The following is a 57,671-nucleotide window of genomic DNA, read 5'->3' as shown; positions in this document are numbered from 1 at the left end:
TCAACAAATACTGGAATGTCCATATATGACTCTATTGCTTCTTTAAGGTTAAGACCAGTCCATCCATTGATATTTCCAGCAAATGTGACAATACCTCTTTCTGAATCTATGAAGCCAGGTGTGCCTATTCCAATAGCACTAGCTTTTTCATATGAAAGACTATGGATAGCCTTCTTAATATTTTCAAGAACTATATCCCTACCCTTGTTAGCTTCTGTATCCATCATGTGCCTTTCAATAATATTGCCTTCTTCATCTACTAAGCATGCATTTATTTTTGTTCCACCTATATCAATTCCAATTACTTTTGCCATTTTTTCCTCATTTACTCATTATTTTTTCTTTAAATTCTATCATATCATCATACTTATCTGATAGAAATTCTTTATCCTTTAGATACTCTAGGCCCTCAATCTCTGGGAAAATTAGTTTATAAGCTAGAAGTATATGGTTATTAATTCCAAATATATCCTTAACTTCTTTATTAACTGTCCTATCGCCATACTTCCTATCGCCAAGTATAGGAGTGCCGTTTTCCTTTAGTGAGTATCTTATCTGATGGGTCCTACCGGTAATTAACTTACATTCTAAGAAAGAATACCTGTCATTTGTCTCTAAAGCCTTAAAATATGTAAGTATTTCCTTACCATCTTTACTTTTTTTAACCTTGTTCTTATTTTCATTTTTAGAAATGACACTATCAATTTTAAAATCTTGATCTACCCTTCCAGATACTATGGTCAAATAGTATTTATCCATTCTATTTTCTCTTATTGCCTTATTTAAGCTTCTTAGTGTCTTACTATTTTTTGCACCAATTACCAGCCCAGCCGTATTCCTATCGAGCCTATTTACAACAGCAGGCTTAAAGGTCTTATCAGACATATCAAAAGATCTAGTCTTATAAAGGTAAGATAGCATCTTATCAACAAGGTTATTTCCATAGTCAGCCTTACTTGCTGCGTGTGTTAATTCGCCATAGTCTTTATCCATGATGATAATATTATCATCTTCATAGACTATATCCAAATAGAAATCTCCAGGTACAAAATCAATTTTTGTTAGCCATTTGTTGTAATCTTCGTCTGAGATATACATCTTAACTACATCTCCTTCATAAACGAAATCATTATTCTTAGCTCTTTTGTCATTAATTTTAAAATTCTTTTTTCTGATATTTTTTGAAATTACAGAAAGTGGTGCATTCTCAAAGTATTTTCTTAAAAACCTATCGAACCTTTGGTCACTTTGATTTTTGCTTACAATTATTTCTATCATTTTAAAAACTTCTATTTACATAAGAATCTATTAAAGATTCTCTGATTTCTTCGCAAAAAACTTTTTTTTGCCTTAATTTATTTAGTATTTTTTTATTCTTAGAATGAAGTATTAGTTTGTTGCAAGATTTTACCTGTATTTCGAATATCTCGCCGGTAAGTCTTTTTGATTTTAAGCTTATAAAATAAGATTCAATATCTTCAGGTCCAACCATATCAATTAAAGATTCAGTTGCCAAATCTTTCAGATAATAAAAATTTTCCCTATCATTAATGAGTCTTGTATGAATTTTTTTCTTCTTCGGTGAATTTTGGCACAAGAAAGCCTTCGCATTAGCAAACTTAGCCATTATATTATAATACTGATAATTATATATAGCTTCATCGAGGTCTCTAATATTAGAAAAAGGCTTTAAGCCCAAATTAATAATAAAGTTATAATTCCTTTTTAAAAACTCATCCTTGTCTATCTTTTTATCAGATAATAAATCAATAGATTCAATTCTCCATTCTTCAAATAAATTTAATTTTTGCTTTTCTACTATCATAATAAAAAACCGTCTCAAAGAGACGGTTTAAATTAATCCTCTAATTTAAGTTCAATAATTTCTGCTTGACCTGTTTGAGGAACGTCTTCTTTTTTCCAATCTAATCCTAGGTAAATATCTGATTTAGAATATTCTGATAGGGCATTCAATCTTTCAATTAGATCTTTAATATCTTCCTCATTTATATCAACAATATCATATATTCCATCAATATAAATTTTTCCTATATCATAGTCGCGAGCAAGAATTCCAGAAATGAATCCTATTAAAGCTTCAACAGTTCTAATCTTATAGCTTTTTGCATTGATTAACCTAATCTTGTGATCAAGAATTCTTACTTGGCTATCATCAGTATCTACAAATACAATATTTGAATTACCAATTTCTTTTTCGTGGTTTGCTTCTTCTACAAGATATTTTGTTTTTCCAGTTCCTTGTTCTCCTACTACTAAATAAATCATAATTTATCCCCCTTTATTTTTTCATAAATTATTTTCTTACTTTTGTCGCCTTGTATTATAGAATTTTCCTCCATGAAAGATACTATTTCATCCCTGATAAGCCACCATGACCTATCCCAGTTACAGAAAATTGTTTCTTCTTCTGGAGCTCTTCCTACAAGTCTTGCTATAGCGCAATCAGAATTTATATGCCTCAAAAATTCAATGACATTTTTTTGATATTCTTCTTTGCTTTTTAATTGTATCTGACCATCAACATACATTTGGCCTAGTTTACTATTCTTAGCTATAAACAAAGAATGAATTTTTACTTCTTTTACATTTAAGGCATTTAATATCCTTGCCGTCTCTATTGTATCACTAATATCATCCCAAGGTAAAGCTAAAATTACATGGGTCGATATCCTAAACCCGTATTTATTTATAAGATTACAGGCTAGAATGAAATCTGAAAGGCTCTCACCTCTATTAAGGATTTTTAAAGTCTTGTAATTTGCTGTCTGAAGCCCAAGCTCTATTGTTATATCAATGCCTGTTTCTTCATGCCATTTATATAAAAATATCAGCTTATCTTCGGTAATACAGTCACTTCTCGTTGCAATAGATATTCCAACTATATAGTCCTTCTCACATTCTCTAATTATTTTTTTGAAATCTTCTAAATTCATATAGGTATTAGAGAAATTTTGAAAATATGCTATAAATTTATTTGCCTTATATTTTTTTGCTATATATTCTTTATTTTTTGATAACTGATTGGTTACTGTCAAACTTGAATCTAAATTTTCAAATGAACCACCAGTTTCTGAACAATATATACAGCCTCCATAACCACATGCCCCATCTCTATTAGGACATGTAAGCGGGAGCTTTATTGGCAATTTATAGACTTTTTCCTTGTAGGTTTCCTTATAATAATCACTGACCTTATAATATACTTGGGTCATTATTATTCTTCTGAATTTGCCTCTGCGTCGTATTCATCGATTAGATCATCAATCTTTTCATCTGTCCAGTAATGACTAAAGATATGGAAGACGTCATCAATTTCATCTTCATCATCAATCATAGTTAATTCTATGTTTTCTTCACCATATATGTCTGTGTACCTAAATAGGTAAATTTCTGAAGATTCTCCAGAAAGTAGAGCGATGTATTCCTTATCATCTACACTGAAGATGTCTATTAAAAGACATTCTTCTTCTGTCTCACCTAGTTGAATAGCTATTACAGCCTTGCCTTCGTTTTTATTAAAAACTACATCATGACCGTGAATATCAAATCTTTCTGTCATAGTTGCTCCTTAATTTCTTTTAGTTTGTCGAATACATTTTCAATTAAAATTATTACCGTTAAGATATCATCTAATTGAGTATAGAAATATTCTTCGTCTTGCTTATATTTTACCCCTAATGAAACCATCTTCACATTTTGATTTTTGAAAACTATTCTAGAATCTAGTGAATATTGGGTCTTAATAACTTCTATTGGCCTATTAAAAAGATTATTATAAGATTCTTCAAAAATTTTTGTAAAGCTTTTATCAGAATTCTTAAAACTTGGAATATATATCTTTTCATCAAGTTCTGACTTTGCTATGCTAGCTGCAAGATTACTTTTCTCAAGCATCTGCCTGATACCCTCTTCAGTTAGAGATCTTAAGACCAAAATCATGTTGATTGAATTTTTCATAGTCCTAGTTGTGGCAAGATTAGAAGATGATATAATCTGATTGTCTAAACTATTAACCGCGAAGCTACCTGATGGACATAATTCAACGAAAGAAGCCAGGTGGTTAAATGATTCAGAAGTTATTGGATTAATATCTTTATTTTCAATCTCTTGGCAAGTGAATTTCATATCAGGTTCATAGCGTAGATTTTTCTCAATTTCTTCGTTTTTATAGATTTCAAAAGCATTTGATAAATCATTTTCATATTCAGAACTAATCACAAAATCTAAATTTGCTGAAGATGGTATATTATCATACCTATCTCCTCCTGTTAAGGAGACCATTTCTAGATCCACTTTTGACTTTAGTCTCCTAAAAAACCCTATAATCATCTTTATAGAATTTTTTCTAACTTTATTTATATTATCACCAGCATGACCACCCATGAGATCACTTAAAGCTAGTCTATAGGTTTTATAAGAAAATTCTGGTTTAAACCTATCAACTGGAACTGTAATTAAAGATAAAAGTAGACTTGAAAATTCATCAGCTACTGCATTAGCCTGTCTTAAATTTAAATTTATTATATTCTTAGTTCTTAATACATCGACTATTTCCCTATAATCTTCAATTTTTGTTTGAATATTACTATAGGATAATAGCACATCAAAAGAGAGCGCGGAATTAGTTAATAGATAATTTATAACTATGGCAGATGAAATTAAGTTAATATTAGCTTTGCTAAAAATGGATTTTCCGTCGTTTGATGTTGAAAAATCGAAAGGTATATCCGACGGACTATCAATGTTTAAATGTAGTAAAGCTAATGGATTCTCTCCTTTTTGTATATAAAAGGATTCTTCTAAATCTATTATCTTGTATCCATTTTCACTGGCTGTTTTTAGAATTGTCCCTACTATTGTCGGAAAAGAATCCTCTTCTATTACCTTCGTATTAAAACATTCTATAAATTTTTTGAAATTTGATTTTGTGCTTTCACTTGCCATAAGGCCTGCCTAATAATATTTTTTAACTTCTGCATCCTTTGAGATTTCGTTTAGTTTCTCTAAGTATTTTTCTTGTCTCTTTACCATAAGATATGTTTGATAAACCTGATCTTTTACTTCATCAAAAGCTTTTGCTTCTTCATTTTTTACATCTTCAAGATAAATTAAATGGTATCCAAATTGTGATTTAACAGGTTTTGATATTTCTCCAATCTTTAAGCTATCAAGACCATCTTGAAATTCTTTTACCATAACTCCTTTTGGGAAGGTTCCTAGAGAGCCACCGCTAGCTGCAGATGGATCTTTTGAATATTTCTTTGCCGCTTCCTTAAAGTCCAGCCCATTTTCAATTTCTTTATATACTTCATTTGCCTTATCTAAATCATCTACTAAGATATGACTAGCTGTATAAGTCTTATTTGGGCTTATCACTTCCTTATTTTCATCATAATAAGTTCTAAGGTCATCTTCTGTTGGATTAACACTTTCAAAAATCTTATGCATTGCATAATTTTTAAGCATATTATCCTTGACAAGTTTTAGTTCGTTTTGAAACTCATCATCTGTATCTAGTTTGTTTTTGTAGGCATCGGTAAGAATTATTTCTTGATTTACCATCTCATCAGTTAGGACCTTGATACCTTCTTCATTTTGAAACCTTGCACCGCCTTCAATATTTTGCATAAAAGCGATAACATCATTTCTATATATTTTCTTGCCATTAACTTCTGCTAAAAGTTTATTATTATTCTCCATACTTACCTTTCGTTTAGTTCAATTCTATTATTAAATATTTTTATATCTTTATTTTTATACAAGCGACCAATAGCTCTTTTAAATGAAGATTTGCTCATAGAAAAATATGAATAAATTTTTTCTGGTGATGAATTATCAGAAACATCGCAAACTCCTCCATTTTGATAGAGGTAGTCTAAAATTTTATCGCTATCGTTATTTATTTCTAAATAAGCTCTTTGTCTAAGAGAAAGTTCAATCTTACCGTCACTTTTTACTTCTTTGACCCTAGCTGTAATTTCTTCACCTTCGATATATACACCTTTTAGTTCCTTAATTCTAATTAATGAATCGTATTTATTGTCAATAACTACGAAGGCTCCAATTGATTTATTTATTGAATAAATCCTGCCTTTAACAATGTCATTTTCCTTAAAATTATGATCATTGGTTAAAAGTTCTCTTATCTTGCTAGTTAGGTATAAATATCCGTCTTCTTCCTTAAAGGAAAGAGGATAAACCATATCTTTTAAGATTTTGTAAGTTCTTTCTTCAAATGGTAGGAATGCGTGTCCCCCTTTTATTTCAAAGTAAACACCTTTTTTAGTAACCTCAACGGCCTTTAAATCATAAATCTTACCGGGTTTATAAGGAAGAACTCGACTCGCCCTTAAAACTTCATTTAAATCCTTATATAGATAAGCTTCTACTTTATCATTTTGCCTGTAATCCTTAACCTGGTCCTTATCCATCACAGCATCACCAAGTTTTGTTTTTAAATATGCTTTGTTTTTTGTAAATCTTTTTATAATAAATTCTTTTATAATAATTCTCCTAATCCAATTGGTTGTAGGTAAAGCCCTCACCCAATACTTCTGAGATTGTATATGTAAATACAAAGGCTCTATCATCTATTTGTAAAATATCATCTTTGATTGCAGGAAATGTCCTAACACTTGTTATAGTCATTACAACTTTTTTCTCATTATGAGAATATCCACCCTCAGCTTCAATAAGGGTAACGCCTTTTTCATGCTTATTAACTAGCATCTCATTAATTTCCCTGTACTTATCAGAAATAACCATGATAGATATTTTTCTACCAAATCCTTGCATGAAATAATCAAAGCCTATAGATTGAATCATAATCGCAAGGGTGGCATACATGGCAAGGTCAATACCTATTATGAAAGCTGATGAAACCACAACCACGAAGTCTGCAAAAAACAAACAGACGTGAAGGGGTACATTAAAGTACTTATTAAATATTGCTGCGATTAGGTCTGTCCCACCTGAAGAAGCTTCATGGTTAAATACTATTGCAAGACCCAAAGAAACTATAATCGATCCAAATATTATATTTATTATCTTGTCATTGCCTAGACTAACATTTGGAACAATTTTTTCAAACACAAGTATATATGCTGACACTGCTAGGGATGATATGAGAGATTTTTTTGCAAAATCAAAACCTATAAAAACCATACCAGCGATTAAGACTATCACGTTTAATAAGAGGTTGACCATACCCAAATTTATAAATGGTAATCCCTTAGATACTACGAGCGCAAAACCTGATATTCCTCCAGCTGCTATATCTTGGCTAAGTAGAAAAAAATACAATCCTCCTGCTATAAGAAAGGATCCAAACAAAATCCAAAGGTATTTTTTCATACAACCTCCTTATATTATAATAAAATGTTATCATAAAATGGAGATTTATTCAATAAATAGAGCCTTAAAAAGCGGCTAATATAATTACAAATCCCCAAAATCTAACTAAAAATATTATTTATCTTTGTCATCTATTTTAAGGGGAATTGCCATTATAACGCCACCTTTTTTATTCTGCCCATTTTGGTATTAATTCATTGAAATTATCATACATATCAAGTAATGATTCTAACTCATCTTTACTCAAGTATGATGGTGATTTATTTCTTTGATCTATTATGCTATCAAGGATAGTTGTTGCTTGATATAAACTTAAGAGTCGATAAAACTTTCGTGCTGGTTTATTTCCTTCATGATAAGAATATAAAGCAGCTTTTGCAAAATTTGGGTGGGTTATTGCAATTCTATTTATTTCAACAAAATCAACTATTCCATCACCATATTCAAGTTTTTTTATACCTCTTAAATCTAAATATTTTTCCTTAAATATCCTAATGTTTTTATCACTAATATCTTTATATAAAAGGTTTATTGCAGTATTTTCGGTCAAATGCCTATTAGAATTAATAAAATCTACCAACATATAATCATCATCACCTATCTCACTTAAACCATGTCTATAAAATATTTGATTTGACTTTAGAAGAAAGGCTTTGTGCCAATCTATCTTATCGGTAGGCTTTATTCCATGAAGCTTTCTAAGTGCAATGCCAAATTCTTTTCCAATTTTTTCTTCCTCATCTAAACTTGCTTTGTCTAGAAAATCTTTTAATGATATCTCGTTTCTGTATTCATAAACTTTAAAAGATTTTTCTATATCAGGCATCAAACCTTTTTCATAGATCTTAAGAGGATCTAGGCCTGCGTGCTCCAAAACCTCGTTGACGAAAGATTCATTTTCTATATTGTCAAATTGGTCAAGGTCATAAAGGGCAAAGACATAAGATATTCCATCTTTGTCTACCCTATATTTGCTTGATCCAATTTTCTCAATTCTATCAAAATCACCAAGATTATTAAAAATATTAGTATGTCCTAGGATATTTCTAATATCACTAGTCATTTTTATCCCTTATTTATTATGTTCTTTAACTAATTCTTCTACTTCGGAAGCAAGTTCTAAATCTATGGCTTTATCTGCAAAGATTTTTTCTTCTGCTTGGCTTGATTTTAAAATTGTGTCTTTAATTTCTGCTATTTTTGCAGATGAGCCTGAAAATTCATCCAATCCTAAACCAAGTAAAAGTTTTGTTGCTTCTGTATCAGCTGCAAAGGCTCCACACATACCTGTCCATTTACCAGCCTGGTGAGATACATCAATTACATGTTTAATAGCTCTAAGAACCGCTGGGTTATAGTTTGAGTACATATGAGCTATATTCTCATTTCCTCTATCTACCGCAAGGGTATATTGGGTTAAGTCATTAGTTCCTATTGAGAAAAAGTCAGCGTATTTAATAAATTTATCTGCCATTATTATTGAAGCAGAGGTTTCAACCATTATTCCTACATCAAGGTCTTTGTTATAGTCTATTCCTTCCTTATCAAGATCTTTTTTGATGTCTTCAATTAATTCGATTGATTTCTTTAACTCATCAATATTTACTACGAAAGGAATCATTATCTTTAGATTACCAAAAGCTGATGCTCTTACTAAGGCTCTTAATTGGGTTCTAAATATATCTTCCTTATCTAAGCATAAACGAATCGCTCTGTAACCTAGGAATGGATTTTCTTCTACAGGGAATTTGAAATAATCAAGTCCCTTATCCCCTCCAATATCAAGAGTTCTTATGATAAGAGGTTTTTCTCCAAGCATCTCAGTTGCCTCTTTGTAGACTTCAAACTGAACTTCTTCGCTTGGGAATTCTGAACTTTCCATGTATAAAAATTCAGTTCTAAATAGGCCTACACCATCACATCCGTTTTCTATAGCTAATTTAAGATCTTCAATATTTCCGATATTTGCTGAAACTTCGATTTTTTTTCCATCAGTAGTTATAGCTTCCATATCCTTGACATTTTTAAGTCTTTCTTTTTTCTCTTTTTGTTCAAGAATCAATTTTTCGTATTTTTCAATTTCTTCTTGGCTAGGATTAATGATTAGAACTCCTTCGTACCCATCAATAATTGCTTTTTCTCCGCCTTTTAGCTTAGTAGAAACATTTGCCATACCAACTAGGGCAGGCATATCTAAAGTTTGGGCAATTATAGAAGTATGACTTGTCTTACCACCTAAATCTGTTGCAAAGCCAACAACTGCTTCTTTATCCATATTTGCTGTATCAGATGGTGTTAGTTCTTTAGAAATGATTATGCTTCCATTATCAAGATTAGATAAATCTTTTGGTTTAATTCCCTTTAATTTATACATAACTTGGAAGCCAATATCTTGATAGTCACTTGCACGTTCTTTTAGATATTCATCATCAAGGGCACTCATGATTTCAACCATTTCTCTAACGGTCTCATCTAATGCAAGTTCACTATTTTTATTTTCGTTTTTTATCTTCCCTTCAATTGTGTCAGAAAAATATGGGTCTTGGAGTAATTCTTTATGGGCATTTGCTATATTTTGTTGGGCTTCTGTTGGGTTATCGAGATTGCTTAAATCTTCAAAATAAGCGTTGATAGCTTCTTTTACTTTCTGATATTCTCCATCAGCTTGTTCTTGCGAGATTTTTGCTTGGTTCACATCAATTTTTTCTCTTGTAAATAAATAAATGTTACCAATAGCATAACCAGTACTAGCTTTAATTCCTTCGTATCTTTCAGTCATATAACCTATTCTCCTTATATTTATATTTTAAAAAAAGGATACTTTAAAAGTATCCTTTATAGACTTGATTTTATTCAGCTAAATTCTCAACAAATTCTACTAATTCGTCAGCAAATTTTTCTTCATCATCGCCTTCTACGATTAGTTTAATTTCAGTTCCTTTAGCTATTCCAAGGCTCATAACATTGAAGATGCTCTTTGCATTAGCTTCTTTTTCATCTTTTATAATTGTAACTTCACCTGGATAGTTTTTTACGAATTGTACTAATGATGCTGCTGGTCTAGCGTGTAAACCTGTCTCATTTGTAACAACTACTGTTCTTTCTGCCATAAAATCCTCCTAAATTGATTTTTATTTATAGTTATATTTTACTATTTTTAAAAAAATTAACAATACTTTAACTAATAACTTTGGTTGATTCCCTTTTGTTTATTTGAGCATCAATGATCCAATCATCTTCTAAAATATCTGATTCCTTCTTGATTCTTTTAATTAAAGCTCTTATAGAAATTGCACCTATATCATAATATGGAATAGAAACTGTGGTTAATTTTGGTCTGTATATGCTGGCAACTTTGTTATCACCAAATCCTACAACAGATAGGTCATCAGGGACTTTAATTCCGTGGTCAACACAATAGTTCATAAAACCAATTGCCATCTCATCATTCACACAGGCAACTGCGCTAATATTTTTTTCCTTAATAATTTTTACAGCTTCACCTGCATTTGAATATCCATCGTCGCTTGACATTCCATCTATTCTTAAGATATAAGAATTATCCTTACCTACAGCCTTTTCATAACCATTTATCATAGACTCATTGATTACGTTTTGATCTTTACCTGCAAGCAATAATATGTTTTTATGACCTGCTTCTGTTAGACTAGATATAAGTTTATATTCCTCAGTCTCATAATCAACTTTAACAGTTTTTATGTTTTTATAGTTATGATACTTATCTAAGATTACAAAAGGTATTCTTGTTTCTCTTAGTTTTACAAGTATTTCTGTAGATATATCTTCAGTAATAATTACTAAGCCCTCAACTTGTTTGGTTGCTAAAAAGTCTATAGAGTTTTCGACTTGTTTATCTTCGCCATAAGAGCTTGTAAGCAAGATATCATATTTGTATACCCTACCTATTTCTTCTATGCCCCTTATTAGTTGAGCCATGTATTCAATTCCAATATCCTTAACAATTACACCTACAAGGTTTGATTTTCTCATTACTAAGGATCTAGCTAATTCATTTGGTTTAAAGTCAAGCTTATTAATTGCATCTACTACTTTTCTTCTTGCTTCTGGACTAACAGGTTTTGAATTGTTCATAACCCTAGAAACCGTAGATATAGATACGCCTGCAAGCTTAGCTACGTCTTTGATTGTTGGCTGTCCCATATTTCCTCCATTATAGAAAAGACCATCATTTAGATGGTCTTAGTTTAACCTGCAATTACGTTTTTTACGATATCTATTACATCTATAATTAAAGATGAATAGTCAGTAATTGATGCAACTCCAGCTCCAAAAGTATCTACACTATCAACAGCTGTTATTCCAACATAATTAACTGTATCTTTAACATCATCAGCTATAGAATTAACACTTGTCATAGTATCATTTACTTTTGCTATTGCCATCTTTAAGTTAGGATCTGTGACTACACTATTAACATTTTCAACAAGGTTTGTCGCCTCATTTGTTAGATGTGGTAATTTAGTAATCACGTTATCAATATTACTTGAATTCTTATTAAGAACCTCTTGAACGCTTCCCAACAATTTATTCACCTTAACTAAAACTAGTACTAAAAATATTAGAGCTAGTATAGCTAAGACGCTCATAATTATATTGCCTAGAAGATTAAAATCTATAGTTATACTCATTTATATCTCCTTGACTAATTATTTTTATGTTTTACTTTTAAATCGTTCTCTTTTACCTTTTCTTTTGTTTCTTTAGCTTCATCTTTTATTTCTTTTGCGCCTTCTTCTACATCTTCTTTGGTATCTTTTACTTCTTTTGAGATTTCTTCTTTCTTCTCATCAGCAACCTTAGAAATTTCTCCAGCGCTTTCTTTAACTATTTCTTTTACGTCTTTTGCTCCATCAGCAAGAGAATCTTTTACCTCTTTAGAGGCTTCTTTTATTTGTCTACCTGTATCTTTTGCAACTTCTGCGCCATATTCAATACCATCTTTAATTGGTTGAAGATCTGTATAAGCTCTATATTTTAAATCTTCATAACCATCTTTTGCTTGATCGATTACGTCGTAAGTTGTATCTCTAACAGTATCTACTGTATCATTAAAAGCTTCTTTTAAATCTTCTCTAGTTTGTTTGCCAGATTTTGGGGCAAATAAAATGCCCGCAGCTGCACCTACAAGTGCACCTACTAAAAGACCTTGGCCTCTCATTCTTGAGTCATGATTTTTAGCTTTCCATATTTCGTATTTAATTTCTCTTTGTTTAGCTTTTGCTTTGCTTTCAATATAATCTTGTAATGACATAAATTATTCTCCTTTATTTTAGTCTTACTAATTATTACCCAAAAATAATATTTTAAAACTTAATATTATCCTAAGGGGTCCTTAACTTAAGACCTTCCCGTATGTGAAGGTGGGCAAGCTGTCTAAAATCTCTGACTTCCACTCTAAGGAGGCTTGTCATCAAAGTTAGAACTCCGCAATCCCTTATAAAGTTTGTAGGTTTAAATTGGACCTTACCTTAGGATAATTTAATTATAATATATTTCTATAAATTTTGCAAGATAAATCTTTTCACAATTTAATTAAAAAGGGCTTAAAATCATGGAAATCCTCAAGGATAATACTTTCCTGACTTAAAAATTCTATAAATTGCAAATAATATGAATGTAGGAGAAATCTTTCAAATTGATATTCTGAACCATATAGAAGGTCACCTATTATTGGATATTTCAAATTTGAAAGACTAGCTCTGATTTGGTGGGTTTTTCCTGTCTTTATATCACATTCAATTATAGAATATTTTCCCCCTACTTCTATGGACTTAAAATATGTAATGGCTTCCTTACCATCATTATTTTCTCTATAGGACTTGCTTGACTCATCATAGGCAAGCCTAATTTTATAGAGCTTATCTATATTTAATTCACCTTTAATATATGCAAGATATTTTTTTGTTATCTTATTTTCTTCTAGTTGTTTTTGATAATAAGCCTGAGCGTACTTATTCTTTGCAACCATCATAAGACCCGAAGTATTCATATCAAGTCTTGAAATCAACCTAATTTTTGCTTTTATATTATTTTCATTGAAATAATACGCCAAATAATTTGCTAGACTTACTTGATTATTAGAGTTTACAGTAAGTCCACTAGGCTTATTAACTACAAGCAGATTATCGTCCTCATAAACAATCTTTAAATCACCTTCAATAGGTTTGTAGTCTAAGTTTTCATCTTCTATAAATATTTTTATAGTATCTCCTTCTTTAAGAGAAATATTTTTGAATGTTGGTTCGTCATTGACAAATATTCCTCCCTTAATGAGTTCTTGATAAGCTCTCATAGATATTGATTTTTCTTTTAGGAACTTTTTTAAAGATATTTTCTTAGAATTTTTAAATTTTATATATTTCATACTTACTCCTATGATATAATATAAGCGAGAGGATATGATATGACAAATATAATTAATATTTTTAAAAACAAATCTAGGTATACAAACACAATCTTTCAGAGAACAAAAAAAATATTAGAGTCCAACGGTTATCAAATTAGCGCAGATTTTAACCCCAACGCTTTTTTAAATCTTGTAATAGGAGGTGACGGTACCTTCTTAAATGCAGTTCATCTTTCAAATTTTTCTTCTATCCCCTTCATAGGAATAAACACTGGTCACCTCGGATTCTACCAAGAAATTGAGGTAGACATGCTAGAAGAATTTGTAGATGCTCTAAAAAAACATCAATACAAAGTTGAAGAACTAACAGTTCTTCAATCAAAAATTAACAACAAGAGTATAAATGCAATCAATGAAGTAGTTGTTAAATCTAAGAAAAACCAAATTATTAGACTAAAAGTTTTTATAGACGGCAATTTTATTGAGGCTTATTCTGGAGACGGTCTGATAATTTCTACTCCACACGGATCTACTGCTTACAATTTATCAGCAAATGGAGCTATTTTGCACCAATCACTCAATGGTTTTCAGCTAACTCCAATTGCTCCTGTATATTCAAATTTAAACAAGTCACTAAAGTGTCCTGTTGTACTTCCAAATGATGCGACAGTTGAAATATCTGTTTCAAAGAGAGATAACTACCATACAATATTTATTTTTGATGGCAGAGAATTCTATACTAAAGATTTCAAAATTAGCATAGGTGTTTCCCCAAATAAAATAAATAAGCTTATTCTTAATAAAAACCATTACTGGACTAATATCAAAAATAAGCTTATGTGATTAGTTAAATGATGTTGTATTAAAAATATCCCTAACTATATTTCTTGCTAAAGGCGCAGCCACTTCACCACCTGTGCCTTGGCTATCTTCTATTACCATAGCAAAGGCTATCTTTGGCTCATAAGCTGGAGCAAATCCAACAAACCAAGCATCAACATTTCCATCAGCCTTATCGGCTGTTCCTGTTTTTCCGGCTAGTTGTACCCAATTTAGATAAGCATTAGTTCCGGTTCCTGAATTAACTACTTCAACCATCATATCTCTAATTGTATTTGCAGTATCTTCACTTGTTGCCTTTGATAAAATTTCGTTTTCTGCCTCATAAACAACATCTTTTTCTTTGTTTGTAATCTTATCTACAAGTCTAGGCTTCATCATAACACCATTATTGGCAATGGCGGATGTAATCATCGCCATATGAAGTGGTGTCATCTGTGTCTTACCATAACCAAATCCCGTCATCGCTAGATCCGCTTCATTTAAGTCCTTGAAAGGAATAACTGAGCTATTTTTATCTAAGTCAAATTTATAGTCTTTATTGAAAACAAATTTTTCACTTGTCCTAGCAAGCTTATCTTTGCCTAAATTAACAGCTTTGTTTGCAAAATAAGTATTTGCAGAGTTTACAAATGCCGATCTTAGGTCAAGATTACCAAAAATTTGATCATCATAGTTTTTTATTTCATAACCTTGAATAACTTCACTTCCTTTATCATTATAAAATGTATCTATCTTATTATCTAAAATTGATGCAGAAGTTATTATTTTAAAGGTTGAACCCGGTCTATACATACCAAGTGTCGCCCTATTGACTAGCCTACCATCTGTTGTTTGGATTAGATTATTCCAATCATTGTCTAAAGTATTCGGGTTAAAACTTGGTGTTGAAACCATTGCTAGAATTTGACCAGTACTTGGATTCATAATAACACAAGAACCCTTGTAGGCACTTAAGTAATTATAGACTATATTTTGAATATTTTGATCCAAACTTAAATGGAGATCATTTCCTGTATCGTTTTTGACAACCATTTTTCTAAAATTACTAAAATTTTCTCCACTTATTGCAAGGAGTTCTTTATTATAAGATTTTTCAATTCCTGTTTTCCCGTAAGTATTGGAAGAATATCCTGTAACTGGAGCTGAGGCTTCAGGATAATTATAAATCCTTACTTGTTTTCCTGACTCATCTTTCTCGCTATAGGCTAGAACATTTTCGTTTCTATCGTATATACTTCCCCTTTTAACTAAATCCTCATTTAACCAGAGTCTCCTATTATGAGAATTATCTGCCAAAGATTTTGCCTTAAATAATTGGAAATAAACTAAGTATAAAGCTACAAACATAAACAAAAACACAAAAAATACCATTACAAAAACAAGTCTTTTATTTAATGTTGATTTTGTCAGAACCTTAAGTTGGCTATTTTCCCTATATCTCTGTTTTTCTTCAAGCTCCTTGATTTTATCTAAAAGAGTTTTATTATCAGTTCTTTTTTTGTTTGTTTTATTATCTGTCATTTTCGCCTCCTTCCTTTATTTCTTCTCCACAATATTGGAGACAGCCGAGAAGGATAAAACCTGCAAGCATGGATGATCCACCCTGGCTAATAAATGGTAGGGTTACACCTGTTAGTGGGATTAATTTTAATACCCCTCCTAAAATTATAAAAGTTTGAAGCGCAAATAAAACCCCTATACAAAAAGCTAAGACAGAATAGAATTTATTTTGTTGAATAAGAGATATTTTTATCGCCCTATAAACGAGAATCATAAATAATAGGACTACTCCTATGCCCATGAAAACACCCATTTCTTCGCAAATAGCAGAGAAAATGAAATCTGATTCCGCCACTGGTATATAATCTGGTCTTCCAAGGCCAATTCCTGTTCCAAAAAGTCCCCCACTTGCTGTTGCAAATAGTGCTTGAGTTATTTGGTATCCAGTAACGTCAATGTCTGACCATGGATCTAGCCAAGTTGCAACCCTTATTCTAACGTGACCAAACAAGAAATATGCAGCTATAGAACCCATTATCATAAAAAACATATTTACAAATATAAGTTTTCTGTCCTTTTCATAAACAAATTGGCTTAAAATTAAAACACCAAAAAATATCAAAGCAGTTCCCAAGTCTTTTTGAAGAAACAAGAATCCTATGAATACATAAATCATAAAGTTCATAAAATACCTGCCAAAGGGCTTAAGACTTATTTGGTTGAAGTTAGTATAAAAACTTGCTATAAAAAATGCTAGGGGCACTTTTATAAACTCTGAAGGTTGGATACTAAATTTATTACCAATTATAATCCAGTTCTTAGCACCCCATAGATAAGTACCAAATACAAGTGTTATAATAAATAAAGCTATTGATATCCCGGCGTAGAATAATATTAATTTATCCCATTTATTACCAATTTTTAATATAAAATAGGTAATAAAAAATAAAATTACTCCAACTAAGTAAAATTGCAGTTGTCTCCTACCTAACTTTGGATCCAGTCTATATATAATGGCAACACCAATTGAAAATAACATATTTACTATTAGTAGCAAAATATTATCAGACTTTGTAAACCTATCTACCAAAAATGAAGTAAGAAGAGTTACTGCCAAAATTGCTAGATAGGTATAAAAATCCATATTTGTTAGATTTTCTATATTGAAAATCATCGCCAAAGACAAAGACAAAAACTCAAAGAAAAATAAAAGCATATTTGCCTTGGCCCTAGTTTTTCTCATTGACTTTTCTAATATATCTATCGATTTATTCATCTCGATCACCTTGGACAAATAAAAACTTAAGAGATCCTATTCTAATAATATCTCCAGATTTTAGTTCTATAGCATCAATGATTTTTTCATCGTTTAAATAAGTACCATTTGCTGATTTTAGGTCTTCGAGAAAATACATACTTTCGTCTTGAAGAATTCTAGCATGGAATTTTGATAAATACTTATCATTAATACTTATAGTATTTCTTGCATCTCTACCAATAGTGTTATCTTCTCCCAAAAAGTAATATTCTTGAACCATAAAGGAAAAACCATCGTTCAAATTTATTAATTTTAAATAAGTATCAGAATCTTGTTCTTTTTTAAGTGTAGTTCTAACATCGTAATATATTATTCTAATAATAGAGTAAATAAAATAAAAAACTACAAAAACAAATATATACTTTAATATTGTTGATAATAATTGATATAAAGTTAAACTTCCAAAAACATTTATTGAAAATACTTTATCAATAAGATTAAAAAACTTTTCCATATATTTAATACTCCTTGGCTATATATTATGATATTTTAAGCCTAAATTCAAGTTTTTAAGAAAAAAACCTCAGAGTTTCCCCTGAGGCCTAGAATTATTTTATTTTATAGAGTCAATTACAGCTTCCATGTGCTTAACTATTGAATCTTTCTTATCTTTTGCTTTATCCATAGAATCACCAATGGCATTTACATAAATCTTAATCTTTGGCTCTGTACCTGAAGGTCTTAATGTTACCCAAGAATCTTCTCCAAAGTAATATTTCAATACATTTGATTTTGGAAGTCCAGTATCATCATTTTGATAGTCAATAACTTTAACTACCTTATCGCCATTAAATTCTTTGATAGGATTTGTTCTTACTTCAGTCATAATCCTTCCAATTCTTTCTTGGCCATCTACACCTTCGAGAACTATTGATATAACTTCGTTAGAATAATATCCATGCTCATCATAGATTTCTCCTATTACATCTATTAAGCTCTTGCCCTTAGCTTTGTAATATGCAGCCATTTCTGTAATCATCATAGCAGCATTTACAGAATCTTTATCTCTTACAAAATCTTTGTAATTATATCCAATTGATTCTTCAAAACCAAATACAAACTTGCCTGAATTTTCTCTTTCAAGCTCATTTGCCTTATCATAGATATTCTTAAATCCTGTTAGAACATCGAATTTTTGAACACCATACTTAGCAGCAATTGGAGCGATTAAATCTGTAGTTACAATTGACTTAACAACTGCAGCCTTAGCTGGTAGTTCTCCCTTATCTTTTAGTCCTGATAAGATATATTGAGTTAATAAGGTACCTATTAAGTTACCTGTTAAGAATTGGTAGTCCCCATTTTTATCCTTAACTTCTACAGCACATCTATCAGCATCAGGGTCAGTTGCTAGAAGAAGGTCTGCTCCAACTTTCTTTCCTAATTCTTCAGAATATTTGAAAGCTTTTGGATCTTCAGGATTTGGATATCCAACAGTTGTGAAATCTGGATCTGGATTTTCTTGTTCTTTAACAACATGAATATTTGTAAATCCTCTTTCATCCAGAATTCTTCTAACTAGTTTATTTCCTGTACCATTGAGTGGTGAGTAAACCACACAAATGTCTTTGTCAATTCCCTCATCATTAATTGTACAATCAAGGATTAGAGAAATATATTTATCGATGACTTCATCTGGAACATATTCAATGATTCCATCTTTTAAACCCTCTTCAAAGTCCATTCTTGGGATTTCAAAGAAATCTGGGTGGTCACCAATATAGGATAAAATCTTATTAGCAGTTTCATCCATAATTTGGCTACCTTCTTCATTGTATGCCTTATAACCATTATATTCTCTTGGGTTGTGAGATGCTGTTACCATTACACCTGCAACACAACCTAATTCACGGATTGTAAATGAGCATACTGGAGTTGGTTCAATGTTCTTATGGATATAAACCTTAATGCCATTTGCAGCAAAAACTTCAGCAGCTATCTTAGAAAATTCTAGAGATTTATGTCTTACATCATAAGCAATGGCAACGCCATGTTTCTTAGCTTCTTCTCCGCCTTCTGCTATTGTATCTGCAAAACCCTGAGTAGCTTGAGCTACCATGTACTTATTCATCCTATTAGTACCAGCACCAAGTTTGCCCCTTAGACCTGCTGTACCGAATTTTAATGATTGGTAGAACCTATCCTTGATTTCTTCATCGTTGTCCTTAATAGACTCTAACTCTTTCCTGGTTTCTTCATCAAACCTGTCATCTTCGTACCAAGTATCAAAAATTTTCTTATAGTCCATAAGCCTCTCCTATCTTATATACATTTACTGACAAAGATTCTAAGTTAATACCATGACTTATATCCATGCTCATATTATTCATACCCTCTTTGTCAAAAATCTTTTCAATTTTATTATACTCTTCAGAACCAAGATAATTTACTAATATATCACGGTCAATGAAGATTTCATGACAATTTACATTTATTAAAACTAAATATTCCTTATCGAGTGTGTATCCTATCACGCTATTATCAAGACCTTCAATAAAATCAAGTCTTTTTTCTATTTCATCATGTGATGTATATTTAAAAGCTTCTATAGATTTCCTAAGGGCTATTAAGTCTTTAGCATAGGTGAAAATTTCTTTATTATTTTCCTTATCTTCCCAATTTATAGCATTTATATAAAGTGGTGACCTATATGAATTTGCATCATTTTTTTTACTGTGATTAAACTCATTTCCTTCGTAAATAAATGGCTTACCGAAAGATAACATAATGATCCCTAAGGCCAGTTTAACATATGAATTGATATCACTGGTGTCATCAAGTGAAATAGCAAGCTTATCATATAGAATCAAGTTATCGTGGCAATTAAAATAATTTATTGTCTCACTAGCATCGTCTGCAAAACCATCGCCATTACCGATATCTATCGAACCCCTTATTCCAGTTTCAATAGCATGTTTGTTGTTGAATATGCCTTGAATATAACCCTTTCCATATGAATTTACATCGCCTTTGATAGCATCCCTGAAATCATCATTAAAAACACCAAATCCATTTGATCTCTGTCTACCCTTCCATATTTGCTGGTCGTAAGCTAGAGGTGAAGATAAGGCCATCCATGGCTCACCATATATAATTATATTTGGGTTGATTTTCTTTAGCTCTTTTATTGCAATCTTTATAGTTTCAAGGTCAATAAGAGCCATTAAGTCAAACCTGAAACCATCAATTTTATATTCCTTTGCCCAATAAACTAAAGAATCTATAATAAGTTTTCTAACAAATGGTTTCTCGCTTGCAAGCTCATTCCCACAGCCTGAACCATTTGAAAAACTCTCATCAGGATTTGTCCTGTGATAATATTTAGGAGCCAGGGTATTTAGGTTTGAATCTATAGTTTTAAAAGTGTGGTTGAAAACTACATCCATAATCACACCTATTCCCCTATCGTGAAAGGCGTTCACCATCTCCTTAGCTTCCCTAACCCTAGATTTTGGATCTAAAGGATTAGTTGAGTAGGAGCCTTCTGGGGCAAAATATAATTCAGGATCATAACCCCAATTATAATTATCATCATGGAAAAATCTCGAATGATCTTCATCTACAGAAATAAAGTCATAAATAGGTAAAACTTGTACATGGGTCACACCAAGCTCTTTTATATTATCAAGTCCTGTCTTTACATCCTTGTATCTGGTACCAGCTTCTGCAAGCCCTAAAAACTTACCCCTATTATAAACCCCACTTGACTGGTCAGCAGTATAATTTTTTACACTTAACTCATAAATGATAGCTTCATTTTCCTTAATGTCAGGATGTTTGCTTTCCTTAAATCCTTCTGGATTTGTATCCCCCAAATCAATAACAGCCGAATACATAGAGTTTATCGATGCTGAAACTGCATAAGGATCTGTTACTTCATACTTATCTTCAACAATATAATTATAAAAATATTCGTCGTAGTTTCCCTTTAAACTAACAGTAAATATCCCCATCTCATCCTTTACCATTGGATAGATATCTCTTCTAACTTTTTTATAATCATCCGTTATTACTAGGTCAATCTTATCTCGATTTGGAGCAAATACCTTAAATGTAGTTTCATTTTTAGAATAAGTTGCTCCTAATTTAATTTTTTTTATTTCTTTATAGCTAATATTGTTAACTAAGTTCATTCTCTTTACTAATTACTTCATCCAATCTAAAATTATTTGCCCACAATATATTTTCAATTTGTCTATTAGTCCATTTATAAACATCCAAAAAGTCTTTCTTGATAATTTTACGTGTATCAATTAAATCTTCTAAATCATAAAAACACTTAAAGGAGTCGTTATACATCAACAACTGATCGTAAATAGTCTTGAAATTATAAGGAAAATCTTCATAGGATTCATTTAATAAATTGTCTATAGTGAATTTAACAACCTGCTTATCATAATAAAACTCATTGGCATTATATGTATTATCCTCATATAATTTTTGTACTTGTTTAAAGTCGGCACCAAAAGTATAGAATGAATTTTCCCTAGTAAGATTATCTACAATTCCACCCTTTGAGGATAGAATATTGGACATGTTAAAAATAGCATTTAAAATATTGAAATTCTGATTATCAAGGGTTGGCAGGGTTAGATTTGAATAAACATCAACTGATGGTAATATCCCTTTCATTTTCTCAACATTTAAATCCTCTATAAAAACAATTTTAATTTTTTCCCTAATAAATTTATCCTTATCAATCATTTTCTTAAGAGCTATGATAAATTTAATGGTCTCTTTTGCCATGAAATATCCTTCATTGGCTTTACCTGAAAATATATAGGTGGTTGGCGTTAGCATAAGGTTACTATTATATTTTAGCATGTAATACTCATAAGCAATAGCAAGACAATTAAGAATTTGTCTTTTACTTTCATGCATTATAGTTAATTGTATATCAAAAATAGAGTTAGGATTTATGATGTCACCTGTCCTATTTTTGACAATATTTGCGAACGCACTTTTATTATTGTACTTTACTTTGTCTAAATCAAGAATAAAATTTTTATTATTTTTTAGCTTTTTGATTTTTCCAATTTTTTCATTATGATAAGAACTTATGCCGTAGTCTTTAAAAAGATTTGTAAGTCCTATATTTGCAGCCTCAGCATAAAGAATCCTGTCAGTACCATAATTATAATATGAATGGTTAATATCATTTTCTCGAGAATCTGAAATGATTTTTGATAAGTAGTGATATTCTCCTGACAGATATTTATTTATATTCCTAAAAGACACCTTGCCATTCTTTACAAGGCTAATATCTTTAGTGCTTATTTGAAGATTTTTTTGAATCTCAATGATTGCATCCATTATCCCAGGATTTATCCTTCTTATCATGTCTATATCGTAAACTTCGACACTATCATCTGTTATTGAAAAAGCAACATGTTCAAAAACATTTCTTGCCATTTCAACAGCTTTAGTCATATCATAGTCATATTCTTGAGTTAAAATCCTTATGAATTCGATTATTGAAAGGCTTGGATGAATATCATGAGTGTATATTTTTATATTGTTTTCAATTCCTTCAATCTTACCATGTCTTTTATTATGCCTTCTAAATATATCCCTAACTGCAGATACCGAATAAAAATATTCTTGTTTTAACCTAAAAATCTTACCTTCATAGGTAGAATCATCTATATACAAGAACTTATTAATAGAACTGACATTTATATAGTCATCGTAAGCTTTTAAAAAATCTCCTCTAGAAAAATCATCAATATTTATTGCATTAAGTGGTTCAGATTTAAAAAGTCTTAAGGTATTTACAAAACCAGCATCATCACTTAATATAGGCATATCATAGGCAATTGATTTATTTTTTCTACCATCAATTTCAAGTAGGTAGGAAAAGGCCTTTTTATGTTCCCAGTTTGATCCTTGTTCCAGCCAAAAATCCGAATATTCGACCTGTCTACCATCAATAATTTTTTGCTTTAGGTTGCCATTTTCATACCTTAAGGCATATGCAACTGCACGCTTATTTTCATTAGCAAGAGCATTTATTAAGGCTGATGATCCAACTCCAATATCTCCAACGCCTAAGTCAGCTTCCTTTTCACAGGCTAAAATATCAGCGATGTCAAAGCCCATTTCATCAAGAGCTCCTATTATTTCATCCTTTATCTTGAGTCTATGAATATTTCTTTCAATGAACTTTCCAGGTAGGTATTCGAAGGATAAAATATAATAGTCTTTGTCACCACCAAGGGACTTAGATTTCACCCAAGTTTTACCAATAATTTCCATCATATACCTACACAGGCAGTCGTAAACTTCATTTATTCTTGCGTTTTCTATATTTTTAGCATAAAAAGAATACAAAAAACTTTGTATTCTTTTTACGATAAAATCTTTATCATTTTTCATATTTTCTAAGCTTTAATTCTTTCGTACAATTCTAAATATTTTTCAGATGACATTTCCCAGTCATTCTTTTGCTTCATAGCATTTTCTATCAAATGTCTATGGACGTCTTTTTTATTCTTATATACTTCAACGGCATTTTTAGCTGCAAATAAAAGTTCGTGTGCATTTATATTTGCAAATGAATAGCCCGTACCCTCTCCGGTATATTCATTATAAGGAATTACAGTATCTTTTAGACCTCCAGCTTCCCTTACAATTGGCAGAGATCCATAGCGCATGGCTATAAGTTGGCTTATACCGCATGGTTCTGAAATAGAAGGCATGAGATAAAAATCAGATCCTGCATAGATGTCATGTGATTCTTTATCATTATAATATATCCTTGCAGCTACCTTTTCTGGATACTTCCATTCAAAGTATTTAAACATTTCTTCATAGGTATAGTCGCCTGTGCCTAGAACAACTAATTGAATATCCTCTTGTAAAAGTTCTTCTAGGATATATCTAACAAGATCCATACCCTTCATTTCATTAAGCCTTGAAACTATACCAAATACAGGAACATCATCTCTTTCTGGAAGGTTATAAAGTTTTTGTAATTCTTTTTTATTTACATACTTATCATCAATGGAGTCTAAGTCGTAATTTTTAGCTAAATTTTTATCAGTTTTTGGATTCCAAACATCATAGTCAATTCCATTTACAATTCCATCTAGCTTGAAATTATATTCTCGAATTACTCCGTCAAGACCCTCGCCATAGAATGGATATTGAATTTCTCTGGCATAATTTTCTGATACTGTATTTACATGAGTTGCGTGAATAATTCCACCCTTCATAAAGTTTATAGCATCAAAATACTTTAAGTCGTTTTCATTGAAATATCTTCCATCAAGTCCGGCTAGAGCCATATAATCAGAGTTGAAAACTCCCTGGTATTTTAAGTTGTGAATAGTAAATAGGGTTCTTATGTCTTCATAAAAACTATCACCCTGACTAAAATCATTTACAAAAACATTGACCATAGCTGTATGCCAGTCATTTGAATGGATTATATCCGGTTTAAAATTAATTTCTTTTGGTAGAAGAGTGCATGCCTTAGAATAATAGATATATCTTTCTGCATCATCATCGTAACCATAGAGACCATCTCTGTCAAAATATTCAAGGTTATCTATAAAATAATAAGTTACTCCATCCCATTCTAACTGATAAACTCCAGCGTATTGGTGTTTCCAATCAAGATCTACGTAAAATTCTGTGACCTTTTCCATTTTTTCACGGAAAGAGCCATCTATTCCCTTATGTAGGGGTAATACAACCCTAATATCAACACCTTTTTTCTTAAGTTCCTTTGGAAGAGCTCCAGCAACATCTGCAAGCCCCCCAGTTTTTATGAATGGTACTGATTCACTTGTTAGAAAAAGTATATTCATTAATAGCTCCTTTGATCTAACGATTCATTCTTTCCTGTAACGAATGGATTTGCCCTATTACCAAATAATCTTACATCGTGGCCTATTTCTGTACCCTTATCAGTGATAACAAAGTTAAGAATAGCGCCGTCACCTATCACAGAATCTTGGAAAATGATAGAGTTTCTTATTATAGCTCCCTTTCCAATTTTTGCGCCCCTAAATATAATAGAATTTTCAACTTCTCCTTCAATAATTCCACCGTTAGCTATGAGCGAATTTTTAACATTGGCATTTTTGGTATAAGAAGTTGATGGTTCATCTTTTGATTTTGTATATACTAAACCATCTTTATAGAATAGGTCATCAAAAATATCCTCGTCAAGAAGTCTCATATTAACTTCATAGAATGAATTTACGTTTTTGATTATTTCAAATTCCTTTTCTTGCCTATAGAAATCTATATTCAATTTACCTGGGTAAGCAAAAAGTGCTGATAGCATAGTATTAGATACATTAGCCTGCATAGCATGTCTTAAAACCTTTAGGAAAGCTTCTTTTTTCATTAGTAAGGAGCCTAGGAATAAGTCAACTGTATCTGTAATTCCAAGGTTAATGCCAACACCTGTTGGTTTTCCTGAATCATCAGAATTAATAATGGATTGGTTTAAATATTCTCCATCCTTATCTACAGTCTTATTTGATAAGATTAAACAATCAATGTCTTCTTCTTTCATTTTTTCCATAGCGTCACCAATATCTTCTTTTATGATATACATTGGGTTTTTGATATAAACATATTCAAAATCATGCTCTTGGAAATATACTATTGTATCATAGTAAGTCTCAACTTCACTTCTTGGTCCTTTGCTAGCTAGACCAACTGGGTTTATCATGAGACCACCATTTCTCCTATTTAATTCCCAGCTTTTACCATTTCCAACGTGATCAAGAGTAGAACGCAATTTGCTACCCGCATACAAGATAACCCTATTTATATCATAATTCGCAAGATTTGACAAGGCGAAATCTATAATTCTATATCTGCCACCAAATGGCAACATATAATCTGGTCTAAATTTACATAAAGGACCATAATTTGATTCATTAAAGTCAGGACTATATACTAAAGCAACAATTCTTTCCATCCTATTCCTCCTCTATCCCTTCATTGCTGACAAGATAAACTTTTTCGTCATTTTCTTTGCCTATATCTTCGGTTAATTCCATATTTTCTGCAACTACGGCATTATAAATCTTAACTCCAGATTTTACTTTTACTCCATTTAATAAGACTGAATTATAAACTTCAGCTCCTTCTTCTATTTCGACTTCTGAAAAAAGAACAGAATGATTAACCTTACCATTTATAACACAAGCCTCATTTACAAGAGTATCAGTAAGCTCAGCTTTCTTGCCTAGTCTATGTGGAGGTAGATTAAGAGATTTAGTATATATTCTCCAGTTATCATCATAAATTCGAAGTTCATTATCAGGATCGATAAGATCAAGGTTTGCCTGCCAGAAACTTCTAACTGTTCCTACATCCTTCCAATAACCATCAAATTTATAAACATAAAGTGGTGAGCCTTGGTTTAGCATTTTTGGTATAATATCATGACCAAAGTCATTTGTAGATTCTTTATTTTCATAATCTTCAATTAATTCTTTTCTTAAAACTTTCCAATTGAAAATATAAATACCCATTGAAGCTAGGTTTGATTTTGGATTTTCAGGCTTTTCTTCGAATTCAACAATTTTTCCATCTTCATCAGTATTCATGATACCAAAACGGCTAGCCTCTTCCCAATCTACTTCCATAACAGCGATTGTACAGTCAGCTCCTTTTTGCTTATGTACATCTAAAAGTTCTCTGTAATCCATCTTATAAATATGATCGCCTGATAAAATTAAAACGTACTCTGGATTAACCTCGTCTAAATAATTGATATTTTCATATATAGCAGAAGCAGTACCTTCAAACCACCTACCACCTTCTTCAGTATAGTATGGTGTAAGAATTCTTAAGCCACCAAAATTCCTATCATAATCCCAGGCAGTGCCTATACCAAGGTGTTCATTTAATAGTTGTGGTTTATATTGAGTCAAGACACCTATATCTTTAATTTCACTATTTGTAGAGTTACTAAGGGCGAAATCTATAATACGATATTTCCCCCCAAAAGGAACTACCGGTTTTGCCATTTCTCTTGTCAATGCTTTAAGTCTTGAACCTTGTCCACCTGCTAAAAGCATTGCTGCAGTATTGTTTGCGTTTCTCATAAGCCCTCCTGTTTTATGAATTATATTTGTCTTCATATATATACCCAAATATGGAAATTATATTCTAGAAAACCTTTTCTTTTTTATATTTTATCATATATTTAACTCTTTTGACAAGCCTTATTATATAAGTATAATTACCCTATATGGGGATGCCATGGTTTCGACGTGATTGAAGAGGCTTTGGCTGCAGGCCGTATATCAAAACGTAAATTGATAATTAAATATAAACGCAAACGAAAATAGCGAAGCAAACTTCGCACTAGCTGCCTAGTAATAGGTCCAGCAATGAATATTAAGCCCGTCGCAGACTTAATATTTGTTTTATAATTACGCGACAACCGATATATCAAAGCTTTGAGCTATATCGAGTATTATGAAGCTAGCATAAAAACTTTTTGTAAGTTTTTTATTTTCTATGCGAAACTTTAAAACTTAATAAGCTTGTAGATGCCTTTGGTGACGCTTTCACGGACAAGGGTTCGACTCCCTTCATCTCCACCAAACACCTTGTAAACGTTGATTATTCAGCGTTTATTTTTTTAAGTACATATCTACTACCATTAATATATATTTGCCAATAATTTTCATTTAAAAATCGTATAAATTTCCACATAAAAAACTCCCAAAAGGGAGTTTTTAGTTCTTATAATATAGATCATCCGTTGGTCTTTTTCCGCCGAATATATTTTTATCTAAATTTTCTAATTTGTCCATATAAATTTCAAATACCCCTGCCATAGTATCTGAATCTATGAAGGTATTTTCCATTGATTTATAAATTTTTATAGCCTCTTCATTTGTTATATCGTAATTATTTATAATACCTTGTGACAAAACAGTTTCTTCATTAATTTCTTGTTGGGCTTTTTTAAATTCCACTAAGAACTTATCAAAACTCTCCTTATTATCTTTTAGATAATTCTTATTAACAATTATTACTTCAGACAAAAAGTCACTATCAGAATCGGCTTTTGAGTTTGGTAGCATCGCTATTGCTTTGTTTATGTCAAAAGTGTAATAAGACCTCTTTGCTATTGCTTTGGAATAGTAAGGTTCTGAAAGTATTGCAAGGACATTTTCTGAATTGTCAAGATTTTTAACTAAATCTTTTTGATTGTAATAAAATTCTATGTTTATCCTCATAAGAGTCTTTATAAAACCAAGTCTAGATTCAATTAATTTGTTCATTGACTCATTTAATTCAGGTACCATAATAGTTTTTCTTGCCATATCTTTTGGATTAGTAATTTGTTTATCGCTTATTATATTAATGTTATTAACTAAAGTTATTGCTGCGACTTTAATATTTCCATCAGTTTTATTATATAGATCAACCACCTGGTAAGCAGGAACTATTGCTATATCAAAGTTTAATGACTCAATCTGAGAAAGGTTATTAACCTTCATGTAGTCATAATTTTCATTGCTAGCGCATAGCTTATCCATAATAATATCTGAGGCAAAGGTTGAGGTTTTAACATTAACTTTATTCGTTGTCGGTTTTTCACTCACTTCAATCACGTCTTTTTCGATTTTTCCAACTTTCTTAGACTTATTTTTTTGAATCAAAATGCAACCTGTTAGCAATAAAACAGGAATAATTATTACCAACAATTTTTTTAGCTTATTCACTTACGTCTCTCCTATCTTCCAGAGCTCTTTCTAGGGTGAGTTGGTCAAAATACTCTAGGTGAGAACCTACTGGGATGCCTTGGGCAATTTTTGAAATTTTAATATTTCTTCCCTTTAGAAGATTAGTTATAAATAGAATTGTTGTCTCCCCTTCTATTGTCGAAGCAATGGCGAGGATTATTTCCTTGATATTCTCTTTATCTAATCGGTCTAAAAGCTTATCAATATTTAATTTATCTGGGCTTATATCATCTGATGGCGAAATAAGCCCACCCAAAACATGGTATTTACCCCTATAGGCACCAGATTTTTCGATAGCAATGAGATTTCTTACATCTTCAACAATACAAAGATATTCTTCATCTCTTGTAAAATCTCTACAAATCTTGCAAGTTTCTTCTTCTGTGAGATTGCCACAAATATTGCAGTGGTGAATTCTTTTTTTAACTTCCATTAAAGCTTTTGAAAAATCTTCAACACTCTTTGTATCTTCGTCTACTATGCTCATTGCAAGTCTTTCTGCACTTTTTCTGCCTATAGTAGGTAATTTTTGAAATTGTTCTATTAAATTATTTAATGATTCAGGTAAAATCGCCATTACATTAAACCAGGAATATTAATTCCACCAGTTAGTTTGCCCATATTTTCTTCATTAAACTTATCAGCTTGGCTTGCTGCGTCATTTATTGCAACCATAATTAGATCTTGAAGCATATCAACATCATCAGGATCAACTACATCTGGGTTAATTTTAATAGATGTTACTACTTTTTTACCAGTAACAGTTGCTTCAACAACTCCGCCACCAGCAGAAGATGTAAATTCTTTTTCTTCAAGTTCTTGTTGAGCCTTTTCCATTTCCTCTTGCATCTTCTTTACTTGTTTCATCATATTGTTCATATTTGGCATTCCGCCTCTAAAATTTCTAGCCATATCTTCCTCCTATTTAATAATTAATTCATCATTAAAAATATTTTTTAGCTTATTTATCGTTCCATTTGTTTCGTCATTAGTGTCTGATTTTTCAACTTTTTTATTCTCACCAGTCACTAATGAAAAATTTATATCTTTTTTTAGGATACTTGAAAGTTTTTCGCTTATTTCATCTACTTTTGTTTCAATAAATATCCTATAAAATTCATCTTTAATTATAAGTGTAAAATCATCTTCAGTTAACTTATAGTTAAATCCTTCATCCTTAAAAAGTGTATTTAACATGGTTCCAGAAGTTGAAACCACCATATCCCTTATAGAGTGAACTGTTTTTGGATCAAGTATAGTAGGCTCAGGAATATTATCCTTATTATCTATAATTTCATCTACAATAGGTTGATCCAACTCTTCATTTGGAATAAATTCTTCAGAATTATCTTCGATAGAATTTTCAATTTCTATTTCTTTTTTTATAGGTAATTGTTTTTGAGAATTCAAAATTGGTGTAAAATTATCCAATCTATTATCAATTATCCTATTAATAGTATCAACTATATCAGACTGACCTAATCTTTCAAGTTTTTCAACCCTAGATATTAGGCTATTCATATCTACAGTATCAATTAGCCTTAGGACCAAGACTTCGCTTAAAATATCAGTATTAGATGAGGAATTTATTTTTATAAAGTAATCATTTAATACATCAAGACTTGTAATAATTCTTTCAAGACTAATATCTTCAATTTTTTCTTTAAGCAAATCAAGTCTTTCCTTATTTTCAAAACTTGTATCATCCCCACTTACCTTTAAAACCATTAGGTCCCTATAAAAATTGATAAGTGAATCGACGATATCTAAGTTTGACTTACCATCATCTCTTATTGCTACTAGGTCTTTTAAACTTTCTCTTTGATCTTTTGCAATTATGCTGGTTACAAGTTTGTTGATTTTCTCAAAATCGACTGAACCTAGGATAAACTCAACATCCTTTAGGAAATATTCTTCCTTATCAAAGGATAAGACTTGATCTAAGATGCTTAAAGCATCTCTCATAGCCCCCTTAGCCTTTCTTATAATAAGGTCAATTGCCTCGTTTTCCATTTTTACATTTTGGTCATTAAGGATTATATTTATCTGTTCTCTGATTTTAGATGAGTCAATTTTGTTAAATTCAAATTTTTGAACCCTTGATAGAATTGTTTTAGGAATTTTGTCAATTTCTGTAGTAGCAAGTATAAATACCAAATGTTTTGGTGGCTCTTCCATGATTTTTAATAGAGCATTAAAGGCTTCCCTGGTAATCATATGTGCCTCGTCTATTATGTAGACCTTGTATTTTAGGTTTGCTGGAGGATATATCACATTATCCCTAAGATTTCTAATATCGTCTATACGTCTATTACTAGCCGCATCCATTTCCACTACATCAAGACTAGTTTCTTCTTCTATTGCCCTACAATTTTCGCATTCTAGACAGGGTGAACCATCTTGTGGATTAAGACAGTTAATTGCCTTGGCGAAAATCTTAGCTGCTGAAGTTTTACCACAACCTCTCTCTCCAGCAAATAGATAAGCGTGAGAAAAATTCTTATTTTTTATTTGATTTTTTAATACATTAACGACCTTATCTTGACCAAGAACTTGATCAAAAACCTTTGGTCGGTATTGTCTATATAAAGCTTTTGCCATAGCCTTCCTTTCTACCTACTAATTATACCACATTTTAAGATATATTTTGATTTTTTTATTTTGCAATGATATCAAATAAAGGTATAGTAAGTTATTGTAGCATGGAGAGCTGTCCGAGCGGTTGAAGGAGCACGATTGGAAATCGTGTATACAGTTTTCATGTATCATGGGTTCAAATCCCATGCTCTCCGCCACGCACTAGACAGGGAACTAGCGGTGCCTTGTAACCTGCAATCCGCTATAGCAGGGTTTAAGTCCCAATGGAGGGCTCTTAGCGAAATAAAAGACTAAAATAACTAGTGTTGATTGATAGATCTTACGCAACATAAGACTGTGAACCATGTCAGGAGGGGAACCTAGCAGCATTAAGCAGACACTTATGTGTGCCGTAAGGCAACCTACCATGAGCTAGGGATTCTAGCCCCTATATTATGCTAATTGTTCGATATTGGGTGTGCTTACATATGACTCCAAGTTAATCTTGGAGTTTTTTTATGCTCAAAATTAGTTTTATGTTATAATATAATTAGATAAAATTATAGGAGCTAAAATTGATTGGAGAAAAATTTACCAAACTTTTTAATAAACCAACTGCTAACCTAATGGTACCATCTAGCCAGGTTGCCGTAGTTAATGAGAATGACTCTTTACTTCACGCAAGCTTGGTCTTATCTAGTTCTGGATATCAAATTATACCTGTAGTTGATGATAATAATTGCATTAGAGGTCTTATTTCTATTCCTTTGATTGTAAGAAGTTTTGATGACCTGTCTCTTTTTAATGAAGACAAGCTTGCGGCTCATAAGGTAAAAGAAGCTATGAACCAAGTAGTACCTATTCTTTTTGATAATTACGAGCTTGAAGATGTAATCTCTTTATTAATTGACAATAACTTTGTTTGTGTGGCTTTAAAAAACGGATATTTTTTAGGAATCATACCTAGGAAAGTTGTCTTAGAAAGATTCACACAAGTGGCCCACAATATTGAAAAAGAATATGATTTAATAGAAAAATAACAAGGACTTATATCCTTGTTATTTTTACGTTTATTTTTCAATTTTAAAGATTGCTGACCCAAAGGCTTCGATTCTTATTTCTTCACCCTTATTTAGCTTTCCATTAATATTACCGCTTCCTCCAAATTTTAAATCGTTAGAATTTATTATTTCATTAAGCTTATAAGAGCTTATAATTTCGTACCCAATATCTGTGAAGTTTACAATTATTAGATAACTTTCATTTTTAAAAGATCTTTCATAGGCATAAATGCTATATCCATCGACATCAAAAATCTTAATTTCAGAATCATCTTCATTTAAAGGCTTTGTAGACAAGAAAATCCTTGCTAAGTCTTTATAATATTCATTGAAGTTTTTATTTACTATTTCTCCCGCATTAAATTCATCATAAATAGAAAATGTTCTCATATCTGCAAGCTCATCTCCCATGAAGATTAACTTTGAAGATTTTAATGTCATTAAAAATGTGAATAGGGTCTTGAGTTGGTCAATTTTCTTATCTTCTGAGTACATTTTCATAGCAAGATTCGCTTCATTTAAGAAACTGTCCACATATGAAAAACCAAATGCCTTATTAGAAGATCCATTTTGTATTAAATTTCTAATATATGACTGATATCCAGCTCTTTCCATTGGAATTTTTTGGAAAACTTCAACTATTTTTCTAAACTCACTATCAAAGATTAAATCAAAACCTAAGTTAAATTCTTCGTAAACTCCATTATAGCCAGCTATTGAATATCCCTTGTTAGTCTTAATCAAAGCATTGATTTCCCTAATTAGTTCAAGCCAAAATTCGTTGACTCCCCTATTCCTATCTCCCTGCCAATAAACCATATTTTCGGCAGCTGGGAAATATAAGCCATCAATCCTTAATTCTTTTTGATAATAATTAACTAGCGATAATAAGTAAGACTTAACTAAGTTTTTATCAGGGTCAAAATTCATAGACCCATAATAGTTATATTTAATATTATCATAGTCATAATTATATAGGTTAGTTCCGTCAAACCTATCTAAGTATAGAAAATCTGGGTCAAATTCAGCAATATCTAACTCTACTATAACTCCTATTTTTTCTTTGTGAAGTAAATCTACAAAATATTTAAAATCATCAAGATTTCCATATCTTTCAGAAAAGGCAAATAGACCAATCGAAGAAAATCCCATTTGTTTATAGTTTTTATATTCACTTATTGGCATAATTTGAACATGGGAAAAATTATTATTTTTTATATGACCTACTAAGTCTTCATATACTTTTTTCTTATCATCTTTTCCTCTAAAAATCGAGCCTAGATGAACTTGGTATATATTTTTTGGCTTAGTAGGAACTTTTTTATACTTATATTTATAAGAAAAATTTTCAATTACCGATACTTCTTCATTTAAACAAATTTTTTTAGAATATGGATCTAATTTTTTATAAACATTACCATTCTCATCTTCAATAAAATATTGGTAGCGGTCTTTCTCACTACATTCATCTATAGTTACTGAAAATACTCCAGTAGGATATTTTCTTAGGGTTATTTTCTCCCAATTGTTAAAATCACCTGCTAGGTAAACATTTTTAGCATTTGGTGCGAGAAGTCTAAAAATATAATCTTTTCCTTTTCTATTATGAGCACCGAAAAATTCGTATCCTTCGGCAGATTTCCCATTTATATAATCTCTAGTGTTCATTTATAAACCTTTCCTTATCTTTGTTCGTAATCCTCATATCCCCTAATCATAGCCCTGGTAACTTCAATCATCATCCAGTCTACCTTCTTCGACCAATCAGGATCAGTTGCATACAGTTTACCAATTCCATTTGTAGACACACCATTATAAAACTTACCTTCTTCATTAAGGTATTCATTATTTAAATGTTTAGCGACCGTAAAAATAGATGCTCTTTCATCTTTAAAGTCTGTAGCTAAATTATATGGGTCATGGTCAACTGCGTTAAAGCCAAATAAATTTTTCTTTTTTAAGAAAAGTTCGCTGGTACCATTACCTGTCTCATGCTTAGCCATAGCCATAAGTAGGATTGGATTGACACCTTCTTCTTCGCTGGCATCTTTAAAGTCTTTTTCAAGCCCTAAAAGGTTTGTGCCAGAAAGACCCCATCCTAATTCCTCTCTAGAAAACTGAGTAGGATTTAGAGGGTAAAAATCACTTTTATTTGATATTTTTGTTGAACCTTTTTCTATAAAATCATCTAGGTCTTTTTTTAATTTTTCAAACCTTATATCTCTCATATCTTTTAAATTCATTGCTTCTTCAGATATTTGTTTAAGGCCTAGGATTAGGGCTTCTTTTCTATTAATCTTAGGCTCATTTGCAAAAGCTTTATCTGCAAATCCAAAAAAAGGCAAAATTAAAAGCATTAAGAATATAAAATTACTAATAAAACTTTTTTTATACACATAAGTCTCCTTATATATAAAATATATATTAATAAAATTATATGCTTAATGCTCTATTTATCAAGCTTTCATTTTTCTTGAACCAGGCTTAACGGCTGGTATATCTTTTAAATGATCTGGTAGATCATCAGGATCCCAAGCATTTACCTCAATTTTTGTTGCTGAGATAAGTGGTAGGCCATTTATTTCGTCCTTGTGCGACCTATTTACAATTGAAGTTAGGGCAAGGACTTCGCCACCGTGGTCTCTTATAACGTCAACTGTCTCAAAAGAAGACTTACCAGTTGTAACAACATCTTCTACGATTATTACTTTTTGACCTTCCTTAATTTCAAAACCACGTCTTAGAGTCATTTCGTTGTTTTCTCTTTCTGTAAAGATTGCATCTACACCAAGAGCTCTAGCAACTTCGTAGGCTATTATAATGCCGCCCATGGCAGGGCCAACACATAAGTCTACCTTAATACCCGCTTCCTTTATTTTTGCCGCAATTATTTTTGCAACTTCTTCGCAGTATCTAGGATTTTGAATTAATTTTGCACATTGTACATACTTATCAGAGTGTTTACCACTTGAAAGAATAAAGTGACCTTCAAGTAGGGCGTGAGATTCTTTTAATAATTCTATTGTTTTTTCCATTTTTTCTCCTATAAAATTCCAACTATATCATTAATGTCACTGATATTATTATCAGCACAATATTTTTCTAGATTATCAATTATTTCAATCATTGTATCGAGTTTTGAAAAGTTTGCTGTACCAACTTGGATTGCCGAAGCTCCCACCATCATAAATTCAAGACAGTCTTCAACATCCATAATACCACCCATCGCGATAATTGGTATATCAACAGCTTGGGCAACTTCATATGTCATCCTAAGAGCTATTGGCTTAATTGCAGGTCCTGAAAGACCAGCAGTTTTATTGTTAAAAACAAATTTTTTTCTTTTTATATCTACTGCCATGGCATTAAAGGTATTAACAAGAGATATTGCATCAGCCCCACAATCTTGAGCAATTTTTGCAAATTCACCGATATGGGTCACATTGGGTGAAAGTTTTACAATTAGAGGATGCTTAGTTTCCTTTCTAACAAGACTAATGACTTCTCTAGCTTTTTGAGGATCTGTGCCAAAAGCCATGCCGCCTTCTTTAAGGTTTGGACATGAAATATTTAACTCAATCATATCAATGTCAGCCTTATCAAGCTTAGCAGCACCAATCCTATAATCGTCATAAGAATGGCCACCAAGGTTTGCTATAACAACTGTGTCATACTTTCTCATGAAAACTAGTTCATTATCTATAAAGTGGTCAACACCTGGATTCTGAAGGCCAATTGAATTCATTATTCCTGCTGGAGTTTCATAAATTCTAATTCCAGGATTTCCTGGATTTTTCCTTAAAGTTAGACCCTTGGAAGAAATCCCACCAAGTTTATTAAGGTCTATGTAGTTTTTGTATTCTTCTCCAAAACCAAAGGTTCCACTTGCTGCAATTACTGGATTTTTAAATTCAACGCCCGCTATATTCACTTTTAAGCTCATTAAAATATCCTTTCTGCATCAAAAACTGGACCATCATTACAAACTCTAATAAAGTCACCATTTTTATCTTCAACTGTGCATCCTAGACAAGCACCTATCCCACAACCCATATGGGCTTCCATTGATACTTGGATTTTGGCCATAGTATTTTTCTCACAGAGAGCTTTTAACATAGGATTTGGACCGCAAGCGTAGATGAGGTCATAATCATCTGGGTTTAATTTATCAAGAATAAATAACCCTTCATCTCTTTCAGAACTTGTTACAACCTTATTTACATAAGGTTTAAATTCATCTACAAAATAAGGATCAGCCGCAAATCCACCATAGAAATCAGCCTTTGTTTCTAAGTTTTTAACGAGTTCTAATAATGGTGCTATGCCAATTCCTCCGGCAACTATGGCAATCTTTTTATCATCAGTTTTTACAAAGCCATTGCCAAGGGGACCTAAGACTGACACTCCGTCACCTTCTTTAAGTTCTGCTAATAGCTTTGTGCCCTTTCCTACAACTTGAACTAAGAATATCAGCCTATCTTCTCTTTGGTCACATACTCCAAAAGGTCTGGCTAGGATTGGGTCTTGCCTAAATGAATCCGCCCTTAGCATAAAAAACTGTCCAGGTTTAGCCTTTAAGTTTATATCTATAGAAATTTTTAAAATACCTGGTGCAATTTCAATCTTTTCTAAAACTTTACATGGTCTATAGGCTTGCATTTTTAGCTATTTCCTTGTAAGTTTCAATAGTTTTTTCTCTTGCATATTTACCAACATTTGATGCCCCATCTTCAAAATTCATCCAATTTTTAAGGATGGCTCTAGATGAGTTTACAACGCCTGCATTTAGATTATTCATTAAATTATAAACATTTGAACTATCAGCTGCTTGGGCACCAAAACCAGGAATTAAGAAAAACATCTTTTCATATCTTTTTCTAATTTTTTCGACTTCTTCGCTGTGAGTTGCACCTACAACAAGTCCAACAGGACCGAATCCAGATTCACCAATGTAATTATCATTTAACTCTTTTAGCTTATCACCAATTGTGTAGAAAAGTTCTTCGCCATTTGTTTCTAAAACTTCAAAGTCATTAGCTCCTGGGTTTGAGGTTCTTAGAAGAACAAATACACCTTTCTGGCCAGACTCTAAATATGGTAGGTATGGAGAAATTGAATCCATTCCCATATATGGGTTTAGGGTAATAAAGTCAACTTCAAAGTCTCCTTCAAAGTGGGCTTTTGCATACATTGTTGCGGAAGCTGCTATGTCAGACCTCTTAACATCCCCTATAGTAAGTAAATCTTGGCTTCTAAGATAGTCTAAAGTATTTTTATAAGCAAGCATTCCTTCAAGTCCATAAGATTCATAGTAGGCAATTTGGAGCTTGTAAATAGCGCAAACATCTTTAGTTGCATCAATAATTTCCTTGTTGTAGTCAAAAAGTGCTTGGTGGATATCCTTGCCTTCCTTCATAGATTCAGGAATATAATCCATAGATGTATCAAGACCTACACAAACAAAGCCTAATTTTTCGACCCTTTCATATAATTTATCTATTATTTTCATATTTCAATACTCCTTTTCTATAAACTCTTTCAATCGAACCACTAAGTGTCTTTCCTATCATTAGGGAATTTTTTGACTTAGAAAGAATATCTTCTTCTCTGTAAACAAAAGACTTATCAAGATCAACTAAAGTAAAATCAGCAAGATAACCTGGTTCTAATTTACCCTTTTTAATTTTTAATATTTCTGAAGGCCTGGTAGACATTATCCTAACTAAGTCATTTAAAGATATAAGTCCTGACTTAACCAATACTTCATAGCAAGTAGAAAAAGCTGTCTCAATGCCTATGAAGCCTGGGGCATTTTGTTTTTTCTCTTGAGCTGAGTGAGGAGCGTGGTCTGTTGAAATGGCATCAACATAACCTTCTTTAATCATTTTAAGTAAAAACTGCCTATCTTCTTCCCTTCTAATAGGAGGGTTAACTCTCATTTCATCCCTAGTTTTATCAGAAAAATATAAGTGGTGAGGAGTAACTTCACAAGTTATCTTTGCTCCAAGATCTTTAAAGTATTTAATAGCAGTCATGGCCCCTTTGGTAGAAACGTGAGAAAAATGAACTGGCATATCTAGCTTATAGGCATAATAGCAATCCCTTAAAGTCATAGCGTCTTCTGCGACTTCATAATCTATTGCAGAAACTTTTGCAACTTCCTCGTGAAGAGTCATATTTATTCCTAGCTCTTTAGCCTTTCTCATAGCCATATACATTACAGCTCCATCATCAACTCCATGACCGTCATCTGAAATAAATTTTACAGACTCTGGTAAGCTATCAAGGTGATCTAAGCTTTTGCCATCAAAGTTTTTTGTAATTGTATAAACTTGATCAATACAAATTAAATCAAGGTCTTTTCCCCTTTTCATAATATCTTCATAAACTTCAGGGCTTGATACGGTTGGCTTGGTATTCCCCATCAAAAGAACGTTTGTAAAACCTCCTTTAAGGGCAGCGTGAGAACCAGTTTCCAAGTCTTCCTTATATGTGAAACCTGGATCCCTAAAGTGGACATGAAGATCTGTAAAAGAAGGAAGAAGGGCGAGATTATTACAATCTACAATCTCATCTGCTTCTTCTTTTGGGAATTTTTCTACAATAATTCCGTCTTCAACATAAAGGTCATTTTTAGAAATTTTTACGTCATCAAAGCCGTAAAAGTTGGTAAAAATTTGCTTCATTTTATTCTTCCACGTCGTAAATGTGGCCACAGTAAGCACACTTATATGTTTTTTCTTCTTTATTTATCAAAATAAATTCGCTTTGAACTTCTCTCTCACTTGTTGATACGCACTTTGGATTTTGACATGTTAGAATATCAACTGCCTTTTCTGGAAGTTCTAGTTGGAGTTTTTTAACTACCTTTTCATTTTCTATAATATTTACAGTTGCAGTTGGATCGATGATTGAAACTGCATCTAAGTTTATTTGGATATTATTAGCAATTTTTAGGATATCTTTTTTGCCAAATCTTGTAGAAGAAGCATTTAAGATTATAGCAACTTCATTTTTCAAATCTTTTAGGTCTAAAAGATTATATATTTGCATGCCTAAACCAGCCCTAATGTGGTCTATTACTATTCCGTCTTTAATACTTGTAATCTCAATCATTGTTTGCCTCCAATAATTTCATAATAAGTGCCATTCTTACATACATACCAAATTTTGCTTGTTTAAAATAAACTGCTCTTGGGTCACTATCGACTTCTTTTGCTATTTCGTTAACTCTAGGAAGTGGGTGTAATACTATCATATCTTCCCTAGCCCTGTCCATTTTTTCCTTATCTAAAAGATATGAGTCTTTTAGTCTTGTGTATTGGGCATCAGAGTAAAATCTTTCTCTTTGAATCCTTGTCATATAAAGAATGTCAATCTTATCCATTACTTCATCAAGACTTCTTACTTCTTCATACTCAGAATTTTCATCAAAAACTTCTTCTTTTACATATTGTGGAAGCTTTAATTCTTCTGGAGAAATTAATATGTATTTATTTCCCTCAAAAAGATTTAAAATTTTTATTAAAGAGTGAACTGTTCTACCGTATTTTAGGTCGCCACAAATGCCTATAACATGGTTATCAAAGCTTTCTTTGTAGTTACTAATTGTTAGCATATCTGTAAGAGTTTGAGTTGGGTGTTGGTGACCACCGTCGCCTGCATTAATGATTGGGCAATCAGCTGCAAGGCTTGCAAGATAAGCAGCACCTTCTTGTGGGTGGCGCATGGCAATTATATCAGCATATTGACTTACAGTCTTAACTGTATCTTGTAGGCTTTCACCTTTTTTTGCAGATGACACGCTAGCATCAGAAAATCCAACTACGGATCCTCCCAGTCTTAGCATGGCGGATTCAAATGATAATCTTGTCCTAGTTGAAGGCTCAAAAAAAAGAGTCCCCAATAACTTCCCATCTGCTGAATGAGAAAAATCGGCTGGACTCTTATAAATATCATTTCCTAGTTCGATAATTTCAAGTAAATCTTCTTTTGTCAAATCGTGCGAATTTAATAAATTTTTAATAGAAATCATACTTTCTCCTTAGATTTTTTAAAATTATACCAGTATATTTCTATCTGTCAAAATTATAATTCACTAATTAAATCTGAAATTGACTTTGTGGTAACCATGCCCTTTTCAATGCCTAAATCATCAAGAATTTCATCTATTTTTGATTGGTTTGTAAATTCAATTTCCATATATGGGTGTGGGTAGGTATTTTTATCCCAAGTGTCTATATCAAATCTCTGACCCTTGTACCTATATGATATTCTTTCTTTATTTCCCTTGTATTTTAATTTTACGCCCATTTTATCAAGGATTGAAGTCATCATAGATACAGAATCAATATGAACTGTAAATTCATTATTAATCCTTACATCCTCATCACCCTTTACTTCCTTAAATGTTAGTTCTATTGGATTTCTCTTATCATCTACAAGGCTTTCCCTAATCCTTAGATATCCTTTTTCAAATTCTCCATTTTCTGGTTCAAAAGTGTAATTTGTTTGCATTTCCCTACATATTTTCTCTGCCCCAAGGCTTATTAATTTTTCTTCAATTTCCTCAGGAATTATATTTAAAACTTTAACTTCTATTTCTCTTTGCATTATCCTATCCTAACTGGGTCAAAATCTACATAATCACTTGATACACAAACTAAATTGACCCCTTCATAATTTCCTTCCTTTATCAACCTATGACCATTCCCATGGAGGTGACCATATATTACAGTATGGGCCTTAAACTCTTTGGCTAAATCAAAAAATTCATTCAAAGAACCGTCAGTATTTATCGGTGGGTAGTGGAGATTTATAATTAACTTTTTATCAGATTTCAAACTTCTTATTGAATTTTCAAGTCTTAGAAGCTCTCTTTTGAAAATTTTCTCATCATGTTCAGTGAAATCCCTACTATCCCTAGAAATCCAACCTCTTGTTCCGCAAATCAAATAATCTTCAACTTCAAAAGAATTATTTTGCAAAAACTCTATTGAATTAAGTCCCAACTGATTTAGTTTATTTAGAGATGACCACCAAAAATCATGATTGCCCTTCATCATTATCTTTCTACCTGGAAGGGCATCTATTTTCGCAAGATCTATCTTTGCATCCTTGATATCCATAGCCCAAGATATATCACCTGGAACTAAGACTGTATCTTCATCTTTTATTCTATTTTTCCAATTTGTGAAGATTTTCTCTTGGTAATTTTCCCAAGCATCTCCAAAGACCTCCATAGATTTTTCTTCAGTATAATCTAAATGTAGATCAGCTAGAGCATATATCATCTATCCTCCAATTGTATTCTATTAACATCAATATTTTCAGCTTCAAAAAAATCTTCTTCTCTTTTATGACAAGTAAAATAAATTATTTGCCTTTCAGAAGATTCATCTAGAATCAAATATAAAAACCTAATCAATCTTTCTATATCAAAGTTTATGAAGGCATCATCAAAAATCAAAAAACAATCTTTAACAACTTCTTCTACAAGGCTTAATTTCATAGCCAAATTAACTTGGTCAAAAAATCCTTTCGACAGCTGGTCTTCATTATAAACAAAACTAGACTTATCTCTAATTTGACTTTGTAAGTCCTTATCAAAACTAACTACAAATTGTGATTTGCTGGCCTCGTTCAAAATAGTTTTAATTTTCCTATTTAACTTATCAATATCTGCCCTATTCTCACCAGCGATTTCTAGAATAATTTTTTTAGCAAGCTTAATTGCTTCTATTTCTTTCTCTATTTTTTCTAGTATATCTCTTTGATATTTAAGGTCATCACGTAGACCTGCTTCTTTTTGTAGTATATTATCAACTGATAAAAGTTCTTTTTCTTGAGAATGTATTTTTAGTCTACGGTCTCTTATTTCAGATTCAAGTTTTGAAATTTCTTTAAGTTCTTTTATATTATCATAGTCTGTAAAATCAAGATTCTTTGCCTTGTCATCTACTATTAAACTTAAGTCTTGTTTTTTTAATATATCCAAAACATCTAAAATTTTCTCTCTTTCAGAAAGAAGATTTTCATATTTTTCAAATCTACGCCTTAGACTATTATACTCAGCTTGATTATTTCCTCCATCTTCGTTAAGAGGCCTTAAAATAAGATAGATAAAAGGTAGGCTTAAAAGTAAAATATAGGGATTTTTAGAAAATATAACTAATAAGGCTAAGCCAAGAATTGCAAAGGTGTAGATGAGTCTATAATCTTTTTTTATATCCTTTGATTCTTCAAGTGTTAAATTTTCTTTATCTAATCCCTCAAGGTCAGCATAAGCCTCTAACTCCTTATCTAATTCAAAGAGTTTATCAGACCACTGCCTATAGGATTTAAAATTTTCATCTGATCTTTTTTGCTGATAAATTTGATTAGTTTCTTTTTTTGTTTTGTATTCAATTTCACTATCTGAAAGAATACTTTTTTCTTCTTCTAATTTTTTAAAAGACTTATAAAAATCTCTTTTTAGCCTATCAATTTCAGCAATTTCAACATCTAAATTTTCTATTTTTTCTTTTGTCTTATAATACGGCTTGGTATAAGCCCTATCAGTGCCGAGTTCTCTTAACCTGTTATCTAAAATTTCCAAAGCATTTTTGACTGAAAAATTATAGTCTACATCAGATGAGGACAATTTTTCAAGAATTTTCTTCTTACTATCTGAACTAATTTCCTGTATTTGTTCTGATGATATATAAGATTTATAAATATCATAATCAATCCCTAGAAAAAATTTACCAGGAGCATTTAAGTCTGATTTTTTAATATCCAACTCTTTATTGCAGCTTAAATTTGTAATCCTAAAATCTCCATTATCAAAATTTCTATAAAGCAAATATAATTTATCATTTTTTCTAATTTTCATCTCACCAGCATAGATATAAGATGACTTTGGCCTATATATTTCTCTTTTATTCGAAAAACTAATCCTTAATTTTCCCTCATCAAAACCATAGAACATACCTTCTATGAAATTTTTTATTGTTGTTTTTCCGGTTTCGTTTAAACCATAAATTAGGTTAAAGGAAGGCTCTAGCTTTATTATTTCATTTTGAAATTTACCAAAAGACTTAATATTTAATTCTTCAATAAAAATCCTAGTCATCCTTGCTCCTATAAATTGCATCTAATCCTAATTCTAGGGCTCTTTTTTCTGTATCTGATAGTTCTTCTGGAAATTTTTTCCAATATTTTTCTAATAAAGAATTTGGATATAGGTTAACTAGGTCATAAAGCGACTCAGGTTCTGTTAACCTTATTTCAAGATGATTAGCCCTTATCCCCTCCTTAATCTTTTTGGTATTAACTGTGCCATCAATGTTTAATCTTAAATAATTTTCCTTATTAGATTTAAGTTTAGAATTCACATATGAAATCAATTCATTTTCGTCTTTAAAATTATCTAAGTTTAATTCTAAATCATAAAATTGCATTATCGATGAATCAATATGAGTGATTTCTCCTTGATCAAAGAGGATATAACCATAATCATAAATATCTGAAAAATCGCTTGGTTCTATAGACCCAGCATAGTATATATTATTTCCAAAATTTTCCCATTTGTGGATGTGACCAAGGGCAACGTAATCAAAGCCTATTTTCTTTAATTTATCTAAATTTAAATTTAAATATGAAGACTCAGGATTATTTATTGTAGCATGTACCAGTAAGATATTAAAATAATCAGAATCTAAGTCTATATCATAAGAAAAATCTTTACTAAAAATCCTATCCCTATAGGATAAGCCATATATTCTTGTGGAATTTATTTCGTAATACTCAAGATTTTCATAATTAAAAATATGGAGATTAGTAGGTTTCATTTTAAAAATAGCCTCATTTTCTTCTCCAATATAATCATGATTTCCTGCTACATAAAAAACATCTTTGCCAAAGTCTTCAATACAGTCAAAAAGTTCTTTATAATCTTTAAGTGTAAATAATGACCTTTCATATAAGTCGCCAGCAATTAATAAAAAATCTAAATCCTTATTGTTTCTTAAAATATCTTCCAAAGATTTTTTATTATTTTCTCTAATCTGATTTGAAAGTCCACTTTTAAAATCAAACCTATCTCCAAGATGGCAGTCAGCTAGGTGGATAAATTTCATATAAGATTTACGCTTTCTATCAATCTTTTGTCATTATTTATATTGTAAACTGTAAGTGATCCGTTGTCTATCCAAAAAGATTGCCAATTATCAAGATCTTTTAAAATCCAAAAGAGACTTGATCTTATGGCTATGCCGTGACTTATAGCTAGTATATTTTTATCTTCTCTAGTTTTTTCATCTAGAAATGATGAAAGTCTATTAATTACATCTCTCCTTGATTCTCCATTTGGATATGCTAGGTCGAAGTAGGATTCTTTTTCTTTTTGGAAAAAATCCTTATATTTTTCCCTCACATCATAAATGTTTTGCCCCTTAAAATCCCCAAAATCCATTTCATTTAATCTTGTATCTACCAAATAGTCCTCGTAACCCAAAATCTTCGCAGTTTCTTGGCTGCGTATCAAGCCCGAAGTATAAACCTGGTCAATATCGTAGTTTTTTAAAAGTTCTTTTGTCTTATCTAGTATATATAAACCTGATTCCTCTAGTCTGGTGTCAGGTGTAGAGTATTTTTTTTCTATATTTGCCATGGTTAAACCATGTCTTACAAAAATAATTTTCATATTCCACCTCTTTAATAATTATAACAAAGTTTATCTTTTTATCTAGTTTTGCAAAATAAAAGACGGTTTCCCGCCTTTTATCATTCTCCACTTGACATGGCCTCAGCCATATCAATTTTCTTTAATTTTTTGTGTACATATACTAAAATAATTATCGATAATATTAGGGTAATGGTCGCAGAAACTATAAAACTGATTGGGTGAAGTTTGTAGGCAAGCATAATATTTCTTGGTGCAACCAGATCAATAATGTACCTAAACATTAGGTAACCAAGGCCAAATCCAAATATTATCCCTAAAATTGTTAAGATGAATATTTCCCTATAGATATATGAAGTCACCTCTTTAGGATAAAATCCTAAAACCTTGATTGTCGCAAGTTCTCTTTTTCTTTCACTTACATTTATATCAGTAATATTATATAAAACAACACTTGCTAGAACAGATGATATAAGTGTAATAACTACTATTACAAGGTTTAGATTTGCCAAAAGAGCGTCCATTGAAGCATAGGCCTTCCCAGTATTAATAACTGCGAGTACTGATCCAGTATCTTCCAACTTCTCAATTATCTCATCAGGATTGCCTTTAATGTAATTAGCATTTACTTGTACTTTTTCATTAGCTAATTCCTCGTAATAATCTTTTGATAAGTATAAATAATCTGCTACGTAATTTTCTGCTATGGCTCCAATTTTTACCTCAAGAACCTTATCATCTACCTTGATTTTTATGGCATCCCCTGTTTTTATGTTGAGTTTCTTACTAGCATTTTCGGTAAGGACAGCCTTAGCTTGTTCTAAATCTATTGGATTTTTCCTATTTTTTCTTAAAGTAACAAAATCTTTATAGGATTTATTATCATTTGGAATTACAACTGATATCTCAAGATCTATACCATCTTTAGCTAGGTTTGCCGAATCATTTTTAATTGGTAAACTTTCGTAAGATTTTATCTTATCATCGTATTTTGCCTTATCTTCATCACTTGCCTTTTCATCTAAAATCGCAACTGCCTTATAGTTATGGATTTCATTTTGCTGGATAGAAGCTGTATCCTTTAGAGAATCAATCATTGCAAAACCAAAAAATATAAGAGCTGTACATCCTGCTACACCAAAGATTGTCATAAACATCCTTGACTTGTACCTAAAAAGATTTCTAGCAGTAATTTTTTGCATAAAGGACAATCTTTTCCAAATTGGTTTAATCTTTTCTAGTAAGATTGTGGATCCTCTTTCTGGTGAAAGTGGCATTAATAACCTTGCCGGAGTTTCCCTAACAGTTGATTTTGATGTAAAGAAAACAGTAAGGCTTACCAATAGTGATGATAGGATGATAGAAGCAATTATCACCATAAATGAGTTTACATACTCTACATTAAGGATTTCAAAACCAGTAGAATAGGCATCAAAAATTACCTTGACTATTATAAGTCTTCCTAGAATTCCACCGATTACCGACCCAATTATGGTTGGTATTAAACCATAAATATAAAATCTTTTGGCAATCATTTGGTTGGTATAGCCAAGAGATTTTAATGTACCGTTTATTAACCTTTGTTCTTGGATATATCTTTTCATAGTTGTAAGGGTCACAAGCATGGCTACCATGTAGAAAAAGGCTGGGAATACCTTTGAAAGTGAATCCATGTTCAAAGAATTTTTATAATAAGTATCAATACCTTGGTTATCAAAAATTGTCTCAACTTTGTATTCTGGGTCCCTAAGTTTAACTAGGGCTTCTTTATTATCAGAAATTTTCTTTTTGCCGTCTTGGATTTTTTCCTCTGCCTCAGTTTTTTTGTCAGAAAATTCCTTAAGACCCTTCTCATAATCAGCTTTAGATGTGACTAGCTTTTTGTAAGCATCTTCTAATTTTCTTTTTCCATCTCTTTTATTAAAGGCAAGCTTATCCCTTCCTTCATAGTACTGAGTCCATCCTTGGTTAATTTCTCTTTGGTTTTTATCAATTTCTGCTTGACCAGCATTAATTTTTGCAAGGCCTTCTTGTTTTTGAGTTTCAAATTCAGCCTTACCTTTCTTATATTCAGAAAAGCCAGCATTTAATTCAACCTCTTTAGCTTCAATTTCTTTTAGTGCTGATATAAGTGGTGCCTTTTGTTCTTCAAGCTGAGCCTTAATTTCTTCTTCGCTTGGAATTTGTTCAAGACCTGATGTATTTCCACCGCTATATTGATCTAACAAAGTTTCTTTTTGTTCATTTGCTGCCTTATCTATAGCATCTATGCCATTTTGTATTTCTATTTTTTTCTCTTCGATTTGGCTTTTTACTGAATTTAATTCTTTTAGTTTTTCTTCTAAGAGTTTTTCATTTTCAGATATTTTTGCTTCATATTCTCTTTTTGATGCTGCCAGGGATTTTTTAGCATCCTCAAGCTTAGATTGGCCATCTTCTAATTCACTCCTAGAGTTAATTAGTTTATTTTCACCATCACGGATTTCTCTTTCAAATTTAGACTTATTTTTTTCATACTCATTAAAACCGTCATCAAGTTTAACTTTTGCATCTTGAAGGTCTTTTTCAGTTTTACTTATTTTATCTTCTGCTTCATTTATATCATCTTCCGCATCTGAGATTTTGTCATTGGCGTCAGTCTTAATTTTCTCTAAAACTTCCTTTGGTCTGAGATATATATCATCTTCGATTTTTTCCTTTTTGCCTTTTACAAAACTAATATATTGGTCGCTAGTTTTATCCATTTCAAAGGTATCTTTGTAGGAAATATTTATCTCGTTGAACTTATCACTTGTGAAATTGTCAGCATTTACAAAGGCAAAGCCCTCGATTTCCTTTTTGCCTACAGGAGAAAGTTCCCTCATATCCTCCATTATTTTTTCACTGGTAGAAAAAAATCCAACCACCTTATATTTAGTATTTTTTATCTTGGAATTCTCTTTTTGATCATCATTTATATATGAAAAATTAACCTCATCGCCAATTTTATAATATTTTTCTAAGGACTTATCAAGAATAATTTCCCTATCATTTTTAATTAGGTCTCCCTTTTCAAGGTTAATTTTCCCAAAACTTTTGTCAAAGGATTTTAACCTTATTACTTTTTCTCCATCCATCAAATCCAAAGTTTTTATATAGGAAATATCGTCAATGTCCTTATCATTATCCAAAAGGATTTTATCCTCGTAATCCATTGGATAAGTTGATTTCACAATTATATCTGGGTGGCCAAACTTATCTAAAGATGACCTCAAGCTTTTTCTCATAGATGGGCCTGTTAGGTTTAAGGCAACAATTACCATTGTAGCAAGCCCAACCATAACCCCTATAGAAAAAACTTTTCCCTTTGTTTTTTTAATATCTCTTAGGATATTTTTTATATAGGTCTTATTCATACTACCACTCAAGTTCTTCTACTGGAACAGGATCTTCATTTGTATAAGCATTTAAAATCCTACCGTCTTTTAACTCTATTACTTCATCTGCCATTGGTTTTATAAGTGAATTATGGGTTATTATTATGACTGTAGAATTAAAAGTCCTTGAAGCATCCTGGAGGAGTTTTAAGATATTTTTTCCTGTTTTATAATCAAGAGCACCTGTAGGCTCATCGCACAAAAGAAGCTTTGGATTTTTTGCTAAAGCCCTTGCAATAGCAACTCTTTGCTGTTCACCACCAGAAAGTTGAGAAGGGAAATTACCTTCTCTTTTAGAAAGTCCGACTTGGTCTAAAATCTCATCTGCATTTAAAGAATCCTTAGAGATCTCACTGGCAAGCTCTACATTTTCTAGGGCTGTGAGGTTTGGAATGAGGTTATAATGTTGAAATACAAAGCCAACATCATCTCTGCGATATTTGGTAAGGTCATTTTCATTAAGCTTGCTTAAATTTTTCCCGTCTATAATAATATCTCCGCTAGTCGCTTGTTCCATACCACCAATTATATTTAAAAGTGTTGTCTTTCCAGCACCTGACGCACCAACAATTATTAAAAGTCTACCCTCGTCTAGGTTAAAACTAATCCTGTCGTTAGCAAGTATTTCAGACTGGCCAGACTTATATTTTTTGCTTACTTCATTTAATTCTATATAAGACATAGAAACCTCAACTTTCTTTATCCTTATTCTTTATTTATACCCATTTTGTCGCAAAATAAAAGAGCCAAAGGCCCTTATATATTTTTAAATTTTTCTCTCACTTCTTGTATTTTTCCGCAAGTCATCTTGCCTTCAGGGCATGGACCTGATATACATGATGGACCAGCAGATGCGAAAACATTTGGATAAATATCTTTCACTAATTTTACCATCTGGTCAGACATCTCCCTTATCTCCCATTGGGCCCTGTTACAAGACCTAAGATTAAAAAAATGTAATAGTGTTCTTGCATTCATTGTAAAAACTATTTTTGTTTCGCATGCATTAGGAAAAACATACCTAGCATCTTCAATAGCCATCTTAGTAGCTTTTCTTTTTGCAGATTTTTCGTCTTCTCCCTCATTTAATAGGTCTTCATAGTGCTTTTTTGTAAGAATTTCTGCTAGCTTATCGTAAGCCTCTTGATCTTTTTCCATGGCTTCGATAAAAATCTTCCTAGCTTCTGGATTTTCCTTTATGTGACGAGGTATTACATATTCAAAACCATCTAGTTTTACATATCTTTGAGACTGTTGTGAATAAGAGGCAAGCCTATGACGAACAAGTTGATGGGTTAGAGTCCTTGAGACACCTTCAACCGCGAATGTAAAGGAAATATGCTCGATTGGACTTAAGTGCCCCAAGTTTGCAAGCATCTTTACATACTTAGCTATTGAATCAGGGTCTTGTTTTTTAGATATTTCATCAACTCCAACAGGAGAATAGCACAATTTTCCAGCCTGAGCTATTGTTTCTTCACCATTTTTTGTATAATTTAATAAACTAACTTTTAACTTTGTTTCTGCCATAACTTCCTCCTAATATTTAAAAGCATTATACCTCTAATTTAATTTGGAGCTTTTTTTAATAATTTTTTATAAGACTTATCGATTAGAATAGCACCTAGAGGGGCGGTAATAATTATGCCTAAGACAGCTATAGATAAAATCGCCATCCCTGATTCAATACCATTAGCAAGGGCAACTGACCCTATTGCTGCTTGAACAGTAGCTTTTGGTGTGTAGGCTAGTATTGTAAATATTTTTTCATTTTTACTAAGTCTACTTCCAGCAACTGAAATAAATACTCCAATAGACCTAATTAAAAGTCCTAAGAAGATTAAGGCAATACCTATAAAGCCAATTCTTGTCATATATTTGATATCAACTTCTGCTCCAACAAGGACAAATAATAAAATTTCTGCGAAAATCCAAAGTTTAGCAAATTTTTCTGAAAGCCTTTCAACAACACCATCGTCTGCTTTTATCTTATAAGAAGAAGCCATAGCTATAACAGCTAAAAGACCTGAAATTGGGATTATTTCTTTAACTAGGCCTTCAAGACTTACAAGCAAGAAGGCAAGGGCTAAGATTATAATTACCTTAGAAGAATTCCTAATATAAGATCCATTTTTATATCTTCTTTCAAAAAATAAGTACAATAAATAACCAATTACGATACCAAATCCAATACCCAAGGTAATTGAAACTGGTACTTTTAATAAAGATTTAAAAGAAAATGCGCTTCCTTTGGCCATGGATAAAAAGCTTGAAAATAAAACCAAAACAAAAACATCATCACAAGATGCCCCCGCTAGTATCATTTGTGGAATAGATTCATCCTTGCCATAGCCTTCATCAATAAGTTTTACCATCCTAGGAACAACAATAGCTGGAGAAACCGCAGCCATAACGGCTCCCATCAATAATCCATCTATGAGATTTAAATCTAAAATCTTTGGGACAAAAATAGCATAGGCTAAAATCTCAAAACTTGCTGGTAGAAATGATAACAAAATTGCAGATCTGCCTACTTTTTTTAGATCTCCTATATCAAGGCTTAACCCTGCCTTTAATAAAATTACAATTAATGCAATAGTTCTTAAATCTGGTGATATTTTCAAAATATTAGCATCAAGTAAATTCAATACTTGTGGTCCTAAGATAATTCCTGTAAGAAGCATTCCAATTATCCTAGGTAGTTTTAACTTATCAAAGATTTTGGCAAAAACCATACCCACAATTAAAATAAGTCCGAGTGATAAAATCATAAACTCTCCTTTCTAATAAAAAAGCTGACAACCCTACAAAAATGTAGAAGTCATCAGCAAACGCGTTTTAGATTATAATTATCAAGGGAGTACTTCATTCCCTAAAATTATTATATGCACAAGTCCTATAAAATCAAATTATTTTTAATTAATAGGTTCAAAGTTTTTTCCAAAATCACTTGATTTATATTGTTTTTCATTGCCATTAATATCTTTACAAATAATTAAAAAAGACCCATCCTCTTTTACAGATCCAGAAATATCTGGGCTTGTATCAGGAATCTCCGATATAAATTTTATTTTTCCATCTTTAATATCAACAAAAAACCGCCTTGACCTGGCCCCTGCCCTATCTACTTCAAGAAGACCGAAATTTGAATTTGGAATTTCTTTTACATCCTCCAGAGCAAAATCATTTAGCCTTTGAGTTTGGCTTTGGATTTCTTTTTCATTTTCATTTTCTGCAGGTATTTTTACATCATTAGTCACTTTATCCTTGTTTAGATAAAATTTAAGACTCGCTCTTGTATCTTTGTTTGTTATTTGATCAAGGTTTTTAAAAGTTTTCTCACTATCCTCAAATGTCATCTTATCCATAGTTATAAAATCTTTCCTATAAACCACGTATTCAAAATCAACCCAGCCTTCATTTAAGAGATAATATTTTTCTCCTTCATAAGTAAAAGGAATATAGTCCTTAAAAGCAAAGATACTCATAATCAAAACCACATATCCTGCCAAAAAACCTATTCCAATCATAAGAAGAGTTGACAATAGTTTTAAATAAAAATTAATATTAAGGTCTGTAAATTTTAATATAAAATATATTTGAGATGCAAAAAATGACAGTATTCCTAGCCCTAAAAATATATTGTTAAATAGTGGAATAAAATCAATTTTTGCACACAAAATAAAGCACAAATATAACAAAGGAAAAGATCCTATGTATAAAATAAAATAAAAAATTCCTTTATTTTTTCTCATAATCAATCCTTATTAAATCATATTTTAAATAATTTCCAAACTTAACAAATAAAAAATTGTACTTCAAACAACATTATTTTGTAGCTTTACTTATTACAAAAATAATTATAGAAATAAAGAGTAAAAGAGTTCCTTTTATAATATTCATATCTATTTGAAAATTAAATATTAAAATACCTAAACAAATGTTCACTAATAATGATGGAAGCATTGATTTTAGGTTTTCTAACCCAATTCGCAAATCAACCTCAAAATTTCTTTTATATCCCCCATTATAAGACGGAAGTCCCTTGTGGGAAAATAGTAAAATAATATTTTCAACCCCAAGTATATAAAAAATTAAGGTAAATAATATTCTAAATTCAAAGTTTATTTTTCTAATTAAAAATATTTTGGAAATAATACCTATTACCAAGGAAGAGATAAGAATTATAAACCCTACAAATAAAATTGTAAAAATATTTTTACTGAATATGTAATTAAGTCTATCTTTTCTGTTGTATAAATTTTTAAAATCATCATAAAAAAGAGCATCTGTTGTAATATATCTAAAAATCCCACTCGTTAGGACTCCAATACCCAAACAAAAAATCCAATAAGGCATACTTAGAAATGCAAAAACAAATAAAATTACCAATCCAAATATAAACCATAATAGGTCATAGCTTCCATCATCTACAAAAAATTTCTTAACTGTTTTTTTTAAAAAAATAGTATCCTCCTTTTATAATTTAAAAACTTTTGGCATCTCAATTGTCAAGACATCTATAACATCATCAAGACCAATTATCACAAAATGAATTATTTCATCATCTCTAACATAGTCGACATCTTCTTTTAATTTATCAATCATCTCTGAATTTTTACTATAATAAAATGGATAATATTCGTCAGATGGATCAATCCGCCACCTTGGCTTATAGGATTCTGCTGTGTCCTGGTATAAATAAACTGTTTCATAAAATAAAATACCGATTTTATCTAAACCTGACTCGCTTTCTAAAGTCACTTTAAGTCCCTCATGATTCCAACTTATATCGACAATGAAAAGTGGCTCTGGACTTAAATCTTCTATAATATACTTTTTAAAATTTTCCATATATACCTTTTTATTTTTATTATAAAATAAATTTACTTAATATGCAAAAATATACTTTAATATTATAATTTAGGATATATTTATATATTTAAAAAAACAAAAACAGCCCCGTAAAGAGCTGCTCTCATTGATTTATTCTGTTCTAATTAGATCAATTGTTGGTCTGTTTAGAATTCTTTTTAAAGATAAGTGATAGATCAATAGATTTATCGCATAAACAACCAGTGCAAATCCCAAATACATTTTATAATCAAAATATTTCAAGAGTATAAGTAGACTAAATTGTGGTGATAGTATAGATATTATTACCATCACAGTAAGACTGATAAAACTTACTAATAGAAAAGATTTGACTTGTTCCACGAAAAATTCTTTTTCATATTTTCCTTTTAGGTCACCTATGTCCATACCTGATGAATACAGGCTAGCAATTTCTTTTTTTCTTGAGATCAGGGATAGATTTATAGATGCATATCCATTTGTCACATTTAGTATAAATATAATTAGGCCAACTGCTAATGAGATATATAGCAAATACTTCAAAGAAGATGCTTCTTGCTCTTCTATTTCTTTGCCTACAAATATATCATATCTTTCATTGATTTGAAGAGATTCTCTGAGTTTATTTTCTATAAATTCTTTGGCACTTGATAGGTCTTTGTCATCTATTTTCATCTTCAATGTATATGGATAGTTTAGATATTTTTCATCCTTAGCTTCTTCAACCAAGTCAAAATATGTTTCATAGTCAGTAAAAATATTTACTACAAAGGGAAATGGCTTAAATTCAAACTCGCCTGTATCGTATATTTCCTTTGATATCTTTATTTTCTTTTCAAATCCAACCATGGAAATATCTATATTTTTAGGGTCTTTGAAATATTTAACCATCTTGGCTTTTGCAATTGGTTCTAATGGATCAGCTTGCACCTGGTTATATAAGATAAATTCTCCCTTAGAGCCTCCAAGTTTTTCTAAATCATCTATATCCATTGCAATAAGGTTGCCTTGCAAATATTCTTGCGATTTCTTTTTAAGTATTTTCATGATTTTTTCATCTAATTTATACTTTTTTGCTTGATCAGATAAGTCGAGATTATTATTAACACCTATATACTTATCCTTATATATAAATGACTTTTGACTTCCTAACTCTTTTTCTATATACCTTAAAACCTCAGGTACTTTCTTATCTGAGCTATAGTAAGTAGTGACAATATTATAAGAACTATCTTCATCATAATAGTCCCTAAAATACTTACTTATAGAAATTGATAATATAAACATAGATATTATTAAAATACCAATGGCTGAAATATACCTTTGACTTTTGATAGAAGAGAGATTATTATTTCTTAATTCCTTCCATAGGTCTTCATCTTTCTTTTTCTTTGACCTGGATAAGTCGATATTTCCCCTTATACCATCTATTATATTAATTTTAGAAATCTTTCTAGCTGGTTTTATTATCGATAAGCTCATTACAAAAAATGAAACTAATAATATGAGTCCTGTTAGTAGAGGATTAAATGTAACATATTCAAACTTTGATATTTCTAGGTTTTTTTGCGAATAGCTATATAAACCATAAATTAAGAAAAATCCAGACAAGTGGCCCAAAAGCACAGGGATGATTGAAATAAGACCTGCTTCTTTAAATAGTAACTTATATATTTGAAAATCTGTTGATCCTATTGATTTATAAATAGATAGTTCTTTGATTTTTCTAAGTCCCCAGACCCAGAAAATATTCCTTGTAAAAAATATAAATATTACAATCATAAAAAGAAGAAAAAATATCATCATAGCCTTAGCCATTATTTTTTCTAGCCAAGTATCATTTACTCTATAATATTTTTCTATTCTTTCGTCAAATCTCATCTCTATTTTTCTGCCGAGTCGTTTTGTGATCTCATCTTCAAATATTTTTTTATTTAGATGGACATCAACAAAATCATCAAATCTTAATACCGCTGGTTGAGAGTCCTTTGTTGTATCAAAGATTAATCCATAGGATAGACCAGCATATTTATTGTAAACATCTTCATAAATTCCAACCAAGTTATAAGATTTGATTTGATTTTTTTCAAAACTTTCTTTTTCTATTTTTGAATTTGTAGGGTCTAATTCTTTTTTACCAAGAAGTCTTTTACCAAAACTTATAGGGATTTCATCTCCTATTTTTAATTTGTGCTTTTCAACAAGAGATTTTGATAGCATTATCTCATTCGGATTTTCAGGAAATCGTCCCGCTTCAGTAAATGAAAATTCTCTCATTTTGTTAATATGGTCATCCTGTCTATAGATAACTACTAAATCATCATCAAGCTTTGCACTTGTGAAGTCCATGTTTAATCGACCAGCTTCTTTGACACCATCTATCTCTCTTATTTTTCCAAGCTCTTCTTCGCTTAGGTGGTCATCTATGTGGGCATCAGCAAAATTTGACGCCCTTGTTTGCATATAGTTTGCATCCAAGTTTACCTTGGCAAAATAAAATACAACTGTAAAAAACAAGGAAACAATAAAAACTGAAATGAAAATCGGAAAATTCTTCTTATTCATTTTTTTCATCTCCTATGATTTTCCCATCGACTATGGTCACAATTCGATCTGCCTCTAGAGCGATCTTTTCGTCGTGGGTGATTAGGATTATAGTCTGTTTTAGGGTCTTATTAAAATATTTAAAGATTTCAATTATTTCCTTTGAGTTTTTCCTATCTAGGTTGCCAGTTGGTTCGTCAGCTAAGATTATTGATGGTTTATAGATCAATGATCTTGCTATGGCAACTCTTTGCTGCTGACCTCCAGATAATTCACTTGGGAAGGAATAAAGTTTATTTTCTATGCCAAGTTTTTTAACTAAATCTTCTAAAACATCTTCATGGATTTTTCTCTTATCTAGCTTTAAAGGTAATTCTATGTTGTGCCTTACAGTTAGATTTTGAATTAAATTATAAAATTGATAGATTAATCCTACTTTTCTCCTGCGAAATAAGGCCAATTCCTTTGATGAATATTGGGATATGTCGTTGCCGTCTATATAAACTTTTCCATCACTTGGACTATCTACCCCACCTATGATATGTAAAAGAGTTGATTTGCCAGATCCACTAGGGCCTACAATGGCTACAAATTCTCCTCTTTCTATTGTGAGATCAACTCCATCTAAGGCCACCACCTTGGAATTGCCTTCCCCATATTCTTTTCTTAAATTTTCTACTTTTAAAATTTCCATACTTTCCTCCTTAATTTAAGGTAAGTATATAAAAGTAAAGTGATTTTTAGGTGACATTATAAAATTTCATTTCAAATCTTGCACCATCTTTAGTATTATCAACAGATATTAATCCATTATTATTTTCAACAATTGTCTTTGCCATGGCAAGGCCAATTCCAAATCCCTTTGAGTCTGGTGTTTTATAAAAACGCTTAAAGATTTTTTTAATAGAATATTTGTCAATTCCCCCACCATTGTCTTCAACAATTAGAGAAGTGTAGAGAGGATTTTTGTAAGATGAAAGAGATATTTTATCACAGTCTTGTCTATTATCTGCATTTTTTAAAATATTAATAAGGGCTTCTGTTAGCCAATAAAAATCACCTAAAATAATATTTTCTTTTAAGTTGTTTTCTATTTTTATACTTGTAGATTTTTTTATATTTAAGGTGTCTATAGCGTAGGTCACTAATTCATCAAGATTAATTTTCTCTTTTTTCATAAGTTCTTTATTTGCATCAAGGCTTGATAGTTTGAGCAGAATATCTGATAAAGAATTTAGTCTTTGAATTTGTCTTTTTAAGATTCCTATATCATCATTGTCTGGGTAATCAGTTTCCAAATTTTCGACAGAAAAAACCATAGAAGTGTGAACTGACCCCCAAAAGTTAGACCTAAAAACTAACTAAAGGAGGTCAGTTTTTTAATGGCAAAATATAGCACAGAA

At 31.2% G+C, this 57,671-nt stretch carries 55 protein-coding genes, 1 tRNA gene, 3 other RNA genes, 1 pseudogene and 1 riboswitch (1 of these 61 running past the window's edge); of the genes and pseudogenes, 5 read left to right on the top strand and 55 right to left on the bottom strand.

Translation table 11 applies throughout. From position 1 onward, the window contains the following. From AC1EJ5_RS02635 to AC1EJ5_RS02550, 18 genes are all read right to left on the bottom strand, one after another. Nucleotides 1-314: the 5' portion of an ROK family protein gene (locus tag AC1EJ5_RS02635; protein WP_308749294.1), read on the bottom strand. It extends 586 nt beyond the left edge of the window; only the first 314 of its 900 coding nucleotides appear in the window; the start codon lies at nucleotides 312-314; its stop codon lies off the left edge, out of view. Nucleotides 315-321: 7 nt separating this feature from the next. After that, nucleotides 322-1,278, bottom strand: coding sequence for an RluA family pseudouridine synthase (locus tag AC1EJ5_RS02630; RefSeq protein WP_308749293.1), 957 nt, complete (start codon nucleotides 1,276-1,278; stop codon nucleotides 322-324). A gap of 1 nt (nucleotide 1,279) precedes the next feature. Then, complete coding sequence (locus AC1EJ5_RS02625; protein ID WP_308749292.1) at nucleotides 1,280-1,825, bottom strand: DUF6648 family protein; 546 nt, start codon at nucleotides 1,823-1,825, stop codon at nucleotides 1,280-1,282. A 32-nt stretch (nucleotides 1,826-1,857) separates the two neighbouring features. Continuing rightward, complete coding sequence (locus AC1EJ5_RS02620) at nucleotides 1,858-2,286, bottom strand: ATP-binding protein (protein ID WP_223420307.1); 429 nt, start codon at nucleotides 2,284-2,286, stop codon at nucleotides 1,858-1,860. Continuing rightward, nucleotides 2,283-3,233 (bottom strand): tRNA modification radical SAM protein MnmL/YtqA, encoded by a 951-nt coding sequence (gene mnmL, locus AC1EJ5_RS02615; protein ID WP_308749291.1) that lies wholly within the window; start codon nucleotides 3,231-3,233, stop codon nucleotides 2,283-2,285. The genes AC1EJ5_RS02620 and mnmL overlap by 4 nt, the downstream gene beginning before the upstream one ends. 2 nt (nucleotides 3,234-3,235) lie before the next feature. After that, complete coding sequence (locus AC1EJ5_RS02610; RefSeq protein ID WP_223420305.1) at nucleotides 3,236-3,580, bottom strand: DUF1292 domain-containing protein; 345 nt, start codon at nucleotides 3,578-3,580, stop codon at nucleotides 3,236-3,238. Then, nucleotides 3,577-4,965 carry a zinc-binding metallopeptidase family protein gene (locus AC1EJ5_RS02605; RefSeq protein ID WP_223420304.1) on the bottom strand — a complete coding sequence of 463 codons (1,389 nt, stop codon included), beginning with the start codon at nucleotides 4,963-4,965 and terminating at the stop codon, nucleotides 3,577-3,579. The genes AC1EJ5_RS02610 and AC1EJ5_RS02605 overlap by 4 nt, the downstream gene beginning before the upstream one ends. Before the next feature lie 9 nt (nucleotides 4,966-4,974). After that, nucleotides 4,975-5,721, bottom strand: coding sequence for a peptidylprolyl isomerase (locus AC1EJ5_RS02600; protein WP_308749290.1), 747 nt, complete (start codon nucleotides 5,719-5,721; stop codon nucleotides 4,975-4,977). A 2-nt stretch (nucleotides 5,722-5,723) separates the two neighbouring features. Further along, the gene (locus tag AC1EJ5_RS02595; RefSeq protein ID WP_308749289.1) at nucleotides 5,724-6,566 is read right to left on the bottom strand and encodes a S1 RNA-binding domain-containing protein; all 843 of its coding nucleotides are present in this window, start codon (nucleotides 6,564-6,566) and stop codon (nucleotides 5,724-5,726) included. Next, nucleotides 6,535-7,374, bottom strand: a complete 840-nt coding sequence (locus AC1EJ5_RS02590; RefSeq protein WP_308749288.1) for a YitT family protein — start codon at nucleotides 7,372-7,374, stop codon at nucleotides 6,535-6,537. Before AC1EJ5_RS02590 ends, AC1EJ5_RS02595 begins: the two co-directional genes overlap by 32 nt. Before the next feature lie 169 nt (nucleotides 7,375-7,543). Then, nucleotides 7,544-8,437: a kanamycin kinase gene (locus AC1EJ5_RS02585; protein ID WP_308749287.1), complete on the bottom strand. Its 894-nt coding sequence runs from the start codon at nucleotides 8,435-8,437 to the stop codon at nucleotides 7,544-7,546. A 9-nt stretch (nucleotides 8,438-8,446) separates the two neighbouring features. Continuing rightward, nucleotides 8,447-10,153, bottom strand: a complete 1,707-nt coding sequence (gene ptsP, locus AC1EJ5_RS02580) for a phosphoenolpyruvate--protein phosphotransferase (RefSeq protein ID WP_308749286.1) — start codon at nucleotides 10,151-10,153, stop codon at nucleotides 8,447-8,449. A 70-nt stretch (nucleotides 10,154-10,223) separates the two neighbouring features. After that, a complete protein-coding gene (locus AC1EJ5_RS02575) occupies nucleotides 10,224-10,484 on the bottom strand; it encodes an HPr family phosphocarrier protein (protein WP_209771828.1) in 261 nt (86 codons plus the stop codon). Nucleotides 10,485-10,551: 67 nt separating this feature from the next. Further along, nucleotides 10,552-11,556 carry a LacI family DNA-binding transcriptional regulator gene (locus tag AC1EJ5_RS02570; RefSeq protein WP_223420298.1) on the bottom strand — a complete coding sequence of 335 codons (1,005 nt, stop codon included), beginning with the start codon at nucleotides 11,554-11,556 and terminating at the stop codon, nucleotides 10,552-10,554. 44 nt (nucleotides 11,557-11,600) lie between these two features. After that, nucleotides 11,601-11,885: a hypothetical protein gene (locus AC1EJ5_RS02565; RefSeq protein WP_308749285.1), complete on the bottom strand. Its 285-nt coding sequence runs from the start codon at nucleotides 11,883-11,885 to the stop codon at nucleotides 11,601-11,603. A 173-nt stretch (nucleotides 11,886-12,058) separates the two neighbouring features. Continuing rightward, nucleotides 12,059-12,667 carry a YtxH domain-containing protein gene (locus AC1EJ5_RS02560; protein WP_308749284.1) on the bottom strand — a complete coding sequence of 203 codons (609 nt, stop codon included), beginning with the start codon at nucleotides 12,665-12,667 and terminating at the stop codon, nucleotides 12,059-12,061. 63 nt (nucleotides 12,668-12,730) lie between these two features. Then, nucleotides 12,731-12,894: non-coding RNA, 6S RNA (ssrS, locus tag AC1EJ5_RS02555), on the bottom strand. Nucleotides 12,895-12,937: 43 nt separating this feature from the next. Beyond that, nucleotides 12,938-13,780 carry an RluA family pseudouridine synthase gene (locus AC1EJ5_RS02550; RefSeq protein WP_479814368.1) on the bottom strand — a complete coding sequence of 281 codons (843 nt, stop codon included), beginning with the start codon at nucleotides 13,778-13,780 and terminating at the stop codon, nucleotides 12,938-12,940. 39 nt (nucleotides 13,781-13,819) lie between these two features. On the opposite strand from AC1EJ5_RS02550, the gene AC1EJ5_RS02545 reads away from it, so the two are divergent. Next, nucleotides 13,820-14,605 carry an NAD(+)/NADH kinase gene (locus AC1EJ5_RS02545; protein ID WP_223420294.1) on the top strand — a complete coding sequence of 262 codons (786 nt, stop codon included), beginning with the start codon at nucleotides 13,820-13,822 and terminating at the stop codon, nucleotides 14,603-14,605. Here the strand turns inward: AC1EJ5_RS02545 and AC1EJ5_RS02540 are convergent, their stop codons facing one another. The 9 genes from AC1EJ5_RS02540 to AC1EJ5_RS02500 all read right to left on the bottom strand — a co-directional run bounded on the left by AC1EJ5_RS02540 (nucleotide 14,606) and on the right by AC1EJ5_RS02500 (nucleotide 27,496). Continuing rightward, a complete protein-coding gene (locus AC1EJ5_RS02540) occupies nucleotides 14,606-16,126 on the bottom strand; it encodes a peptidoglycan D,D-transpeptidase FtsI family protein (protein ID WP_479814366.1) in 1,521 nt (506 codons plus the stop codon). Then, the gene (locus tag AC1EJ5_RS02535; RefSeq protein WP_308748843.1) at nucleotides 16,116-17,381 is read right to left on the bottom strand and encodes an FtsW/RodA/SpoVE family cell cycle protein; all 1,266 of its coding nucleotides are present in this window, start codon (nucleotides 17,379-17,381) and stop codon (nucleotides 16,116-16,118) included. Before AC1EJ5_RS02535 ends, AC1EJ5_RS02540 begins: the two co-directional genes overlap by 11 nt. Continuing rightward, a complete protein-coding gene (locus AC1EJ5_RS02530; RefSeq protein WP_223420291.1) occupies nucleotides 17,374-17,877 on the bottom strand; it encodes an FHA domain-containing protein in 504 nt (167 codons plus the stop codon). Before AC1EJ5_RS02530 ends, AC1EJ5_RS02535 begins: the two co-directional genes overlap by 8 nt. 99 nt (nucleotides 17,878-17,976) lie before the next feature. Beyond that, complete coding sequence (locus tag AC1EJ5_RS02525; RefSeq protein WP_308748844.1) at nucleotides 17,977-19,671, bottom strand: phospho-sugar mutase; 1,695 nt, start codon at nucleotides 19,669-19,671, stop codon at nucleotides 17,977-17,979. Beyond that, a complete protein-coding gene (gene pulA, locus AC1EJ5_RS02520) occupies nucleotides 19,661-21,556 on the bottom strand; it encodes a type I pullulanase (protein ID WP_479814364.1) in 1,896 nt (631 codons plus the stop codon). The genes AC1EJ5_RS02525 and pulA overlap by 11 nt, the downstream gene beginning before the upstream one ends. Next, the gene (locus AC1EJ5_RS02515; RefSeq protein WP_479814362.1) at nucleotides 21,543-23,798 is read right to left on the bottom strand and encodes a glycogen/starch/alpha-glucan phosphorylase; all 2,256 of its coding nucleotides are present in this window, start codon (nucleotides 23,796-23,798) and stop codon (nucleotides 21,543-21,545) included. The genes pulA and AC1EJ5_RS02515 overlap by 14 nt, the downstream gene beginning before the upstream one ends. 5 nt (nucleotides 23,799-23,803) lie before the next feature. Further along, entirely contained in the window at nucleotides 23,804-25,234 is a 1,431-nt protein-coding gene (glgA, locus tag AC1EJ5_RS02510; protein ID WP_223420287.1) for a glycogen synthase GlgA, read from the bottom strand. Next, entirely contained in the window at nucleotides 25,234-26,361 is a 1,128-nt protein-coding gene (glgD, locus tag AC1EJ5_RS02505; protein ID WP_308748847.1) for a glucose-1-phosphate adenylyltransferase subunit GlgD, read from the bottom strand. Before glgD ends, glgA begins: the two co-directional genes overlap by 1 nt. A gap of 1 nt (nucleotide 26,362) precedes the next feature. Further along, nucleotides 26,363-27,496, bottom strand: a complete 1,134-nt coding sequence (locus AC1EJ5_RS02500; RefSeq protein WP_223420285.1) for a glucose-1-phosphate adenylyltransferase — start codon at nucleotides 27,494-27,496, stop codon at nucleotides 26,363-26,365. A 148-nt stretch (nucleotides 27,497-27,644) separates the two neighbouring features. Between AC1EJ5_RS02500 and ssrA the strand changes: the two genes are divergently transcribed. After that, nucleotides 27,645-28,000: a transfer-messenger RNA gene (ssrA, locus tag AC1EJ5_RS02495) on the top strand. A gap of 135 nt (nucleotides 28,001-28,135) precedes the next feature. Here ssrA and AC1EJ5_RS02490 read toward each other — a convergent pair. Genes AC1EJ5_RS02490 through dnaX form a run of 4 tightly spaced genes read right to left on the bottom strand, consistent with a single transcriptional unit; the run spans nucleotide 28,136 to nucleotide 31,753 of the window. Next, on the bottom strand, nucleotides 28,136-29,131 hold the full coding sequence (locus AC1EJ5_RS02490) for a substrate-binding domain-containing protein (RefSeq protein WP_308748848.1): 996 nt from the start codon (nucleotides 29,129-29,131) through the stop codon (nucleotides 28,136-28,138). Continuing rightward, the gene (gene recR / locus AC1EJ5_RS02485; RefSeq protein WP_223420246.1) at nucleotides 29,124-29,729 is read right to left on the bottom strand and encodes a recombination mediator RecR; all 606 of its coding nucleotides are present in this window, start codon (nucleotides 29,727-29,729) and stop codon (nucleotides 29,124-29,126) included. The genes AC1EJ5_RS02490 and recR overlap by 8 nt, the downstream gene beginning before the upstream one ends. Then, nucleotides 29,729-30,064 (bottom strand): YbaB/EbfC family nucleoid-associated protein, encoded by a 336-nt coding sequence (locus AC1EJ5_RS02480; RefSeq protein ID WP_223420245.1) that lies wholly within the window; start codon nucleotides 30,062-30,064, stop codon nucleotides 29,729-29,731. The genes recR and AC1EJ5_RS02480 overlap by 1 nt, the downstream gene beginning before the upstream one ends. 9 nt (nucleotides 30,065-30,073) lie before the next feature. After that, the gene (gene dnaX / locus AC1EJ5_RS02475) at nucleotides 30,074-31,753 is read right to left on the bottom strand and encodes a DNA polymerase III subunit gamma/tau (RefSeq protein ID WP_348937023.1); all 1,680 of its coding nucleotides are present in this window, start codon (nucleotides 31,751-31,753) and stop codon (nucleotides 30,074-30,076) included. A gap of 103 nt (nucleotides 31,754-31,856) precedes the next feature. Here dnaX and AC1EJ5_RS02470 point away from each other — a divergent pair. The 3 genes from AC1EJ5_RS02470 to cbpB all read left to right on the top strand — a co-directional run bounded on the left by AC1EJ5_RS02470 (nucleotide 31,857) and on the right by cbpB (nucleotide 32,769). Continuing rightward, nucleotides 31,857-31,947: transfer RNA gene (locus AC1EJ5_RS02470), tRNA-Ser, on the top strand. After that, nucleotides 31,947-32,213, top strand: an RNA gene (gene ffs, locus AC1EJ5_RS02465) — signal recognition particle sRNA large type. The genes AC1EJ5_RS02470 and ffs overlap by 1 nt, the downstream gene beginning before the upstream one ends. Before the next feature lie 91 nt (nucleotides 32,214-32,304). Further along, nucleotides 32,305-32,769, top strand: coding sequence for a cyclic-di-AMP-binding protein CbpB (gene cbpB / locus AC1EJ5_RS02460; protein ID WP_223420243.1), 465 nt, complete (start codon nucleotides 32,305-32,307; stop codon nucleotides 32,767-32,769). Nucleotides 32,770-32,799: 30 nt separating this feature from the next. Here the strand turns inward: cbpB and AC1EJ5_RS02455 are convergent, their stop codons facing one another. The 24 genes and pseudogenes from AC1EJ5_RS02455 to AC1EJ5_RS02340 all read right to left on the bottom strand — a co-directional run. After that, on the bottom strand, nucleotides 32,800-34,458 hold the full coding sequence (locus tag AC1EJ5_RS02455; RefSeq protein WP_479814358.1) for a glycogen-branching protein: 1,659 nt from the start codon (nucleotides 34,456-34,458) through the stop codon (nucleotides 32,800-32,802). Between the two features lie 14 nt (nucleotides 34,459-34,472). Further along, nucleotides 34,473-35,186 (bottom strand): glucosaminidase domain-containing protein, encoded by a 714-nt coding sequence (locus tag AC1EJ5_RS02450; protein ID WP_348937027.1) that lies wholly within the window; start codon nucleotides 35,184-35,186, stop codon nucleotides 34,473-34,475. Nucleotides 35,187-35,246: 60 nt separating this feature from the next. After that, on the bottom strand, nucleotides 35,247-35,825 hold the full coding sequence (gene pyrE / locus AC1EJ5_RS02445; RefSeq protein ID WP_479814356.1) for an orotate phosphoribosyltransferase: 579 nt from the start codon (nucleotides 35,823-35,825) through the stop codon (nucleotides 35,247-35,249). 8 nt (nucleotides 35,826-35,833) lie between these two features. Next, nucleotides 35,834-36,733, bottom strand: a complete 900-nt coding sequence (locus AC1EJ5_RS02440; protein ID WP_479814354.1) for a dihydroorotate dehydrogenase — start codon at nucleotides 36,731-36,733, stop codon at nucleotides 35,834-35,836. After that, entirely contained in the window at nucleotides 36,733-37,449 is a 717-nt protein-coding gene (locus AC1EJ5_RS02435) for a dihydroorotate dehydrogenase electron transfer subunit (RefSeq protein ID WP_479814352.1), read from the bottom strand. The genes AC1EJ5_RS02440 and AC1EJ5_RS02435 overlap by 1 nt, the downstream gene beginning before the upstream one ends. Further along, complete coding sequence (pyrF, locus tag AC1EJ5_RS02430) at nucleotides 37,436-38,299, bottom strand: orotidine-5'-phosphate decarboxylase (RefSeq protein WP_479814350.1); 864 nt, start codon at nucleotides 38,297-38,299, stop codon at nucleotides 37,436-37,438. The genes AC1EJ5_RS02435 and pyrF overlap by 14 nt, the downstream gene beginning before the upstream one ends. Next, the gene (locus AC1EJ5_RS02425; RefSeq protein ID WP_223420236.1) at nucleotides 38,283-39,476 is read right to left on the bottom strand and encodes a dihydroorotase; all 1,194 of its coding nucleotides are present in this window, start codon (nucleotides 39,474-39,476) and stop codon (nucleotides 38,283-38,285) included. Before AC1EJ5_RS02425 ends, pyrF begins: the two co-directional genes overlap by 17 nt. A gap of 1 nt (nucleotide 39,477) precedes the next feature. Continuing rightward, on the bottom strand, nucleotides 39,478-39,906 hold the full coding sequence (locus tag AC1EJ5_RS02420; protein WP_223420235.1) for an aspartate carbamoyltransferase regulatory subunit: 429 nt from the start codon (nucleotides 39,904-39,906) through the stop codon (nucleotides 39,478-39,480). Continuing rightward, entirely contained in the window at nucleotides 39,899-40,825 is a 927-nt protein-coding gene (gene pyrB / locus AC1EJ5_RS02415; RefSeq protein ID WP_223420234.1) for an aspartate carbamoyltransferase, read from the bottom strand. Before pyrB ends, AC1EJ5_RS02420 begins: the two co-directional genes overlap by 8 nt. Nucleotides 40,826-40,878: 53 nt before the next feature. Next, entirely contained in the window at nucleotides 40,879-41,403 is a 525-nt protein-coding gene (locus tag AC1EJ5_RS02410; protein ID WP_223420233.1) for a class IV adenylate cyclase, read from the bottom strand. After that, nucleotides 41,403-42,083, bottom strand: coding sequence for a metallophosphoesterase (locus AC1EJ5_RS02405; protein ID WP_308748856.1), 681 nt, complete (start codon nucleotides 42,081-42,083; stop codon nucleotides 41,403-41,405). The genes AC1EJ5_RS02410 and AC1EJ5_RS02405 overlap by 1 nt, the downstream gene beginning before the upstream one ends. Then, nucleotides 42,080-43,903, bottom strand: a complete 1,824-nt coding sequence (locus tag AC1EJ5_RS02400) for an ATP-binding protein (RefSeq protein ID WP_308748857.1) — start codon at nucleotides 43,901-43,903, stop codon at nucleotides 42,080-42,082. Before AC1EJ5_RS02400 ends, AC1EJ5_RS02405 begins: the two co-directional genes overlap by 4 nt. Continuing rightward, nucleotides 43,896-44,909 carry a metallophosphoesterase family protein gene (locus AC1EJ5_RS02395; protein ID WP_479814347.1) on the bottom strand — a complete coding sequence of 338 codons (1,014 nt, stop codon included), beginning with the start codon at nucleotides 44,907-44,909 and terminating at the stop codon, nucleotides 43,896-43,898. Before AC1EJ5_RS02395 ends, AC1EJ5_RS02400 begins: the two co-directional genes overlap by 8 nt. Further along, nucleotides 44,906-45,475 carry a histidine phosphatase family protein gene (locus AC1EJ5_RS02390; protein WP_308748859.1) on the bottom strand — a complete coding sequence of 190 codons (570 nt, stop codon included), beginning with the start codon at nucleotides 45,473-45,475 and terminating at the stop codon, nucleotides 44,906-44,908. Before AC1EJ5_RS02390 ends, AC1EJ5_RS02395 begins: the two co-directional genes overlap by 4 nt. 80 nt (nucleotides 45,476-45,555) lie before the next feature. Next, complete coding sequence (locus AC1EJ5_RS02385) at nucleotides 45,556-48,849, bottom strand: FtsX-like permease family protein (RefSeq protein WP_479814345.1); 3,294 nt, start codon at nucleotides 48,847-48,849, stop codon at nucleotides 45,556-45,558. 1 nt (nucleotide 48,850) lies between these two features. Next, on the bottom strand, nucleotides 48,851-49,552 hold the full coding sequence (locus tag AC1EJ5_RS02380; RefSeq protein ID WP_479814343.1) for an ABC transporter ATP-binding protein: 702 nt from the start codon (nucleotides 49,550-49,552) through the stop codon (nucleotides 48,851-48,853). Nucleotides 49,553-49,626: 74 nt separating this feature from the next. Further along, nucleotides 49,627-50,400, bottom strand: coding sequence for an FAD-dependent thymidylate synthase (gene thyX / locus AC1EJ5_RS02375; RefSeq protein WP_348937049.1), 774 nt, complete (start codon nucleotides 50,398-50,400; stop codon nucleotides 49,627-49,629). Between the two features lie 38 nt (nucleotides 50,401-50,438). Next, a complete protein-coding gene (locus tag AC1EJ5_RS02370) occupies nucleotides 50,439-51,641 on the bottom strand; it encodes a cation:proton antiporter (RefSeq protein ID WP_479814341.1) in 1,203 nt (400 codons plus the stop codon). Nucleotides 51,642-51,678: 37 nt separating this feature from the next. After that, nucleotides 51,679-51,752: riboswitch (Fluoride riboswitch) on the bottom strand. A gap of 33 nt (nucleotides 51,753-51,785) precedes the next feature. Continuing rightward, on the bottom strand, nucleotides 51,786-52,358 hold the full coding sequence (locus AC1EJ5_RS02365) for a hypothetical protein (RefSeq protein WP_223420224.1): 573 nt from the start codon (nucleotides 52,356-52,358) through the stop codon (nucleotides 51,786-51,788). Nucleotides 52,359-52,698: 340 nt separating this feature from the next. Next, nucleotides 52,699-53,208 (bottom strand): hypothetical protein, encoded by a 510-nt coding sequence (locus AC1EJ5_RS02360; RefSeq protein ID WP_479814339.1) that lies wholly within the window; start codon nucleotides 53,206-53,208, stop codon nucleotides 52,699-52,701. 141 nt (nucleotides 53,209-53,349) lie between these two features. After that, nucleotides 53,350-53,724, bottom strand: coding sequence for a hypothetical protein (locus AC1EJ5_RS02355; RefSeq protein ID WP_479814337.1), 375 nt, complete (start codon nucleotides 53,722-53,724; stop codon nucleotides 53,350-53,352). Between the two features lie 132 nt (nucleotides 53,725-53,856). After that, on the bottom strand, nucleotides 53,857-56,289 hold the full coding sequence (locus AC1EJ5_RS02350) for an ABC transporter permease (RefSeq protein ID WP_308748867.1): 2,433 nt from the start codon (nucleotides 56,287-56,289) through the stop codon (nucleotides 53,857-53,859). Then, nucleotides 56,282-56,962 carry an ABC transporter ATP-binding protein gene (locus AC1EJ5_RS02345; RefSeq protein WP_479814335.1) on the bottom strand — a complete coding sequence of 227 codons (681 nt, stop codon included), beginning with the start codon at nucleotides 56,960-56,962 and terminating at the stop codon, nucleotides 56,282-56,284. Before AC1EJ5_RS02345 ends, AC1EJ5_RS02350 begins: the two co-directional genes overlap by 8 nt. A gap of 46 nt (nucleotides 56,963-57,008) precedes the next feature. Continuing rightward, nucleotides 57,009-57,593: pseudogene (locus tag AC1EJ5_RS02340) on the bottom strand (sensor histidine kinase); the annotation flags it as partial. Between the last annotated feature and the right edge of the window lie 78 nt (nucleotides 57,594-57,671).

The organism is Anaerococcus sp. C0059F3 (assembly GCF_056590475.1).
The sequence above is the reverse complement of the archived record's forward strand: the minus strand, read 5'-3'. Positions and strand labels throughout refer to the sequence as shown.

Coding starts and splice junctions, on each gene's coding strand:
- AC1EJ5_RS02540 (WP_479814366.1), bottom strand. CDS start 16,126: ATGACAGATAATAAAACAAACAAAAAAAGAACTGATAATAAAACTCTT.
- AC1EJ5_RS02350 (WP_308748867.1), bottom strand. CDS start 56,289: ATGAATAAGAAGAATTTTCCGATTTTCATTTCAGTTTTTATTGTTTCC.
- AC1EJ5_RS02550 (WP_479814368.1), bottom strand. CDS start 13,780: ATGAAATATATAAAATTTAAAAATTCTAAGAAAATATCTTTAAAAAAG.
- AC1EJ5_RS02585 (WP_308749287.1), bottom strand. CDS start 8,437: ATGACTAGTGATATTAGAAATATCCTAGGACATACTAATATTTTTAAT.
- glgD (WP_308748847.1), bottom strand. CDS start 26,361: ATGGAAAGAATTGTTGCTTTAGTATATAGTCCTGACTTTAATGAATCA.
- AC1EJ5_RS02625 (WP_308749292.1), bottom strand. CDS start 1,825: ATGATAGTAGAAAAGCAAAAATTAAATTTATTTGAAGAATGGAGAATT.
- AC1EJ5_RS02455 (WP_479814358.1), bottom strand. CDS start 34,458: ATGAACACTAGAGATTATATAAATGGGAAATCTGCCGAAGGATACGAA.
- pyrE (WP_479814356.1), bottom strand. CDS start 35,825: ATGGAAAAAACAATAGAATTATTAAAAGAATCTCACGCCCTACTTGAA.
- ptsP (WP_308749286.1), bottom strand. CDS start 10,153: ATGACTGAAAGATACGAAGGAATTAAAGCTAGTACTGGTTATGCTATT.
- pulA (WP_479814364.1), bottom strand. CDS start 21,556: ATGAACTTAGTTAACAATATTAGCTATAAAGAAATAAAAAAAATTAAA.
- mnmL (WP_308749291.1), bottom strand. CDS start 3,233: ATGACCCAAGTATATTATAAGGTCAGTGATTATTATAAGGAAACCTAC.
- AC1EJ5_RS02400 (WP_308748857.1), bottom strand. CDS start 43,903: ATGACTAGGATTTTTATTGAAGAATTAAATATTAAGTCTTTTGGTAAA.
- AC1EJ5_RS02380 (WP_479814343.1), bottom strand. CDS start 49,552: ATGTCTTATATAGAATTAAATGAAGTAAGCAAAAAATATAAGTCTGGC.
- glgA (WP_223420287.1), bottom strand. CDS start 25,234: ATGAATATACTTTTTCTAACAAGTGAATCAGTACCATTCATAAAAACT.
- AC1EJ5_RS02535 (WP_308748843.1), bottom strand. CDS start 17,381: ATGAATAAATCGATAGATATATTAGAAAAGTCAATGAGAAAAACTAGG.
- AC1EJ5_RS02610 (WP_223420305.1), bottom strand. CDS start 3,580: ATGACAGAAAGATTTGATATTCACGGTCATGATGTAGTTTTTAATAAA.
- AC1EJ5_RS02575 (WP_209771828.1), bottom strand. CDS start 10,484: ATGGCAGAAAGAACAGTAGTTGTTACAAATGAGACAGGTTTACACGCT.
- AC1EJ5_RS02605 (WP_223420304.1), bottom strand. CDS start 4,965: ATGGCAAGTGAAAGCACAAAATCAAATTTCAAAAAATTTATAGAATGT.
- pyrB (WP_223420234.1), bottom strand. CDS start 40,825: ATGATTTCTATTAAAAATTTATTAAATTCGCACGATTTGACAAAAGAA.
- AC1EJ5_RS02390 (WP_308748859.1), bottom strand. CDS start 45,475: ATGAAAATTATTTTTGTAAGACATGGTTTAACCATGGCAAATATAGAA.
- AC1EJ5_RS02440 (WP_479814354.1), bottom strand. CDS start 36,733: ATGAGCTTAAAAGTGAATATAGCGGGCGTTGAATTTAAAAATCCAGTA.
- AC1EJ5_RS02570 (WP_223420298.1), bottom strand. CDS start 11,556: ATGGGACAGCCAACAATCAAAGACGTAGCTAAGCTTGCAGGCGTATCT.
- AC1EJ5_RS02545 (WP_223420294.1), top strand. CDS start 13,820: ATGACAAATATAATTAATATTTTTAAAAACAAATCTAGGTATACAAAC.
- AC1EJ5_RS02365 (WP_223420224.1), bottom strand. CDS start 52,358: ATGAGTATCTTTGCTTTTAAGGACTATATTCCTTTTACTTATGAAGGA.
- thyX (WP_348937049.1), bottom strand. CDS start 50,400: ATGGCAGAAACAAAGTTAAAAGTTAGTTTATTAAATTATACAAAAAAT.
- AC1EJ5_RS02515 (WP_479814362.1), bottom strand. CDS start 23,798: ATGAAAAATGATAAAGATTTTATCGTAAAAAGAATACAAAGTTTTTTG.
- pyrF (WP_479814350.1), bottom strand. CDS start 38,299: ATGAAAATAATAGATAAATTATATGAAAGGGTCGAAAAATTAGGCTTT.
- AC1EJ5_RS02480 (WP_223420245.1), bottom strand. CDS start 30,064: ATGGCTAGAAATTTTAGAGGCGGAATGCCAAATATGAACAATATGATG.
- AC1EJ5_RS02630 (WP_308749293.1), bottom strand. CDS start 1,278: ATGATAGAAATAATTGTAAGCAAAAATCAAAGTGACCAAAGGTTCGAT.
- AC1EJ5_RS02345 (WP_479814335.1), bottom strand. CDS start 56,962: ATGGAAATTTTAAAAGTAGAAAATTTAAGAAAAGAATATGGGGAAGGC.
- AC1EJ5_RS02395 (WP_479814347.1), bottom strand. CDS start 44,909: ATGAAATTTATCCACCTAGCTGACTGCCATCTTGGAGATAGGTTTGAT.
- AC1EJ5_RS02420 (WP_223420235.1), bottom strand. CDS start 39,906: ATGATTGAGATTACAAGTATTAAAGACGGAATAGTAATAGACCACATT.
- AC1EJ5_RS02525 (WP_308748844.1), bottom strand. CDS start 19,671: ATGGACTATAAGAAAATTTTTGATACTTGGTACGAAGATGACAGGTTT.
- dnaX (WP_348937023.1), bottom strand. CDS start 31,753: ATGGCAAAAGCTTTATATAGACAATACCGACCAAAGGTTTTTGATCAA.
- AC1EJ5_RS02560 (WP_308749284.1), bottom strand. CDS start 12,667: ATGTCATTACAAGATTATATTGAAAGCAAAGCAAAAGCTAAACAAAGA.
- AC1EJ5_RS02590 (WP_308749288.1), bottom strand. CDS start 7,374: ATGAAAAAATACCTTTGGATTTTGTTTGGATCCTTTCTTATAGCAGGA.
- recR (WP_223420246.1), bottom strand. CDS start 29,729: ATGGCGATTTTACCTGAATCATTAAATAATTTAATAGAACAATTTCAA.
- AC1EJ5_RS02355 (WP_479814337.1), bottom strand. CDS start 53,724: ATGGAAAATTTTAAAAAGTATATTATAGAAGATTTAAGTCCAGAGCCA.
- AC1EJ5_RS02620 (WP_223420307.1), bottom strand. CDS start 2,286: ATGATTTATTTAGTAGTAGGAGAACAAGGAACTGGAAAAACAAAATAT.
- AC1EJ5_RS02600 (WP_308749290.1), bottom strand. CDS start 5,721: ATGGAGAATAATAATAAACTTTTAGCAGAAGTTAATGGCAAGAAAATA.
- AC1EJ5_RS02410 (WP_223420233.1), bottom strand. CDS start 41,403: ATGCAAAGAGAAATAGAAGTTAAAGTTTTAAATATAATTCCTGAGGAA.
- AC1EJ5_RS02405 (WP_308748856.1), bottom strand. CDS start 42,083: ATGATATATGCTCTAGCTGATCTACATTTAGATTATACTGAAGAAAAA.
- AC1EJ5_RS02435 (WP_479814352.1), bottom strand. CDS start 37,449: ATGCAAGCCTATAGACCATGTAAAGTTTTAGAAAAGATTGAAATTGCA.
- AC1EJ5_RS02530 (WP_223420291.1), bottom strand. CDS start 17,877: ATGGAAAAGTTTTTTAATCTTATTGATAAAGTATTTTCAATAAATGTT.
- AC1EJ5_RS02500 (WP_223420285.1), bottom strand. CDS start 27,496: ATGAGAAACGCAAACAATACTGCAGCAATGCTTTTAGCAGGTGGACAA.
- AC1EJ5_RS02370 (WP_479814341.1), bottom strand. CDS start 51,641: ATGATTTTATCACTCGGACTTATTTTAATTGTGGGTATGGTTTTTGCC.
- AC1EJ5_RS02425 (WP_223420236.1), bottom strand. CDS start 39,476: ATGAAGCAAATTTTTACCAACTTTTACGGCTTTGATGACGTAAAAATT.
- AC1EJ5_RS02385 (WP_479814345.1), bottom strand. CDS start 48,849: ATGAATAAGACCTATATAAAAAATATCCTAAGAGATATTAAAAAAACA.